41 protein-coding genes and 2 pseudogenes (2 of these 43 cut by a window edge) are annotated in these 57,671 nt (G+C 63.4%); 11 read left to right on the forward strand and 32 right to left on the reverse strand.

Annotated features, from left to right (window positions below):
• The 20 genes and pseudogenes from RTH46_RS10995 to betI form a co-directional block, all read right to left on the reverse strand.
• Positions 1-593: the beginning of a potassium/proton antiporter gene (locus tag RTH46_RS10995; protein ID WP_316905688.1), read on the reverse strand. It extends 1,150 nt beyond the left edge of the window; 593 of the gene's 1,743 nt are visible here — the first part of the coding sequence; it begins with the start codon at positions 591-593; the stop codon falls past the left edge of the window.
• A 283-nt stretch (positions 594-876) separates the two neighbouring features.
• Entirely contained in the window at positions 877-1,944 is a 1,068-nt protein-coding gene (locus RTH46_RS11000) for a 3-deoxy-7-phosphoheptulonate synthase (RefSeq protein WP_316905689.1), read from the reverse strand.
• Positions 1,945-2,212: 268 nt separating this feature from the next.
• Positions 2,213-4,123: a threonine--tRNA ligase gene (thrS, locus tag RTH46_RS11005; protein ID WP_153788020.1), complete on the reverse strand. Its 1,911-nt coding sequence runs from the start codon at positions 4,121-4,123 to the stop codon at positions 2,213-2,215.
• An 88-nt stretch (positions 4,124-4,211) separates the two neighbouring features.
• The gene (locus RTH46_RS11010) at positions 4,212-5,621 is read right to left on the reverse strand and encodes a chorismate-binding protein (RefSeq protein WP_316905690.1); all 1,410 of its coding nucleotides are present in this window, start codon (positions 5,619-5,621) and stop codon (positions 4,212-4,214) included.
• Positions 5,618-6,328: a hypothetical protein gene (locus RTH46_RS11015; protein WP_316905691.1), complete on the reverse strand. Its 711-nt coding sequence runs from the start codon at positions 6,326-6,328 to the stop codon at positions 5,618-5,620. The genes RTH46_RS11010 and RTH46_RS11015 overlap by 4 nt, the downstream gene beginning before the upstream one ends.
• A 33-nt stretch (positions 6,329-6,361) precedes the next feature.
• Positions 6,362-7,132 carry a 2,3-dihydro-2,3-dihydroxybenzoate dehydrogenase gene (locus RTH46_RS11020; protein WP_153788018.1) on the reverse strand — a complete coding sequence of 257 codons (771 nt, stop codon included), beginning with the start codon at positions 7,130-7,132 and terminating at the stop codon, positions 6,362-6,364.
• On the reverse strand, positions 7,129-8,016 hold the full coding sequence (locus tag RTH46_RS11025) for an isochorismatase family protein (RefSeq protein WP_316905692.1): 888 nt from the start codon (positions 8,014-8,016) through the stop codon (positions 7,129-7,131). Before RTH46_RS11025 ends, RTH46_RS11020 begins: the two co-directional genes overlap by 4 nt.
• A 31-nt stretch (positions 8,017-8,047) precedes the next feature.
• Complete coding sequence (locus tag RTH46_RS26260; protein ID WP_410478563.1) at positions 8,048-9,676, reverse strand: (2,3-dihydroxybenzoyl)adenylate synthase; 1,629 nt, start codon at positions 9,674-9,676, stop codon at positions 8,048-8,050.
• A gap of 6 nt (positions 9,677-9,682) precedes the next feature.
• Positions 9,683-13,810: pseudogene (locus RTH46_RS11030) on the reverse strand (amino acid adenylation domain-containing protein); the annotation flags it as partial.
• The gene (locus tag RTH46_RS11035) at positions 13,773-15,479 is read right to left on the reverse strand and encodes a thiamine pyrophosphate-dependent enzyme (RefSeq protein ID WP_279848237.1); all 1,707 of its coding nucleotides are present in this window, start codon (positions 15,477-15,479) and stop codon (positions 13,773-13,775) included. The pseudogene RTH46_RS11030 and the gene RTH46_RS11035, both read right to left, overlap by 38 nt.
• Entirely contained in the window at positions 15,476-16,798 is a 1,323-nt protein-coding gene (locus RTH46_RS11040; protein WP_153788014.1) for a hypothetical protein, read from the reverse strand. Before RTH46_RS11040 ends, RTH46_RS11035 begins: the two co-directional genes overlap by 4 nt.
• Positions 16,799-16,800: 2 nt before the next feature.
• Entirely contained in the window at positions 16,801-18,054 is a 1,254-nt protein-coding gene (locus RTH46_RS11045; protein WP_316905694.1) for a chorismate mutase, read from the reverse strand.
• A complete protein-coding gene (gene pabB, locus RTH46_RS11050; protein WP_316905695.1) occupies positions 18,051-19,511 on the reverse strand; it encodes an aminodeoxychorismate synthase component I in 1,461 nt (486 codons plus the stop codon). Before pabB ends, RTH46_RS11045 begins: the two co-directional genes overlap by 4 nt.
• A gap of 31 nt (positions 19,512-19,542) precedes the next feature.
• Entirely contained in the window at positions 19,543-20,133 is a 591-nt protein-coding gene (locus RTH46_RS11055) for an aminodeoxychorismate/anthranilate synthase component II (RefSeq protein WP_316905696.1), read from the reverse strand.
• A 16-nt stretch (positions 20,134-20,149) separates the two neighbouring features.
• Positions 20,150-21,088, reverse strand: a complete 939-nt coding sequence (locus RTH46_RS11060) for a diiron oxygenase (RefSeq protein ID WP_316905697.1) — start codon at positions 21,086-21,088, stop codon at positions 20,150-20,152.
• 50 nt (positions 21,089-21,138) lie between these two features.
• On the reverse strand, positions 21,139-21,693 hold the full coding sequence (locus RTH46_RS11065) for an acyl-homoserine-lactone synthase (protein ID WP_153788008.1): 555 nt from the start codon (positions 21,691-21,693) through the stop codon (positions 21,139-21,141).
• A gap of 125 nt (positions 21,694-21,818) precedes the next feature.
• Complete coding sequence (locus tag RTH46_RS11070; RefSeq protein WP_153788007.1) at positions 21,819-22,532, reverse strand: autoinducer binding domain-containing protein; 714 nt, start codon at positions 22,530-22,532, stop codon at positions 21,819-21,821.
• Positions 22,533-22,945: 413 nt separating this feature from the next.
• The gene (gene betA, locus RTH46_RS11075) at positions 22,946-24,643 is read right to left on the reverse strand and encodes a choline dehydrogenase (protein WP_153788006.1); all 1,698 of its coding nucleotides are present in this window, start codon (positions 24,641-24,643) and stop codon (positions 22,946-22,948) included.
• A 78-nt stretch (positions 24,644-24,721) separates the two neighbouring features.
• Entirely contained in the window at positions 24,722-26,194 is a 1,473-nt protein-coding gene (gene betB / locus RTH46_RS11080; protein WP_316905698.1) for a betaine-aldehyde dehydrogenase, read from the reverse strand.
• 38 nt (positions 26,195-26,232) lie between these two features.
• Positions 26,233-26,889 carry a transcriptional regulator BetI gene (betI, locus tag RTH46_RS11085; RefSeq protein ID WP_153788970.1) on the reverse strand — a complete coding sequence of 219 codons (657 nt, stop codon included), beginning with the start codon at positions 26,887-26,889 and terminating at the stop codon, positions 26,233-26,235.
• A 476-nt stretch (positions 26,890-27,365) separates the two neighbouring features.
• Here betI and RTH46_RS11090 point away from each other — a divergent pair, with 476 nt between their 5' ends.
• Both RTH46_RS11090 and RTH46_RS11095 read left to right on the forward strand, forming a co-directional pair.
• On the forward strand, positions 27,366-29,369 hold the full coding sequence (locus RTH46_RS11090) for a BCCT family transporter (RefSeq protein ID WP_125465881.1): 2,004 nt from the start codon (positions 27,366-27,368) through the stop codon (positions 29,367-29,369).
• A gap of 160 nt (positions 29,370-29,529) precedes the next feature.
• On the forward strand, positions 29,530-34,185 hold the full coding sequence (locus RTH46_RS11095) for a DUF6543 domain-containing protein (RefSeq protein ID WP_316905699.1): 4,656 nt from the start codon (positions 29,530-29,532) through the stop codon (positions 34,183-34,185).
• A gap of 4 nt (positions 34,186-34,189) precedes the next feature.
• Here the strand turns inward: RTH46_RS11095 and RTH46_RS11100 are convergent, their stop codons facing one another.
• From RTH46_RS11100 to gpmI, 4 genes are all read right to left on the reverse strand, one after another.
• A complete protein-coding gene (locus RTH46_RS11100; RefSeq protein ID WP_279848245.1) occupies positions 34,190-34,954 on the reverse strand; it encodes a divergent polysaccharide deacetylase family protein in 765 nt (254 codons plus the stop codon).
• Positions 34,955-34,963: 9 nt separating this feature from the next.
• On the reverse strand, positions 34,964-36,298 hold the full coding sequence (locus RTH46_RS11105; protein ID WP_316905700.1) for a S41 family peptidase: 1,335 nt from the start codon (positions 36,296-36,298) through the stop codon (positions 34,964-34,966).
• 82 nt (positions 36,299-36,380) lie between these two features.
• Positions 36,381-37,685 (reverse strand): murein hydrolase activator EnvC family protein, encoded by a 1,305-nt coding sequence (locus RTH46_RS11110; protein WP_110995322.1) that lies wholly within the window; start codon positions 37,683-37,685, stop codon positions 36,381-36,383.
• A 185-nt stretch (positions 37,686-37,870) separates the two neighbouring features.
• Positions 37,871-39,406 (reverse strand): 2,3-bisphosphoglycerate-independent phosphoglycerate mutase, encoded by a 1,536-nt coding sequence (gene gpmI / locus RTH46_RS11115; protein WP_316905701.1) that lies wholly within the window; start codon positions 39,404-39,406, stop codon positions 37,871-37,873.
• Between the two features lie 206 nt (positions 39,407-39,612).
• On the opposite strand from gpmI, the gene RTH46_RS11120 reads away from it, so the two are divergent.
• Genes RTH46_RS11120 through secB form a run of 3 tightly spaced genes read left to right on the forward strand, consistent with a single transcriptional unit; the run spans position 39,613 to position 40,805 of the window.
• Positions 39,613-40,026 (forward strand): rhodanese-like domain-containing protein, encoded by a 414-nt coding sequence (locus RTH46_RS11120; protein ID WP_153788965.1) that lies wholly within the window; start codon positions 39,613-39,615, stop codon positions 40,024-40,026.
• A 1-nt stretch (position 40,027) separates the two neighbouring features.
• Complete coding sequence (grxC, locus tag RTH46_RS11125) at positions 40,028-40,282, forward strand: glutaredoxin 3 (RefSeq protein ID WP_110995319.1); 255 nt, start codon at positions 40,028-40,030, stop codon at positions 40,280-40,282.
• A gap of 40 nt (positions 40,283-40,322) precedes the next feature.
• Complete coding sequence (secB, locus tag RTH46_RS11130; RefSeq protein ID WP_279848466.1) at positions 40,323-40,805, forward strand: protein-export chaperone SecB; 483 nt, start codon at positions 40,323-40,325, stop codon at positions 40,803-40,805.
• A gap of 154 nt (positions 40,806-40,959) precedes the next feature.
• Here the strand turns inward: secB and trmL are convergent, their stop codons facing one another.
• Positions 40,960-41,421, reverse strand: a complete 462-nt coding sequence (gene trmL, locus RTH46_RS11135; RefSeq protein WP_316905702.1) for a tRNA (uridine(34)/cytosine(34)/5-carboxymethylaminomethyluridine(34)-2'-O)-methyltransferase TrmL — start codon at positions 41,419-41,421, stop codon at positions 40,960-40,962.
• On the opposite strand from trmL, the gene RTH46_RS11140 reads away from it, so the two are divergent.
• Positions 41,420-41,857, forward strand: a complete 438-nt coding sequence (locus RTH46_RS11140) for a hypothetical protein (protein ID WP_153788963.1) — start codon at positions 41,420-41,422, stop codon at positions 41,855-41,857. The genes trmL and RTH46_RS11140 overlap by 2 nt on opposite strands.
• 381 nt (positions 41,858-42,238) lie before the next feature.
• On the opposite strand, the gene RTH46_RS11145 is transcribed toward RTH46_RS11140, so the two are convergent.
• The 4 genes from RTH46_RS11145 to glnA all read right to left on the reverse strand — a co-directional run bounded on the left by RTH46_RS11145 (position 42,239) and on the right by glnA (position 47,234).
• Entirely contained in the window at positions 42,239-42,694 is a 456-nt protein-coding gene (locus tag RTH46_RS11145) for an REP-associated tyrosine transposase (RefSeq protein WP_316905703.1), read from the reverse strand.
• Between the two features lie 181 nt (positions 42,695-42,875).
• Positions 42,876-44,312 (reverse strand): nitrogen regulation protein NR(I), encoded by a 1,437-nt coding sequence (gene ntrC / locus RTH46_RS11150; protein ID WP_153788961.1) that lies wholly within the window; start codon positions 44,310-44,312, stop codon positions 42,876-42,878.
• Complete coding sequence (gene glnL / locus RTH46_RS11155; RefSeq protein WP_153788960.1) at positions 44,309-45,394, reverse strand: nitrogen regulation protein NR(II); 1,086 nt, start codon at positions 45,392-45,394, stop codon at positions 44,309-44,311. Before glnL ends, ntrC begins: the two co-directional genes overlap by 4 nt.
• 433 nt (positions 45,395-45,827) lie before the next feature.
• On the reverse strand, positions 45,828-47,234 hold the full coding sequence (glnA, locus tag RTH46_RS11160) for a type I glutamate--ammonia ligase (RefSeq protein WP_110995313.1): 1,407 nt from the start codon (positions 47,232-47,234) through the stop codon (positions 45,828-45,830).
• A gap of 426 nt (positions 47,235-47,660) precedes the next feature.
• On the opposite strand from glnA, the gene thiI reads away from it, so the two are divergent.
• The gene (thiI, locus tag RTH46_RS11165) at positions 47,661-49,115 is read left to right on the forward strand and encodes a tRNA uracil 4-sulfurtransferase ThiI (protein ID WP_316905704.1); all 1,455 of its coding nucleotides are present in this window, start codon (positions 47,661-47,663) and stop codon (positions 49,113-49,115) included.
• Positions 49,116-49,242: 127 nt separating this feature from the next.
• Positions 49,243-51,063 carry a translational GTPase TypA gene (typA, locus tag RTH46_RS11170; protein ID WP_110995311.1) on the forward strand — a complete coding sequence of 607 codons (1,821 nt, stop codon included), beginning with the start codon at positions 49,243-49,245 and terminating at the stop codon, positions 51,061-51,063.
• A gap of 192 nt (positions 51,064-51,255) precedes the next feature.
• Here the strand turns inward: typA and RTH46_RS11175 are convergent, their stop codons facing one another.
• On the reverse strand, positions 51,256-51,660 hold the full coding sequence (locus tag RTH46_RS11175; RefSeq protein WP_153788958.1) for a YkgJ family cysteine cluster protein: 405 nt from the start codon (positions 51,658-51,660) through the stop codon (positions 51,256-51,258).
• A 185-nt stretch (positions 51,661-51,845) separates the two neighbouring features.
• Between RTH46_RS11175 and RTH46_RS11180 the strand changes: the two genes are divergently transcribed.
• From RTH46_RS11180 to RTH46_RS11190, 3 genes are all read left to right on the forward strand, one after another.
• A complete protein-coding gene (locus RTH46_RS11180; RefSeq protein WP_153788957.1) occupies positions 51,846-54,311 on the forward strand; it encodes a glycogen/starch/alpha-glucan phosphorylase in 2,466 nt (821 codons plus the stop codon).
• 201 nt (positions 54,312-54,512) lie between these two features.
• Complete coding sequence (locus tag RTH46_RS11185; protein WP_110996508.1) at positions 54,513-55,523, forward strand: class 1 fructose-bisphosphatase; 1,011 nt, start codon at positions 54,513-54,515, stop codon at positions 55,521-55,523.
• Between the two features lie 3 nt (positions 55,524-55,526).
• Entirely contained in the window at positions 55,527-56,123 is a 597-nt protein-coding gene (locus RTH46_RS11190) for a DUF924 family protein (RefSeq protein ID WP_153788956.1), read from the forward strand.
• Positions 56,124-56,219: 96 nt separating this feature from the next.
• Here RTH46_RS11190 and RTH46_RS26265 read toward each other — a convergent pair whose 3' ends face one another.
• Complete coding sequence (locus RTH46_RS26265; protein WP_390966082.1) at positions 56,220-57,050, reverse strand: methyl-accepting chemotaxis protein; 831 nt, start codon at positions 57,048-57,050, stop codon at positions 56,220-56,222.
• A gap of 24 nt (positions 57,051-57,074) precedes the next feature.
• A pseudogene (locus tag RTH46_RS26270) lies at positions 57,075-57,671 on the reverse strand (cache domain-containing protein) (its annotated part continues 441 nt past the right edge of the window); the annotation flags it as partial.

Here is a 57,671-nt window from a genome sequence, read left to right on the forward strand (position 1 = left end):
GTACCGATGCCGAATTCGCGCAGCAGGTGGGTGAGCAGGCTCCAGTGCAGGCCGGTCTGGCCGCTGGCGATCATGTCGATCAGGGTGACGGTGAGGAACACCGCCATCGGGTCGTTGCTGCCCGACTCGATTTCCAGGGTGGCGGTGACCCGTTCGTTGAGGCCTTTGCCGCCGAGCAGCGAGAACACTGCCGCCGCGTCGGTGGAGCCGACGATGGCGCCGATCAGCAGGCCCTGGATCATGCTCAGGTTGAACAGCCAGGCGGCGACCATGCCGGTCAGCGCGGTGGTGATCATCACGCCCACCGTGGCCAGCGACAGCGCCGGCCACAGGGCTACGCGAAAGCTTGCGACCCGGGTGCGCAGGCCGCCGTCGAGCAGGATCACCGCCAGCGCCAGGTTGCCTACCAGGTAGGCGGTCGGGTAGTTGTTGAAGATGATGCCGCCGCCGTCCACGCCGGCGACCATGCCGACGGCGAGGATGATGACCAGGATCGGGATGCCCAGGCGCGATGACAGCGAGCTGACCAGGATACTTGCACCCACCAGCAATGCGCCGATCAAGAACAGGCTGTTGATGGTGCTTGCATCCAAAGGCAGTTACTCCGGTACATCGCGGGGGAAGGGACCTGAAGGTGTGAACTAGCAGGTCGCGTGCCAATCGATTCTAACCTGATGAATTGGCAGCATGTAAAGCGTTTCTGCATATGAAAAAGGCACCTTGAGAAGCCATGCCTTTCAAGGTGTTCGAGCAGATCGAGCGCCGCCCGCACGGCGCTCGATCCGACCCTTCCACGACCTTGAAGGAGATGCCTCCAGGAAGGTGCCTTTAGCAGGCCGCTGCATCGGCCGCAAAGCAGGGCCGAGCCGCTCGGTTTCAGACCCGTTCGGCGGCGCGGCGCAACAGCGTGCGGGTATCGTCCCAGCCGAGGCAGGCGTCGGTAATGGACACGCCGTAGCGCAGTTGCCTCGAAAGGTCCTGCCGGCCGGGGTTCAGATTGCTCTCCAGCATGACACCGAACAGGTCATGGTTACCTGCCTGGCGCTGTGCCAGCACTTGCTCCAGTACCTGTGGTTGACGGGTAAAGTCCTTGTTGCTGTTGGCATGGCTGCAATCCACCAGCAAGCGTGGGGCGATGCCGGCGGCCATGAGCTGCGCGCGTGCCTGGGCGACGGAGTCGGCGTGATGGTTAGGGCCGTTACGTCCACCGCGTAGCACCAGATGACTATCGCGGTTGCCGGTGCTGCTGATCAGCGCCGGCTGGCCATACAGGTCGATGCCGAAATAGCGGTGCGGGTGGGCAGCGCTGTTGATGGCGTCGCAGGCCACCCCCAGGCCGCCATCGGTGCCGTTCTTGAAACCCGCCGGTACGTCCAGGCTGCTGATCAGCTCGCGATGGATCTGCGATTCACAGGTCCTGGCACCGATCGCGACCCAGCTCAGCAGATCGCTGAAATACTGTGCGGCCATGGGTTGCAGCAACTCACAGGCTAATGGCAGGCCGAGCCCGACAAGCTCCAGCATCAGCGACCTGGACAGCTCCAGGCCGGCCTGCATGTCGTCGCTGCCGTCGAGGTTGGGGTCGTACATCAGGCCTTTCCAACCGACGGTGGTCCGTGGTTTTTCCACATAGGCACGCATGACGATCAGCATCCGGTCACGCAGTTCGTCGGCGAGTTCGGCCAGCTTTCCTCCATATTCGACGGCAGCCTGGCCATGATGCAGCGAACAAGGGCCGACGATCACGAGCAGGCGCGGGTCGGTACCATGGATGATGTCGCGAACGTGCTGGCGCTGTCGTTGCACCTGTACTGCCAGGTGTTCGTGCAGTGACAGCGCAGCCCTCAGCGCTTGGGCGCTGGGCAGTGCCTGGGTAACGGCATCCATGTCCGTACGGCTGGCTGAAGCAAGGGCGGGCGAACGCAAAGTGGCAATGGTGTTCATGTCTGACATCCTGGTTGTCGTTCTGGAGAACAGAGGGCCCGCTGACGGGGGTAAGCAGCGCTTTGCCGTCGACGCACAGGCACGAGCCGACGACGCATGCGCGTAGCTGCAAGGCAAAGCAGAATGGTGTCGAGAGGGAGGCGGCGTGCCGCGCTAGTCGGGTGGGGCTTCGAACATCACGGTCTCCTGAGTTCAGCGTCCGCGGCAAACCGGCTCTTGCCTGGTCTGGCCGCAGGTCCTGTAGCTTCAGAACCTGCGGCGGGCCGTATCAGTGCATCTGGGTGTCCTTGAGCAGCAGTTCGGCGAAGTCATCGACGCTGAGTATGCCGAGGTCCTCGCCGGCACGGCTGCGGACGGCGACTGTGCCGCTGTCTTTCTCTCGGTCGCCGATCACCAGTAGGTAAGGCACGCGCTGCAGCGTGCTTTCGCGGATCTTGTAGCCGATTTTCTCGTTGCGCAGGTCTGCCTCGACTCGCAACCCACGGTCACACAGCTGCTGGCGAACCAGGTCGGCATAGCCGTTCTGTGCCTCGGTCACGGTCAGCAACATGGCCTGCACAGGTGCCAGCCAGGTTGGGAAAACCCCGGCGTGGTGCTCGATGAGGATGCCGATGAAACGTTCCAACGAGCCGACGATTGCCCGATGAAGCATGACCGGGCGGCGCCGCTGTGAGTGTTCGTCGACGTACTCGGCGCCCAGGCGGTCGGGCATGTGGTAGTCGACCTGGATGGTGCCGACCTGCCATTCCCGGCCAATGGCGTCGCGCAGGTGGTACTCGATCTTGGGGCTGTAGAATGCGCCTTCGCCTGGCAGCTCCTCCCAGCTCACGCCGCAGGCCCGCAGCGCCGAGCGCAGCTGGTTTTCCGCTTTGTCCCAGACATCATCGCTGCCCAGGCGCTTGCTGGGTTCCGGGCGCAAGGCGATCTTGACCGCCACATCCTCGAAGCCGAAGGCCTTGTAGACCTTCTGTGCCTGGTGATGGAAGGTGCGGATCTCCGACTCGATCTGCTGTTCGGTACAGAAGATATGCCCGTCATCCTGGGTGAAGGCACGCACCCGCATGATGCCGTGCAGGGCCCCTGAAGGTTCATTGCGGTGGCAACCACCGAACTCGCCGTAACGAATCGGCAGCTCGCGGTGGCTGCGCAGGCCGAATTTGAAGATCTGAATGTGGCCCGGGCAGTTCATGGGCTTGAGCGCGTACTGGCGGTTTTCCGATTCGGTGACGAACATGTTTTCCTTGTAGTTGTCCCAGTGCCCGGACCGGCGCCAGAGCGAGCTGTCCACCACCTGCGGGGAGCGCACTTCCTGATAACCGCTGTCGCGGTACACCTTGCGCATGTACTGCTCCACGGTCTGCCAGATCGCCCAGCCCTTGGGGTGCCAGAACACCATGCCTGGCGCTTCCTCCTGCTGGTGGAACAAGTCAAGCTGCTTGGCCAGCTTGCGGTGGTCGCGCTTCTCCGCTTCTTCCAGCTGCGACAGGTAAGCCTTGAGCTGTTTGTCGTTCAACCAGGCGGTGCCGTAGATGCGGCTGAGCATCGCGTTGCTGGAGTCGCCGCGCCAATAGGCCCCGGCCACCTTCATCAGTTTGAACGCGCCAAGCTTGCCGGTATCCGGCACATGTGGCCCACGGCACAGGTCGATGAACTCACCTTGTTGATACACCGAGAGGGTTTCGCCTGCCGGGATATCCTCGATGATCTTCACCTTGTACGACTCACCCAGGCTGCTGAACAGCTCGATGGCCTGCGCGCGAGGCAGCTCCCGGCGTTCGATGGCCAGTGCGCTGTCGACGATCCGCTGCATCTCGGCCTCGATCAGCGGCAGGTCGTCCTGGTTGAAAGGGCGCTCGGCCACGAAGTCGTAGTAGAACCCGTTGTCGATCACCGGGCCAATGGTCACCTGGGTGCCCGGGTACAGGCGCTGGACGGCCTGTGCCATCAGGTGCGCGGTGGAGTGGCGAATGATCTCCAGGGCATCTGCGCTTTTGGTTGTGATGATCTCGACCGTGTTGTCGCCGGTCAGCAGGTGCGAGGCATCGACCAGACGCCCGTCGACCTTTGCCGCCAGGGTCGCGGCCGCCAAGCCGCTGCCGATGGTCTGTGCCAGTTGCTGGACGTTGAGTGGCTCCGGGAATTGCTTGCGGCTGCCATCCGGCAGAGCGATAGAGATCATGTTTTTGCTGTCCATGTAGATTGACGTTGGCACTGTTGTGCCGGTGTAGAGAGCCCTGCGTAATCCTGTGCAAGGTGTTGCGACGTTATCACCCTTCATATGACCAAGAGCTGTTTTGCAGGTACGGTTTCATCTTGTTGCCGGTTTCCAGCCATTCCCGGTACGGGTCACTGGCCTTGACGATGCCGCTGCCGGCAAAGATATGCACATGCGCTTCTGTCACCTTGGCGGTTCTGATTGCCAGGGCGAAGTTGCAGCGGCCTTCGAGGGTGAGGTAGCCCAGGCCGCCGGTGAAGAACTCGCGGTCGATGTACTCGAAGCGGCGGATGCGGTCGCCGCTCATGGCCAGGGGCTTGCCCCAGATGGTTGCCGGCGGGTAGACAGCGGCCAGGGCATCGAACACGTTCGTTTCGCTGGCCAGTTCACCTTCGATGCGGCTCTTGAGGTGTTGCACATAGCCCAGGTCGATGACATTCCTGGATTCGCGCATGTCCAGGGAACCCGGCCGGCAAACCTGTTGAAGCTGTTCAAGAAACAGCTGGGCAGCGGTTTCGTGTTCTTCCAGCTCCTTGCTGTCCGACAGCAGTTCCTGGCGGTAGCGGTCGCGCTTGAGCGCTTCGCTTGAGCCTTTACGGGTGCCGGCAAGGGGTTCGACGACGACTTTCCTGCCGTCGGTGCGGATCAGGGTTTCCGGTGAAATACCGATCCATGCCGGCCCCTGATCCCAGCGGAACAGGTACTCATAATGCGGGTTGGGGCGGGGTGCGACCTGGTCGAGCAACTGCAACGGGTCTACTGCTTCGCGCATGCGCAGGCGCACTTCACGCCCGATCACTACCTTGTCCGAATCGCTGACGGCCATCTCGTTCAAGAGGTCGAGCAGGTTGTCGACGTAGTCGGTGCACTGCGGAATGAGTTCGCAGCTGCTGACGCCGGGCAAGGCCGGGTAAGTGCGCGGCGCCAGCCGCGCCACGGCCTGCTCGATCAGCGGGTTGTGGGCTGGATCGAAGCTCGCGCCGTGGACACGCCCATGCTCCACCCACAGAAACACGCGGGGCAGGGTCATGATCATCGGCTCGGTCAGGCGCTCGGGGTGGGTCGCACAACGCCAGCCACCCAGCAGAGGCACGTTGCCGGGCAAACCTGCCAGCTCTGGCGAGGTATCGCCCAGGGTTTTCCAGGCGTGTGCCACTCCTTGGAACAGTTGCTCATGAAACGGCCGCTCGTTGTCCAGGTGCAGCGAGTCGCGATGCAGCACGCGCTCCTGGTCCAGCCAGTCGATGCGCAGTGCCTGGGCTTCGCGAGTCACGCGCAGGCGATACTGGCTGCCAAGCCCGACCAGTGAGCGGTCACAGCCATCGGTGTGTTCGCTGAACACGCAGCTGAACTGCCCGGCAAGCTCCGGGAAGACGTTGCTCAGTTCGGCGAGCAGCCCGATGCCGGTATCGTGCACGCCCAGCGCGGGCACGGGGAGGAGAAGTTCAAAGTGGCTGATCATGCGCAAGTTGGCTCCCTCAATACATGGGCCAGATGGCTGCAAAGCTGCAGTCCTTTTTCGAAGTCCGTGGGGGCGGGTAGCGGTGGCCTGGACGTTGGGCCGACCCTGCCTTGCCAGCGGTGCACCAGGCCGTGCGGGAGGCTGCGTGGCTGCGCCACGTTTCGCAGGGCGTACAGGTTGTCGCGTGGGTCGAACAGCCAGAGGCCGGCGTCGTGTCGGGGCGGCGTATCGCATAGCAGCAGGGCAGGGCCGTGGGGGTTCTCCGGGTTGGCGTCGGCCAGCCGTTGGCTGATTTGTGCCGGGCTGAGCCCATGCGCCTGCAGTGACAGGGGCCGGGCTGTCGCATGCGGCCAGGCGGGTAGCAGCTGGCTGTCAAGCAGGCTCAATGTACTTGCGCAGTCGGGGCCGGTGCTCGTGCCGATGGCCAGGTAGGCATCGTTGATACCCTGCAGTTGCCTGGCCTGGGCTGGGGTGACGTGCAGAATCGTCAGGATCGGGCCGGCAATCATCCATTGCAGGTAGCGACGCAGGCGCTGGTTGGTGATCTCGATGGCGTGACGATCCAGGTCTGCCTCGGTCGGCAGTTCAATCCACTGGATGAAGCCTTCGCCGCAGAGGGCCTGGTCCAGAAGCTGGCGCACTTGGCCAGGGAAAACCTGGGCACTGTTGGGCGCGTGCCTGGGGAGGGGCGAAACGGTGATGTTCATTGGATTCTGCCTCACTCTGTCCTTGATGGGCGCTCAGCCGAAGGTGGCGCCGCCGTCCATGACCAGATCCTGCAAGGTGATGTGGTTGGCATCGTCCGACAGCAGGAAAGTAATGCCGGCAGCAATGTCCTGGGGCTCGGCGATCTTGCCCAGCGGGATGCCGATGCGGTGCAGGCCGAGATCACCCTGGACCATGCGCTGGTCCAAGGTGGCGTCGCTGCCGGCCAGCTGGTGCAGCATGGGAGTACGGGTGGAGCCGGGCGATACCACGTTGCAGCGCACACCCTGCTTGCCGAGCTCCAGGCCCATGCAGCGGGTGAGCATGGCCACCGCGGCTTTCGAGGCGCAGTAGCCGCTCAGGTTGACCCGCGGAGTGCTCGCGGCGTTGGAGGCAACGCTGACGATTGCGCCCCGACGCCGTTGCACCATGCATCGGGCGACCGACTGGGAAACATGGAAGGTGCCGTGCACGTTGACCTCGAAAAGCTGCAACCAGGCCTGTGCCGATAGCTGCTCGAAGGGCGCTGACGCCATTACGCCGGCGGCGTTGACCAGGCCATCGAGTGAGTAATGCTCGTCGATGCGTTCGACCAGGCTCATGATCTTTTGCCGGTCGGTGATGTCGGCGCAATGAAGCTTGAGGTTGTCCGAGTGCAGGCGTTCGGCGAGCGCCTCCAGGCCCTGACTGTCGCAGTCCAGGGCGATTACCGTGGCGCCTTCGGCCAGCAGGCGCGTGGCGACTGCCGCACCGATGCCGCGCGCGGCACCGGTTACCAGTACGGATTTATCGAGGAAGCGCTTCATGCCGGGGCTCCCGCGGCTTGCGCTTGCAGGCGCCGGTCGACCAGTTGTACCCAGGCGCGAATGCTGCGGCGCTCAAGCAGTTCGAGGAAAGTCAGTGGCAGCCCGATTTGCTGCCACTGCTCGAACAGCATCAACAAGCGCACCGAGTCCAGACCCAGCTGTACCGGGTCGTCCACCTCCACGACCTGGTTCACGGGAAGCGCCAGGCAGCGTGCGACGTCGCCCGGCAGGTCATGGGCGACGCTCGACGGGGCGAGGGTATCGAGCAGCTGTTGCGTCGACAGCACAACGCTTGAACAGTGCGCCATCTGCTCCAGCGCCAACTGGTGACGCTCCAGGGAAAAGTCGGCCAGGGCATCGGCCACGACGAACGGCTGGATGTCTGCCATGAAGGCGTCGGTGGCGGTGGCCAGGCACCCGATATGGGCGTAGACACCGCAGATGATCAGCTGGTCGCGGCCGGCTGCTTGCAGTCGCTCGAGCAGGTCGGAGCGGGCGAAGGCACTGTAGCGATGCTTGACCAGCACCACATCACGCTGCGGATCGGGTGCCAGCCCGCTGACGATGTTGGGGCTGAAGCCGTCATCGGCCAACCCCGGGCCCCAGAAGTCGCAGAGCAGGCCACGTGAATCGACGGGCTGGTCGCCGGGCTGGGCGGTATAGAACACTGGAATGCCAAGGGCATTGCACGCTTCGCGCAGGGCCTGGATACGCTGGATCAGGGCGTCGACCAGGGCCGGTGAGGCATAGGGCTTGAGAAAGTGGTTCTGCATGTCATGGATCAGCAGGGCCAGCCGCTCAGGCGCAGGTGACCAAGGCAGCGCTGGTCGGCTCAGCGGGGCATGGTCGGGAATCGGGTAGTGCTGAATTTGTGGAATTGCCATCGAAGTATCCTTGAAATCGAAATGGGGCGGTTCACGCCGCGAATTGCTGGCGCAGTACCTTCTTGTCGGTCTTGCCCAAGGTGGTCTTGGGCAGGCTGGGCAGCCACTGGAACTGATCGGGAATGCGCTGCGCAGCAACGCCGCGTGCCTGCAAGTGGGCCTTCAGGGTGGCGGTGTCACAGCCCTGGCCGGGGGCGACGACCAGGACGGCACACGTGCGCTCACCCAGATGCGGGTCGGGAATTCCAATCACTGCTGCTTCCAGCACTCCGGGGTGGGCCAGCAGGTGGCCTTCGATCTCTTCTGCGGCAATTTTTTCACCGCCACGGTTGACCTGGTCCTTGTGGCGGCCGGTGACGACCAGGTAGCCGTCCTCGCGCAGGCAAACCACATCGCCGGTGCGATAGAAGCCATCAGCGGTAAATGCCCGGGCATTTTGCTGGGGGGCGTCGAGGTAGCCACGGATGGTGTATGGCCCACGTACCAGCAGGTGCCCTGGCTGCCCGACGGCGACCGGCAGATCGTCGTCATCGACCACCAGGATTTCGTCCAGTGGGCTCATTGGCCGCCCTTGGGTATGCAGCAGTTGGTCCAGGTCGCCCTTGAGGTCGGTGTAGCAGACCAGCCCTTCGGACATGCCATAGACCTGCTGCAGGGTGAAGTCGAAGCTTTCGCTCAAGCGTGCCGCCACCTCGTCGCTCAGGCGCGCGCCGCCCACTTGCAGGAAGCGCAGGCTGCTCAGGTCGTGCTGGCGTGGCGCGTGCAGCCAGGCCTGCGCCAGGCTTGGGACCAGGGCGGTGAAGGTCACCCCTTCCCGGGCGATGCTGGCGAAGCAGGCCGAGCCGCTGGGGTCTGCCTGCATCACGACACGGCCGCCCGCAAGCAGGGTTCCGATGAACCCTGGGGAGCTGAGTGTGAAGTTGTGCCCGGCAGGCAGCACGCACAGGTAGACGCTTTGCGGGCTCAACTGGCAGATGCTGGCGCTGACCCGGATGCTGTACAGATAGTCGTCATGCCGGCGCAGGATCAACTTGGGCATGGCAGTGCTGCCGCCAGAAAGTGTGATCAGCGCTGGGGCGCGGCTGTCTGTGGCCGGAACGGGAAGGTCGCGGCCATACAGGCTGGCATAGGGTGTGAACTCTGCGGCTTCGCCCAGTACGATCACGTGACGAATCGCATCCGGCAGGGTTTGCAGCTCGCGGGCGATCTCCCGATAGTCGAAGCCCAGGGCGTGATCCTTGATCAGGTACGCGACGGCCTTGCTGGCCTGGACAATGTGGGTGATCTCGTTGCGCCGATCGGTGGGCAGGGCGAACACCGGGACCACGCCAAGACGGAACAGCGCGAAGGTGGTTTCGATGAACTCCAGCACGTTGGGCAGTTGCACCACGATACGATCGCCCGGCCGTAGCCCCAGGCGGGTGAATCCGTCGGCCAGTTGGTTGCAGCGGCTGTGCAGTTCGGCGTAGGTAAGGCTGCGCTCCCCGTCAGTCAAGGCGATCCGCTCAGGGGTGTGGCCGGCATGACGGGCGATACAGGCATCGAGGGTTTCGCCGGTCCAGGCGCCCTGCTGGCGGTAGTAGCGCTCGAAGCGCTCTGGCCAGTAGGGGGCGTCAAGGCCGGGCAGCTGCGGGGCTGCAGGTTGAGCGTGGGCCTCCAGGTAGTCCAGGCACTGCTGGCGCGAAGCCGGGCCGAATGCCACCTGCCAGCCTTGCGGTATCGGGCTGAAGCTTGGCCATAGCGAAGGCTGCAAGGCGCTGTTGCGTAGCAGCAGGAACTGGCCGTGGGGGGCATCGAACGGGTTGTGGAAATCGCGCAGCACACGCTGCAGGCGCCGAGCCTGGGGCGTGACCAGCGTTGCGTTGTGCCGCAGCAGCACTTGCGCCAGTGTTTCTGGCTGCTCGCTGACGAAGTAGTGGCCGCCACCTTCGATCACGTCCAGCGAAACATCTGCGCTGTAGGCCTGCCAGTCGAGGTAGCGACTGGTGTAGTCCGGGGTCAAGGGGTCGGCGCTGCCGACGATGACATGGATGGGCGCGCGCAGCATGCCGCGCTGCCTGGCTTCATTGCTGAAGAATGCAGCGGTCTGGCCGGCGTCGTGTTTGGTCATCCTGGCAATGGCGGCCAGGCTGTGCGCGTCGGGCACTTCCCTGAACCCGCCCAGCTCACGCAGGAAATCGATGATCTGCTCGCCAGAGCGCTGGGCCACCTGCTGTTCCACCTCTTCAGGCTGCAGGTCGAGCAACATGCCGCCGATGGTCAACCCCCGCAGGTCGGCGCCGGCCTGTTCCAGGCGGCGGCTGATGTCCAGGGCCAGCGCATTGCCGGCACAGTGGCCATAAACCAGCAACGGCCCTTGCACCTTGCCCAGCACTTCGGCGACCACGCCGGCGGCAATGGTGGCGTTGTCTGCGAAAGGTTCATCGGCCTGTACCACATCGTGGCCCGGCAGGCGTACGCACAGGTAGTTGAAGGCGCTGCCAAGCTGCTCTACCAGTTGGCGATAGGCAAACACGTTGCCGCCGGCGAAGGGCACCAGCAGCAGCGTGGCGCGGCCTGCCTGGGCACTGGCTCCCATGGCCTGGGTCCAGCCGCTGGCAGCGGCGCTCAGGCCACTGTGGCGCAGGTAGTCGGCGCAGCCGCGGGGCGTAGGTTGTTCGAACAGTTGCAGCACGGGCAGGCCCATGTCCCGGCACAGGCCGATGGCTTTGATCGAGTCGCCGCCGATGCTGAAAAAATCGTCGTCCAGGCCGATGCGTGGCAGGTCCAGGTGCGTTGACCAGTGGGCCAGAACCTGTTCATCGAGGCGGTCCCGGGCAGGTTCCAGGTGGCGCGCATGGTTTGCTTCGATCGCGGGCAGGGCACGGCGATCGAGCTTGCCGTTGGCGGTGATGGCAAATGCCTGCTGCACCCCGATAGCTGCTGGCACCATGTAGGCTGGCAAATGTTCACGCAGGTGCTCGCGCAAGGCCTCGCTGTCTACGTCACCAACCGCATAACCCGGTGCCGGCACGACATGGGCGATCAGCTTCGGATCGTTGGCCCGGTCGTTTGTCACCAGGGCTACGGCATTTGAAACCGATGGGTGGGCACGCAGGCAGCTTTCTATTTCCCCCAGTTCGATGCGATAGCCTCGCAGCTTCACCTGCTGGTCGGCGCGGCCGATGTACTCGAGCTCACCGTCGGCCAGGCGGATCGCCACGTCACCGCTGCGGTACATGCGTTGCCCCGAAGCACCGAACGGGTCAGCGACGAAGCGTGCGGCATCCAGTTCGGGGCGTGCCAGGTAACCCTGGGCCAAGCCTTCGCCACGCACATACATCTCACCTTGTTCACCTTCGGGCACTGGCTGCAAGGCGTCATCCAGAACCAGTACGTCCATGTCGGCGTAGGGGCGGCCGATCAGGCTGCCAGCATTTGCCATTACCTGTTCACGGGTGATGAAACGATGGCAGGTGTTGATGGTGGTTTCAGTGATGCCATACAAATTGAGCAATTGCGTGTTCGCCGGGCGCGGCAGGTCGAACCACGGGGCAAGGCGGCCCAGGTCGAGGGGCTCGCCACCGAAGCACTGGTAGCGCAGCGTCATGCGTGCGGTCAGTTCGGGGCGGTCGGCTTCGGCCTCCATGAAACGGTAGAACGCCGAGGGAATCTGGCCGAACACCGTGACCTGTTCGTCCACCACCAGCTCCAGCAAGGCATGAGGGTCGCGGGTAATTGCCACAGGCACGATCACCAGGCGCCCGCCGTGCAGCAGGGCTCCCCACATCTCCCACACCGAGGCATCGAACATGTAGGCATGGCAGCCGGTCCAGACGTCACTGTTGCGGTAGTCGAACCAGCTGTGAGTACTGCCGAACAGCCGCACCACGTTATGGTGGCTGACGCACACACCCTTGGGTTTGCCGGTGGAACCTGAGGTATAGATGACGTACGCCAGGTCCTGAGGCTGTGGCCCGCCCGGTGGTGCGTGATCTGCGGCCTCCTGCAAGGCCTCCAGTGCAGTCTTGGCGTCGATGCTCAACGGTTGCTTGCCAGGCTGCAGCTCGCAGGCCTTGGCCACCGTGGCTTCGCTGCACAGCAAGATATCGGCGTTGCACTCGTCAAGGATGCTGGCCAAGCGCTCATGTGGCGCGTCGGGGTCCAGCGGCACGTAGGCCGCCCCGCACTTGAGCACGGCCAGGATGGTCACCACGGTTTCCAGGGAGCGCTCCAGCAGCAGGGCGATGGTGCGCTGCGGTGACGATGGGCGGGGCGACAGGTTGGCTTTGATCAGATGCGCCAGGCGATTGGCCTGGCGATCCAGCGCCCGGTAGCTCAGTGCCCGTTCGCCCAAGGTCAGCGCAATGGCGTCTGGCGTGCTGGCAACCCAGTGGGCGAAGCCATCGAGCAGTGTGGCCTGGTGTTGGCTGGCTGGTGCCAGCGACGAGCTGGGCTGTTGTGGGTGGGCACTGAGTTGGCCGAGCGGGCGCTCGGCGTCGCTGGCGAACGCTTCAACGAAGGCAAGGAAACGCTCGACGTGGCTTGCCAGCGCACCCGCGTCGTACAGCGCCGGGTTGGCCATGGCGCATACTTGCAGCCCTTGGCCAGGCAGGGGCATGACCTGCAGTGAAAGGTCGTCGGCGGCGCCGGCGCTGAGTACCTCGACCTCGCAGTGAAGCGAGCCGAATGCCAGCGCGGGCGAATAGATGTCGATGTTGATCTGCGGGCCGGTGAGTCGCCGTCCTTCGCCAACCAGGTTGCAGTCGCGGCGGATGTCCTCTGCCCGGTAGCGCTGATGCGCGCGCATGCCGGCCAGGGCGTCGCCGGTCTGGGCTAGCAGTTCGCTTACCCGCGTCCATGGGTCTATTCGCGCCTGCAATGGCAGCACGTTGGCCAATGTGCAGGGGACATCGTGCGCCTGGGTATCAAGGCGGTTCATCATCGGGATGCCGACGACCACATCGCGCTGGCCGGTGCTACGGCCAATGAAGGCGGCAAAGGCAGCTATCAGCGCGTGCACCCAATGGCTCTGCGATTGAGTGGCGCATTGGCGCAGGCGCTGGAACGCCGCTTCGGACAACTGGCCGCGGTGCAGCAGTGCCTGGCTGGTCGGCAGTTTCACCTGTGGGTTGAGGCTGGCCACGGTCAGGCTGCTGTCGACCTGTTGGTGCCAGTAGTCACGGTCCTGGGTGAAGGCTGGCGATGCCTGGTAGGCCTGTTCGGCCTCCAGCACCTTGTGAAAGGCTCCCAGTGGCGCTGCGCTGTCGCCTTGTCCGCTGTACAGCGCCGCCCAGCGCTTGAGGAACAGGCCAAGGCCTACGCCGTCCAGCGCGATATGGTGGCTCTTCACGTACAGGCAATCGGCGTTTTCAGCGACGCGCACCACGCTGGCCTGCAGCAATGGGCCGTGCTCCAGGTCCACTGGCGTCAACAGGTCGCCGGCCAGCCATTGGCGGGCGAGGCTATCGTTGGCGAAGGCGTGTTCGGCGATGACACTTTGCGCCATCGGCAGAATTTGCTGCTGTACCAGGCCTTGTGCTTCGACCATGCGTGCCCGCAGGCAGGTGCTCTCGCTCATCGCCTGGTCCAGCGCAGCCTGCAGGCGCTGTGTGTCCACGCGGCCGTCCAGGTGCAGCAGGCTGGCGATGTTGTAGGCGGCGCTCTCGCTGGCGAGCTGCTGGCCCAGCCAGATCGAGTGCTGGGCGGCAGTGAGCGCGAGTGTGGTGACGGCTTCCATTTCAAACGACTCCATTCTGAGGCTGGGGCACTGGTGCTCAGGCTTTAGGCAGATGCTGCTGTTTCTGCACCGCATCGAAGAACCGCTCGCAAAGATAGGAGCGGGAGTCTGGTGCGACGCGCGCGTCGATCAGTACCGGCCGGTTCATGGCCAAGGCTTCGGCAAGCTGTTCGCGAAGCTGCTGCGAGGTGTTGGCAGTGAAACCCTGCACTTTGTGGAAGCGGGCAATGTCGATGAACTCAAGGTCCGGCTGTTCGGTCAGCGGGCGGTCCTGCGGCTTGCTCGACAGAGAGGTCCAGCGCTGGTTGTTGAGAATCACGACAATGGGCGTGGTGCCGAAGCGAGCGGCATGCATCAGCTCGTTGCCGGTCATGTGAAACGCTCCGTCCCCTACCAGCACCAGTGGGCGCTTGCCGCTTGCCAGCTGGTAGCCGATGGCGCCCGGTACCGCCAGGCCCATGCTCATGTACAAGGAAGAGGCCAGTACGTCGCGCGGGAACATGCCCAGCGACATGAAAAAGGCGTCACCGCAATCGGCGATCAGGTCAAGGTCGGGATGCTCACTGAACACCCTGTTGAACTCGACGATGATTTCGAAGGGGGTCAGCGGCGAATCCGCCGCGGGCAGTGCTTCCGGGGCCGCCTGGTGAATGAACGTGGCCTGGTTCGCATCCAGCGGCGCCAGTGCCTGGCCATGCCGGCGGGCAGTCGTGGCCAGACCAAGCAGGGCTCGCAGGAAAGCCTCGGTGCTCAGCTCGAAGCGCTGACGGCCGACCATCACCACGCCGTCGTTGGCGTGAATCAGCCGGCCCCCGGCGATCTGGCTGACGATGCCCATGTTGACGTCGGAGTTGGGCTCGCCCAGCAGCATCAGTACGTCGCAACTGTCGACCAGCGTCTGGGTGAGGCGAGAAGGCGAGGCCGGGCCTGCATAGATGCCTCGGTAATTGGCATGCGCTGTCGGCAGGCCGCCCCGGGACATGGGGGTTTCGACCCAGGGCAGGCCGAGCGCCTCGCTAAGCGCCAAGGCTTCGACGCCGAGGTGCCAGCGCTTGATGTCCAGGCCAGGCACCAGCACCGGCTGGCTGGCCTGATCGAGCAGTTTCAATGCCTGTTCGGCGGCGCTCAACGCCTGTTGGTCGAACAACGCCGGTTGACGCCCGAGGGGCGTGCGCCGAGGTGTGTGGCGCACCTTGTGCAAGAACAGGTCGCGGGGGATCTCGATGTACACCGGTCGCGACTCATGCAGGGCGATGGCGATCGCCTCACGCAGCTGTTCCTGGGCCTGGTGCGGGTCTTCGATGCACGCCTGGTGCACGGTGACTTCCTGCATGAGGCGCAGTTGTGTGCCGTGGTCGACGATGGTGTGGTGAGCGAACATCGAACCTTGCCGCTCCTTGTGCCCGGGCGAGCCGGAGATCACCACCAGTGGCAGGCGCTCCACATAGGCCTGGGCGATGCCGTTGATGGCGTTCAGGGCGCCCACGCCGTAGGTGAAGCACACAGCGCCGGGGGCCTGGCCGCCCAAGGCGTACCCCAGGGCGGTCAGGGTGGTGCTGTATTCGTGGGACATGGTGCGCAAGGTCAGGCCGGGCGTGCCGAGCATTTCCCGCGAAAGCTGCATCGTGAAGTCGCCGGGAATGCAGAACAGGTCGCTGATGTCGCTTTCAACCAGTACATGGCCCACGAGTTGTCCCAGGGTCAGTTCCCGGGAGCCGGTGAACAACCGGGTCAGTACGTTCATCGCTGGATACCCCGCTCGATGAGGTGGCGGCATGCCTCGTCGATGTGCCCGTCGAAGGAGAACGCCAGCGGTGCCAATGGGAAGCCAGCCAGCAGCTCCTTGACCCTGGCCGCTACGCGCGCGGGTTCGGTACGTTTGAAGTACAGGTCCGCCACCAGCCCGGCCACCTGGCGGAAATCGTCCTCGCGCATGCCGCGACGGGTCATGGCCTGCACGCCCAGGCGAATGCCGTGAACACCTGGCTTGCCGGGGATCTCGATGTTGGTCGAGCGAATGCCGCCGGCATGCAGGCTGTCCACGCACATGGCCAGGGCTTGTTGCAGCGTACCGACGGCGAAGTGCACCTGGTGGGTTTCGGTGAAGCCGAACGACTCCCCGGAAACCTCCAGGCCAAGCTCGTGCAGCTGGTTGGCCAGGGCCTTGGCGTTGCGCACCATCTGCTGGGCGTAGGCTATGCCGAAGACTTCCATTTCCTTGAAGGCCGCCCACATCGATGGCAGCAACTCGGCGTGGCAGTTGCTCTGCAAGTGCGGGCAGACCCACATCGACGTATCGACCAGCAACGGGTGCTGGGCGGACTTGAAGGCGATGTAGCCTTTTTGCGGGCCGGGGATGGTCTTGTGGGTATTGCCATGGACCACATCGGCGCCGCAGGCCAGGGGCGAATCGAATACGCCGCCGAGGATCAGGCCGCCGTCATGGCTCATGTCGTAGGTCAAGGTGCAGGATTCGGGCAGTACCGCGCGAATCTCTGCCAGTGGCTGCCAGCGCAGCTTGAACGACTGGTCGAGGATGACGATGCGGATGTGCGGGTTGCGGCGCACCAGGTCATCGAGCCTGGCAACATCGATCAGCAGGCTGTTCGGGTCGACCGGCAGATGGAAGATTTCGATGCCCATCTTGCTCGCCAGCTGTTCCAGCGCGAAGTGCCCGCCGTCACGATGGGCGAAGTGGACGAAACCTTCGCCTGGCTTGCAGGCCGCCAGCATCAGCGCCTGTTCGGCGGGCGACCCGCCATTGGGCCGCCAGTCGAATGCCTGTGCCCCGAGCATGCGCCGGGCCAGCCCGCGCAGGTCGTCGGCGATCTCGTTCATCTGCCCAGGTTCGGGGAAGTGCCACTCGCCCATGGGTACCGGGAAGGGGAAGGAACAGTGGTAGAACGCCCCGGCGGTGCTGCCGGAGGTGAGGCGTACCAGTTCGCTCGGGTAGTTCTCGTTGGCGGTCAGGCTGAGGGTGTCCTGACGGTACTGGTAGTCCTGGTCGAGGGTCTGGGCCAGCCACTCGATGAGCGGGCCGGCGTTGTGCTTGTGCTGGTTCATGTTCAGCGGACTCCTGTCTGTGAAAACACTTCCGGTGTGACGGCAAGCAGTGTCTGGCGAGGGCCGCCGATGACGTCGTATTCGATCTGGCAGGACTGCTCGATGATGGCGTGGTAGAGCTGCTCGATCAGTTGCACCGGCACATTGAGCGTGCGCCCTCGTGCCGTGCAGCGGGCGAGCACCTGGCGAACCCGTTCGGGCTGCATCACGGCGGTGTTGCTGTCGCGCTTGCTGTCGGCAACCTCACGAATGATGTCCAGCCGCTGCGCGATCAGGTCGACGAGCTGATCGTCGATGCGGTCGATGCGTTCACGGTGAGTGCCCAGCACCGGGCTTTTTGCCACGGCGTCGGGCGTGTGCGCCTGCACCACCTCGAACAGCTGTCTGCAGCTGGCCGCCAGTTGAGGCTGGGCCTCTTGCAGGTAATTGCGCAGGCTGGCCATGGCGGCCAGGAATTCGACGTGGGCGTCGTTGCGGGCGTGTCCATCAAGGTGTTGCAGGTAGCCAATGGCCTGTTCGCGGGTGGCTCCGGAGGCCGGGTTGCCGGCCTGGATTTCCCAGTACACGTCCGGGTGGTTGGTCATCATGCGGGCCAGCAGGGCAAGCATGACCTTGAATGGCGGTGGCGCCAGCTCGATCAATTGCGCCAAGGGCACGTCGCTGGCCGCCAGGGTGTGGCCAAAGGCGAGCACCATGGAGTGGCCGACGGTCTGCAAAAGCGCCATGGTCTGGTCATGTTGCTGCGCCGTCAGCGTGTACAGGCGCATGCCGCGGCTTGTCAGGCGTTCGCGCAGGTCATCGATTGCCGCGCCAGCCTGGTAGGGCACCACTACCACCGGCCGGCCCTCGGGCGCCAGGTCACCCGAGAACATCGGGTTGAGCCCAACTACCGTCTGCGGCAGCGAGACATCGCGAACCAGCGTGGCGAACGCATTCTTGATGGACAGGGTTTCGACCAGCAGGCAGTCCAGCGCAAGGTGCGGCAGCAAGGCGGGAAGCGCCTGCAACAGCACGTTCTCCGAGACCGCCAGCACCAGCATGTGCGCACTCGCCAGTTGCTGGCACAGTGCCGTGCCTGGGGCGCGGATGTCGCCTTGGATGACTTCGCAGCCTGCAGGCGGCTGCGTCGGCTCCAGGTCGACGCCCAGCACCTTAAGGCCGGTTGCGCTCAGCTGTTCGCAGAGCATGCGCCCGATCGAGCCGGCGGCGCCGACCACGATCGCTTGCCTGTCGTTCTCGTGGCGGGGCAGGCTCATGCGCTCACCTCGTCAAGCAGGGCGATCGCTTCTACCACGCCGCTAGCCTTGACCACGGTCTCGACGTATTCGCTCTCAGGGTCGGACAGCGCGGTGATGGCCCCGCCGACACCGAAGCGTGCCAGTGCATCGTGCACCGCCACGCTGCGGATGAGAATGCTCAGGTCGCAGGCGCCGCTCAGCGACAGCCAACCCAGCGAACCTGAGTAAGCCCCCCGGGCGCCTTGCTCCAGCGCTCCGATGATCTGCATGGTGCGTTTTTTCGGGGCGCCGGTCATCGAACCCCCGGGGAAGCTGGCTTTGACGCAGTCGAGGGCCTGCATGCCGGGCTTGAGCTGGCCCTGGATAGTCGACACGAGTTGGTGAGCATGGGAGTAACTCTCCACCACGAACAGACCGGGTACTTTCACTGAGCCGATCTGGCACACCCGGCCCAGGTCGTTGCGCAGCAGGTCGACGATCATCAGGTTCTCGGCAAGGTCTTTTTCGTCCTGGCGCAGATCGTCGAGTTGGCGCTGATCTTCCCGGGGGTCGTTGCTGCGTGGTCGAGTGCCCTTGATCGGCTTGGCTTCAACCTGGCCCAGGCGGTCGACCTTGAGGAAGCGCTCGGGGGAGGAACTGGCCATTTCAAAACCGGGAATGGCGTAGTACGCAGCGTGGGGCGCGGGGCTGAGTTCGCGCATGATCTTGTAGAGGGCGTAGGCGGAATGCTCGAAAGGCAGTTCCACCAGGTTGGTCAGGCAGACTTCATAGGTTTCGCCATCGACGATCTGGCGCTGGGCTTCGAGGATTTTCTCGATGTAGTCCGCTTTCGCGTGCCGGGCGTTGGCATGGGCCGCGATCCACTGTTCGACCTGCTCAAGCGACATGCGCCGGGGGCGCCGGGTCAGGGGTTGGGCGGCGGGCAGTGCCTGCAGGCGTGCGCTGGCGTGGTCGAGCCAGGCGTTGGCCGTTGGTTGGTCGTATTCGTCCTTGACCAGGTGCAACAGGTAGCTGCGGTTTTCCTGATGGTCGATCACCAGCATGCGTGTGGCGAGCAGGAAGGTGGCATCAGGGGTTGGCGACGACCAGACCGGGTCGCCCAGGTTGGCTACTTTCAGGTCGTAGCCCAGGACCCCGACATAACCGAGGTTGAAGTCGAACGGCAGTTCGGCAGGGCAGGGGGTGTGCTGGGCAGCCAGGCGTGCACTGAGCCATTCAAGGAAATCCTCTGCCGGCTCGTGCTGCGTGCCCTCGAGTCGGCGCACTTCGACGCTGGCGCTCTGCTGCTGGTAGCGCAGTACTTCGGCCCAACGGCCTTGCGAGTCACCCATGAAGGTAAAGCGAGAGAACCCTTCGATCACCACACTGCTTTCCAGCAGGAAGCAGGCCGGGGACTGGGCGAACTCTTGCTCGAAGGCCGCCAGGGTGTCGGGCACATGATCAAGGGCCCGGAATTCGACACGGTTGTCACTCATCTGGAATCTCCGGAAAGGCTGGCGCGGGCTGTCAGCAACAGGTGCCGCGGTGCTGGTGTGCGAGGTCACGGAAATTGCCTAGCATTTGCAGGCCTGCCTCGGTGCAGATGGATTCGGGGTGGAACTGGATGCCGTGCAGTGGCCGATCCTTGTGGCGGATGCCATGGATCATGCCGTTCTGGTCCCAGGCACTGACGACGAACGGCGATTTGATCTGGCGCACCATCAGCGAGTGATAGCGCACCACGGTCAGGTCGGCAGGCAGCCCGGAAAACACGCCCTGGCCGTCATGGCTGATGCGGCTCAGGCGCCCGTGCATCGGTTCGGGGGCATGCACCACGTCCATTCCGTGCAGGTGGGCCATGCACTGGTGTCCCAGGCAAACGCCCAGTACCGGCACGCGGGCATCGCGTATGACGTCCTCGCTCAGGCCGATGTCGGCCTTGCGCGCTGGGGTGCCTGGGCCGGGGGAAATGATGATGGCGGCGTAACGCTCAAGATCGATGTCCGCCGGCGACACGTCGTTGGTGAAGACATCAGGTTCCTCACCGCAAACCTGGCCCATGAACTGGAAAAGGTTGTAGGTAAATGAATCGAAGTTGTCGACGATCAGGGTTTTCACGGCAGTTGCCCTCCACTCAGGCGCTGACGTAGTCGCGGTCGGCAAATGCTTCCCTGACCTGCGGGAGGTCGAGAATGCCCATTTGCCGCAGCAGGCGGTACAGACGCTGGAGGATCGATTTCTTCATGCGCGCGTGATCGGCATGGAAGGTCGGATCGGACTCGTGGATCACCTGTTCGGCTTGCTCGGGGCTCAGGCCGCAGTGGGCCAGCATGCGGCGCTCGAAGCGTCGTTCAGGATCGACATTCAGGAAATCGTCGAGATAGGCGGGTAGCATCATGCCGAAGCGCTCGCGGGTGCTTAGCGGCAGGGTTGGCCAGCGTTTTTTCATCACGTCGGCGAAGAACCGCGAATGTCGCCCCTCATCACGGACATGGTCGACCATGAGTGTGGTGAACGACTGGCTCAGCTCACGCTCGCGCCCCAGGTTGGCCACTTCGTCGGTCAGCACGTTCTCGGCGATGGTCACGGCCAGCAGCTGGAATTCGGTACGCAGCGATTCTGGCAGTTGCGCGTAGGCTCGGGCGGTCGCATCCAGCTTCTGGTTGGTCTGTGGCACCTCGATGGCCTCGATACCGCTTTTTTCATTCATCTGGGTCAGATAGTCGAGTGCCACATGGGCGTGGTAGCCCTCGTCGATGATTACCGTGAGGGCCTGTAGTTTTTCCACCTCGCCGATACCGGGGAACTTGTCATGCAGCATGTCCAGGCAGCATTGGATAATAAACTTTGTTTCCAATAGGCCGACGTTATAGAGAAACTGATAGGCCGCCTGGGTCAATACATAATTTTTTATGCTTTTGCCATGCGCTTGAATGATCGGGTGCTCACACATTGCGCAACGCGAGACGGGATAGATCAGTTGTTCACCGTCATAATCCGGCACGATAATTCGCGGTGTACTGCGCACAGTCGCTTTCGCGTACCAATGATCGTTGATCTGGTCGAGGCTCATGGTCATTTCCAATCAGGTGGGGAGGGAACGATGGGCGAACTGTTCGCCGCTCAGTTCACAGTGATCCAGGATGCATACAAGGGTTGGCCGTATTTGCTGCAGACTTCGCCGGCACGGGAGGCGTCTATGCCGACCTTGCGCAACAGCCGTTCAATACCTGGCGGTGACACGGTGATCAGCTTGCGTGCCCCGTGTTCCGCTGCGCAGCGCAAAGTCGCCTGCATCAGGGCAATTGCATTGGGTGAGGAAGTCTGCCGCTCGAGGCAGTCTGACGAGGCGCCGGTGTCGGCGGCGGCGAAGCGCGACAACTCCCAGACCTGCTCGCTGGCCGGCAGTGGCTGGCCGGCAAGCAAGTCTGGAAATACTTCACTGAGCAAATAAGGTGTGGCAGTACTCAATAAGCGCGCCACACCAACCACTTGTTTCTGGCTGTCCCTGGCAAGAATATAAACCGTGTCGTCTCTATCAAACTGATCGAACTCGGAATCTTCTTCGCAATCCAGGTTCCATCCCAATTTTCGGACAAATACCTGATACCGATAGTGCGCCATTGCCGAGCGTATGCTGGCGTCCAGTGTTTCCAGCTTTCCAGTGATGAATTCCATTTCTCGGGCTCCGCAGACTCTCATGGGCGGAGCTATTAAATACATCAGTAACCAAATGTGTAACCTACTAAAAACAGTAGGTTGGCAGTCATGCAGTTGTCATGTTGTAGCCATGGGCAGGGGCGTCAGAACAGTAAGCCGAGCATGGCCGCGCGCACTACCGCAGCGGTCTTGTTGGCGGTCTTGAGCTTGCGCACGGCATTTTTGATGTGGAAGTCGACAGTGTTCTTGGACAGCGTCAGCAGGTCGGCGATCTCACTGGCTGATTTGCCATCTGCGGTCCACTTGAGCACTTCTCGCTCACGTTCGGTGAGCTCGGGGGCTTCGGCGTTCCTGTGTCGTCTGTTCAGGATCGAGCTGAGCGAGGCGTGAGACGTGCTGGCCAACCAACGTAGCTTGTCGCCTTTTTCGTGGAGTTCGCGTTCGCTGATTTGCGAGTCGCTGCGGGCCACCGTGAGCATGGCGCAGCTGCCGCCAGCGTTGAGCATCGATTGCGACAGTCCCTTGCGCAAGCCATGCGCGCGGGCTTCCTCCCACAACTCGGGCGTCTGTGCGTAGAGTTGGTCGCTCCAGATGATGGGCCGCTCCGACTGCCGACCAAGGAGGATGGTGGGGTCGCTCTCCATGTACCTGGCCGCGCTGTAGCGCTCCTGCCAGGGTGCAGGGTAGTTGTTCAGCATGATCGCCTTGGGGCTCGAGAGCGGGTACGGGATCTGCTGGCCATAGGCACAGAAGTTGAATTCCAGCGCGGCGCTGGCTTCCAGAATCAATGCGAAGATGACGTTCTCGTCAACAGCACCTTCCAGTGCATGCAAAAGCTCAATTTGCCAACCGTCCATGATTGTTCTCATTGTCGCTGTGTAGGGTGCCACTAGAGCTGCGCTGGTCTCTTGGGAAATGAAGGATATGGCATTCCTGATTTTGGATCCAATTTATGACAGATGTTTCATCGGTCCCGAAAATCCGATCAACGTCCAACCGGCGCTCTTGGCTGCGCAGTGGGGAATCGGCGGGTTGAGATCTGTGTGGCAGAGGCGGGCGCAAGCGAGGCTGCTTGCTGGGTGGCGGGGGGATCAGTTGCCTCTCGGGCAAGATCTTGGCCAAGGAGGGTGCAGATGGCAGGGTTGCGTGGAAACGTATCGGGGGCGGGTAGGCTGCAGCATCTGCCAGGGCAGGTAGCTGCGCTGACACTTGGGTTGGCCAGACCGGCCGGCGACAAGGCCGGCCAGTCCAACCGAGGTGGTAGCAGGGGTCAGGCCTGCTTCACCTCACGCATCGGCTTGCCCTTCACCGGTGCATCGCCCGCCACGTAGTACTTGGCGGTGCTGCGCGGCAGCGGCTTGCGGCCACGGATCTTGTCGGAGATTTTCTCGGCGATCATGATCGTGGTGGCGTTGAGGTTGCCGGTGATGATCAGCGGCATGATCGACGCGTCGACCACTCGCAGGCCCTGCATGCCATGCACGCGGCCTTCGCCATCCACTACCGCCATGTCGTCGGTGCCCATCTTGCACGAGCAGGACGGGTGGAAGGCGGTTTCGGCGTGTTCGCGGATGAACTTGTCCAGCTCTTCATCGGTTTGCACGTGGGCGCCCGGGCTGATCTCGCGACCGCGGTACGGGTCCAGCGCCGGCTGGGCCATGATTTCGCGGGTCAGGCGGATGCCGTCGCGGAATTCCTGCCAGTCCTGCTCGGTGGCCATGTAGTTGAACAGGATGCTCGGGTGCTGGCGCGGGTTCTTCGACTTGGCCTGGATGCGACCACGGGCCGGCGAGCGCATGGAACCCATGTGCGCCTGGAAACCGTGCTCTTTCACGCCGTTGGAGCCGTTGTAGTTAATCGCGACCGGCAGGAAGTGGTACTGGATGTTCGGCCACTTGAACTCAGGGCGAGTACGGATGAAACCACCGGCCTCGAACTGGTTGCTGGCGCCGATGCCGGTGCCGTTGAACATCCACTCGGCGCCGATGGCCGGCTGGTTCCACCACAGCAGCGACGGGTACAGCGACACCGGCTGGGTGCAGGCGTACTGCAGGTACAGCTCCAGGTGGTCCTGCAGGTTCTCGCCGACGCCCGGCAGGTCGTGGACCACCGGGATGTCGAGGCTTTCCAGCAGGGCGCGCGGGCCGACGCCGGAACGCTGCAGCAGCTGCGGCGAGGCGATGGCGCCGGAGGAGACGATGACTTCTTTACGCGCACGGGCTTCGACGCGCTCTTCGCTGTCGCCGACCAGGTAGGTCACGCCAACGGCACGCTTGCCGTCGAACAGCACGCGGTCGCTCAGGGCGTGGGTGACGATGGTCAGGTTCGGGCGCTTCTTGGCCTGGTCCAGGTAGCCACGGGCGGTGCTGGAACGGCGGCCGTTCTTGGTCACCGAACGGTCCATCGGGCCGAAGCCTTCCTGCTGGTAGCCGTTCAGGTCTTCGGTGCGCGGGTAACCGGCTTGCACGCCGGCTTCGACCATGGCGTGGAACAGCGGGTTGTTGCCGGCTTTAGGCGTGGCAACGCTGACCGGGCCTTCGCCGCCGTGGTAGTCGTTGGGGCCGATGTCACGGGTTTCCGCTTTGCGGAAGTACGGCAGGCAGTCCAGGTAGGTCCAGTCTTCCAGGCCTGGCAGTTCAGCCCAGCCGTCGAAGTCCATGGCGTTGCCGCGGATGTAGCACATGCCGTTGATCAGCGAAGAGCCACCCAGGCCCTTGCCACGGCCACATTCCATGCGGCGGCCGTCCATGTGCGGCTCTGGATCGGTCTCGTAGGCCCAGTTGTAGCGGCGGCCCTGCAGCGGGAAGGCCAGGGCGGCCGGCATCTGGGTGCGGAAGTCGAAGCGGTAGTCGGGGCCACCGGCTTCCAGCAGCAGGACGGTGACGCTGGCGTCTTCGGTCAGGCGAGTAGCCAGGGTGTTACCGGCGGAGCCTGCTCCGACGATGATGTAATCGAATTCATGGGACATGAAAGTACCCTCGTGTTGGCGGTGATCAGGGAGCGGGAACGCCCGTGCGCAGGGGCACGGGCGTGGCGGGACTAGGTCTTAGAAGACCGAGTTGTAGCCGCCCAGCTCGACCTGGACCGACTTGATGCGAGTGTATTGAGCCAGCGAGCTGACGCCGTTTTCACGGCCGACGCCCGACTGCTTGTAGCCGCCAACCGGCATTTCTGCCGGCGACTCGCCCCAGGCGTTGATCCAGCAGATACCGGCTTCCAGCTGGTGGATGATGCGGTGGGCGCGGCTGATGTCGTTGGTGCAGACACCGGCGGCCAGGCCGTATTCGGTGTCGTTGGCGCGGCGGATGACTTCTTCCTCGGTCTCGTAGCTGAGGATGCTCATCACTGGGCCGAAGATCTCTTCCTTGACGATGGTCATGTCGTCGGTGCAGTCGGTGAACACGGTCGGGGCAACGAACGCGCCCTTGGCGAATTCACCCTCGGTCAGACGCTCGCCGCCGCACAGCACGCGGGCACCTTCTGCTTTGCCCTTGGCGATGTAGCCCAGCACGCTTTCCATGTGGGCGAAGCTGACCAGTGGGCCGAAGTTGGTGTTCTCGTCTTCCGGATTGCCGACGCGGATGCGGGCAACGCGCTCGGCGATCTTGGCTTCGAAGGCCGCTTTCATCGAGGCAGGGATGAACACGCGGGTGCCGTTGGTGCAGACCTGACCGGAGCTGTAGAAGTTGGCCATCATGGCGATGTCGGCGGCCTTGTCCAGGTCGGCGTCGGCGCAGATGATCAGCGGCGACTTGCCGCCCAGTTCCATGGTGACTTCCTTGAGCGTCGAGCTCGAAGCGCTGGCCATGACTTTCTTGCCGGTGGTGGTACCGCCGGTGAACGAGACTTTCTCGATGCGCGGGTGCTCGGTCAGCCAGGTGCCGACTTCACGGCCGCTGCCGGTCAGGACGTTGAACACGCCGTTCGGCAGGCCGGCTTCGGTGTAGATCTCGGCCAGTTTCAGGGTGGTCAGCGAGGTGACTTCCGATGGCTTGAAGATCATCGCGTTGCCGGCGGCCAGGGCCGGGGCGGATTTCCACAGGGCGATCTGGATCGGGTAGTTCCACGCGCCGATACCGGCGGTCACGCCCAGTGGCTCGCGGCGGGTGTAGACGAAGGACGATTCGCGCAGCGGGATCTGCTCGCCTTCGATGGCCGGTACCAGGCCTGCGTAGTACTCCAGCACGTCGGCGCCGGTGACGATGTCGACGTAGCGGGTTTCGGAGTACGACTTGCCGGTGTCCAGGGTTTCCAGCTGGGCCAGCTCGTCGTTGCGCTCGCGCAGGATGTCGACGGCGCGGCGCAGGATGCGCGAACGCTGCATGGCAGTCATGGCGGCCCAGACCTTCTGGCCGCGTTCGGCGCTTTCGACGGCCTTCTCGACGTCCGCCTGGGTGGCGCGCTGCACGTGGGCGAGGACTTCGCCGGTGGCCGGGTTGATGGCTTCGAAGGTGGCATCGCTGCCAGCGTCGACGTAAGCGCCATCAATGTAGAGTTTTTGCGTTCCGAAACGGGCCATAGTGTCCTCGCAAGTGCAGTGTGTGGTTGGCTGCCGCGTCACGCTCCTGCCGGTTGGCCAGTGGCTGTGCGCGGTGGTTCAGCGGCCTGGTCGTTGGTGTCCAGGGTGTGCTGTTTAGCCAGTTGTAGATCCATGTATTCGTAAGCAATCCGTATCGCCTGGTCGGTGTCGAATGCGTCACCCGACAAGGCGCCACGCAACCAGAGGCCGTCGATCAAGGCCGCCAGCCCGCGGGCAGCCTTGCGCGCATGGTAGAGCGGCAGGGCGCGGCGGAACTGGCAGCACAGGTTGGAATACAGGCGGTGATCGTTGATCCGCTGCAACCTGTGCAAAGACGGCTGGTGCATGCTGGAGGCCCAGAAGGCCAGCCAGGTTTTCATTGCCGGGCCGTTCACCTGGCTCGCATCGAAATTGCCTTCGATGATCACCTTCAGGTGAGCGCGCGGGCTGTCGTCCGTCAGGGCCTGGCGACGTGCGGCCACGCCCTCGTTGAGCATGCTCATGATGTAGCCCATCGTCGCTGCGATCAGGCCGTTCTTGTCCTGAAAGTAGTGACTGATGATGCCGTTCGACACGCCGGCCAAACGGGCAATCAGCGCAATGCTGGCGTCCCCCAGTCCGACCTGATCGACCGCCTGCAGGGTGGCTTCGATCAACTGCTGGCGGCGGATGGGTTGCATACCGACCTTGGGCATCTTGCTATCTCCTCAGGCCTGCGAGCAGACGACGGGCGGCTGACTCGGCGAAGGCCAGTCTATTTTGTTTTGATTGAACGTTCAATCAATAAAGAATAAGCTCTGCGACAATTTGTGCCATTGACAGTTTTCAAGCGGTCAACGGGACACGGATTGACACCCCAGGAAATCGCGTAACCCCCGGAATACAAGGCGTTGACGGGCATGAGCGATGCAAAGACAGATTCTGCCGAGCGGTCACAGGCTGCGCGGTCGGCCCTTGGAGCGGGCCTGGTGGCTGTGGCGAATGCGCACACTCCTCAACGGAGATGCGGATCGGCGACAGGTCACCCGTCTGTTTTCTTGCAACGTTTCTAATCGGGATCACGGTTTCCAGGGTGCCTTTTATAACACCTGACGCTGTAGGGCTATTGCACCAATTGCGTCGGAAATAACTGTTTAGCCTCCACTGCCGCACTGCCCGGAGCATTCGTGCAATGAGTTCTGCCTCCCTAACCAACCCACCTGCCGAGCGGGTACGGGTCAACCGCGTGGTGTTCTACACCTCGGCGCTGCTGATTCTCGTGCTGACGGCCTTGCTGATCGCTGTACCCGAAACCGCCGGCCAGGTGCTCGGTGTCGCCCAGAAATGGCTGACCCGCACCTTCGGCTGGTACTACATGCTGGTAATCTGCGGTTACCTGCTGTTCGTCGTTTACCTGGCCTTCTCCGACTACGGCAAGCTCAAGCTGGGCGGCAAGGACGACACCCCCGATTTCAGCTACGGCGCCTGGGCCGGCATGCTGTTCTCCTCCGGTATCGGTATCTCGCTGCTGTACTTCGGCGCGTCCGAGCCGCTGGACCACTACTTCAACCCACCGGAAGGCACCCCTGCCAGCCTCGAGGCCGCGCGCCAGGGCCTGCAACTGACCTTCCTGCACTGGGGCCTGCACGGCTGGGCGATCTACGCCCTGGTGGGCCTGGCCGTGGGTTACTTCGCCTACCGTCACAACCAGCCGCTGGCACTGCGCTCGGCGCTGTACCCGCTGGTCGGTGAGCGTTGGGTCAAGGGCGGTGCCGGCCATGCCGTGGACATCTTCGGCATGTTCGTCACCCTGCTGGGCCTGGTGACCAACCTCGGCATCGGTTCGATGCAGGTGGCCTCGGGCCTCGAGTACCTGTTCGGCATGGACCACAGCAAGACCAACCTGCTGGCGGTGATCCTGACCATGGCTGGCGTGGCCACCATCGCTGCGGTGTCGGGCGTGGAAAATGGCATTCGTCGTTTGTCCAACCTGAACATCCTGCTGTTCAGCGGCCTGCTGATCTTCGTGCTGCTGGCCGGCAACACCCTGCACCTGTTCAACGCCTTCGTGCAGAACATCGGCGACTACCTCAACGGCATCGTGCTGAAGACCTTCGACCTTTATGTGTATGAAGGCGCGGGCGACAAGTCCGAGCGCTGGCTGGGCCTGTGGACCGTGTTCTACTGGGCCTGGTGGATCTCCTGGGGCCCGTTCGTCGGCATGTTCATCGCCCGTATTTCCAAGGGCCGTACCGTGCGCCAACTGGTCAGCGGCGTGCTGCTGATCCCGCTGGGCTTCACCCTGGCCTGGCTGTCGATCTTCGGCAACACCGCGCTGGACCTGGTGATCAACCAGGGCGCCGTGGAGCTCGGCAAGACCGCGCTCGAACAGCCGTCGATGTCGATCTACCAGCTACTCGAATACTTCCCGGCGTCGAAAATCGTCATCGGCGTGGCAGTGTTCGTCGGCTTCGTGCTGTTCCTCACCCCGGCCGACTCGGGCGCGGTGATGATGGCCAACCTGTCGTGCAAAGGCGGCAAGGTGGACGAAGACGCCCCGCACTGGATGGTGGTGTTCTGGTCGGTGGTGATCACCCTGGTAACCATTGGCCTGTTGTTTGCCGGTAACTTCGAAGCCATGCAGACCATGGTGGTGCTGGCTGGCCTGCCGTTCTCGGTGGTGCTGGTGCTGTTCATGTTCGGCCTGATGAAGGCGATGAAGCAGGACGTCGCGGTCGAGAGCGAGCGCGCCGAACTGGCCGCCCGTGGCCGTCGCGGCTTCAGCGAGCGCCTGAGCCAGCTGGACCTGCAGCCGACCCAGGCCGTGGTGCAGCGCTTCATGGACAAGCAGGTGAGCCCGGCGCTCAAGGAAGCCGCCGAACAACTGCGCACCCTGGGCTTCGAGGTCGAGACCCGTGTTGGCCAGTCGCGCAACATGATGGGCCTGCGGGTGATGATGGAAGAGGGCAACCCCTTCGTCTACGAAGCCAGCCTGGATGGTTACCTGGCCGCGCCGAGCGAGGCGCCGGTCGAAGGCGAGCCAGAGGTGCAGCAGCGCTTCTACCGCGCCGAGGTGTACCTGCACGACGGCAGCCAGGAATACGACCTGATGGGCTTCACCCGCGAGCAGATCGTGCGTGACGTGCTGGATCAGTTCGAAAGCCACCGCCAGTTGCTGGGGCGTGTGTACAGCTGATAACGGCTGATGCAATGCCAGGGGCCCGGTTCGTCAGAACCGGGCTCTTTCGTTTCTGCTCGCCAGAGGCGCACAAACACTGCGCGACAGCTATATGTAGTGCCTGGGCGGTCGTGGCGCGAGCGCATCCTTTTGTCCGTCATGCAAAAGGACCAGAACCATGTCAAACACCACCTCGATCAGCCTTAAACAGGCGTGCGCCAGGCAGTTTGCCGATCGCCCCACCCTGCGTCAGGTCGCCAGCCAGCAAATCCTCAAGTTGCTGGCCACGAAATTTGCCTGGATAGCCGAGGTCCAGCCTGCGCTGGATGACGCCGACCCCATCATGCTCGACAGTCCTGTTCCCGATGCGGATTACTGGGGCACGGCGCCGCTGGTGGACGTCGTGCTGCAGGCGTTGCTCGGGGGCGCGCCTATGAACCTGGAAGCGCTCGGGGCGCGAACCTACAACCTGGGGGTGGAGGATCCCTACCGCTTTCCCGCCTCGCACAGCGCGCTGGATACTCGAGCGCTGCATGGGGTGACGGAGGCTTTCAATGATCTTGTGAGGGATCTGCCAGCGGCTTTCTGCCAGGCCCAGGTCGACTTCTGGAACGCCGCGCCGTGCCTGGCGCCCGACGACTGTGGCGTAAGCCGGCATCGCTGGATGCAGCAGGCGTTGCGCACAGCGCTACTGGGTAGCGCTCAAGTACAGTCGCTGACCGAGGAGGCCAGGACGTGCCTGTATGAACTGCTGGGGGGGCGAACTGCCTCGATGCAGATCAACGCCATCGAGGTGACGATGAGCGTGGGGCAGGAGGAGCAACATGAACTGCTCCCCGACTTGCTGGTGTCGCTGGAGCGCGACGAGACGCGCCTGATGATTTGTTGCCAGCCCTCAGGGCAGGTGCATGCTTACACGTCCCTGGACGCGTTTGCCATCGACCTGCGTGACCGGCTGGCGTACCGCCACCGCTTCGACAGGTTGTCCTGGAGCCGCTACGCGCTGGAAGGCGAACCTTTGCTGCAGCAGTCCGGCTTGCTGCTCGGCTGGATGCTGTCCCGGCTTGATCACTTGCCATGGCTGTCGATCGACTCGGTCGAGCAGCTGGAGGCTTGGTTCGCGCAGTTGAGCGACCCGTCCACGCTGTTCTTCGAAGCCGCATATTTCGACGAGCAGGCCCCAGGGCTCGCCGTGCCCGACTGGCTGGTGCAGGCCTCCAGCCAGGACCGTTTCGAGTATCAGACGGCCATGCTGGACCTGGCTGTCGAGCAGGCGCTGTCCAAAGGTCAGTCATCACTCGATGGTGTGCTGGATCTTCATGCCTACAGCCGAGAGCACCTGCGTCAGCAGATGTTGGCCGACTATCCGCAAGAGGCGAACTACTTTGCCGACGACCTGATTCTCACGGTGCAGAGCGCTCAGGGCGTACCGGGTGGCGTTGCCACGGGGCCGGGCGATGGCGTGGTGACGCGGCGCACATTGAGTTTGACCGAGTTTGCCATTGGCAACCTGGCGGCACTGGAGCACGGCGGTATCGTTGCGATCGCTCACCGCCACGGGCAGCTGATCGCCGACTGGATGACTGCGGACTATGTACAGGCATTGGTTGGCCGGGTGGATATCGGCGGGCATTACCCCGCCTACCTCAGCACGGCGTTGAGTGACCCGCTCACACGGGATGCCCGGATTCGGTGTTTCGCTCGCGAGTGGCGTAGCCAATTGCTGTTCGATGCCTTGAAGCTCAAGGTCCGGGGCGGGCTGGATCTCGAGGCGTGGCAAGTGTTGGCAGAGTTCTGTCGCGGCAACCTCGACCTGAAGTCGACCCTCGATATCGCGCCTCTGGCATTCGCGGTCCCTGGTTATCGGCGGTTGGACACCGTGACCTGCATGTTCGTCATTCGCCTTCGGCAATCCCAGGTGCTGCTGCTCTATCGCCCTCTCTATGCGGATGCACCGTTGCGCCAGTTCGCTGATGCCGATGCCCTGATGCACGCCATCGATCAGGACGTTGCATTGCAGGGCAGTGTGCTGCAGTGGCTGGGCGATGAGGCCAGAGCCATCTATGGTGCGGGTGGGTTCACCCGGCCCCACAGGATCACGGGTTGGCAAGAAGCGGCGGGTGGCGTGCTGGTGCCCATCTACGAAGCGTTCGAATCGCTGGGCAACCCGGCGCGGTTGTCGTTCCAGCCTTGGCTCGCCGATACCGACATCAACCTGTTCATGCACAAGTTGCAGGCGATGGTAGATCTCGCTCGGCGCCAGGTTGTGTCCAACGCCCAGAGCCGCTGGCAACGCTTGCTCGAGGGAGGTTGGCTGCTGTTCAACATCGTCACGCCGTTGCTGCGTGGGCCTATTGCGGCGGTAACATGGCTGGCGCTGTTGCTCGCGGCCGTGAACGATGACGCGCAGGCGCTGGAGCATGGCAGCGATGCCGAACGATCGCTGGCGGTACTGGATCTGATCGCCAACCTGTCCATGCTGCTGGGACATGTCGGCCTGCCCCAGGCTCGACAGCCTGTGCCGCCTGCGCCGCCGCTCGATATCGCCAGGCCCCAGGGCGTGCCGGCGCTGGCTGCGGTCCCGGTGCAGATGGGGCGTACCCACCTGCCGGGTGCCTTGCAGGACGTCGAAGTGGGCCCGGTAGTCCATGCCACGGGCTGGGGGCCTGGGCCTGCCGCTCAGCTCAAGGCCTTGCGGCACCTGGCTGCAACCGTCGAGCTGCGTGGTATCGGTGAAGACGCCGAGGGTTACTACCGACATGCCGGTGAGCGCTACGTGATGTTGTACGGCGAGCGCTTCCAGGTTCGCCAATGGGGTGAGCAGGTCCGTGTGGTCGGCCCCGAGGGGCAGTTAGGGCCCTGGTTGTGGCGGGGTGAGCAGTGGAAGGTGCGCGAGGGGTTCTTCGGCGGCATGCCCAAGGGGCGAGGGCGCGGAGCCAGCCGCCAATCCCAGTACGATCATCTTGGTCGGGAGATGAACGCCAACATCGATGAAGGAGAACGGCTCAGGCAGCGAATCGTGAGCGATACCCTGCAAGTCATCGAACTGGACGAGAAGCTGGACCTGCATGAGCAGAGCCTGGCCGATGTGGTGCAAAACCGGGACGGCGCCTTTACTTCCGATCAGGCTGGCAAACTGGCTACTTTCCATCGGCAGCAAATCGCGCTCAAGTCCGCGCAAATGGACGATATGCGCCGCTCGGTCATCGCCAATCTCCAGCAGGCGGTGGAGACTGATCGGTCGGTGATGGACAAGATCCCGCAACTGCTGGAGTTGCAGCGCTTTCGCGACGTTAGGGCGATGTACACCGAGGAGAACTTCAGGGCGTACCTCGAAGCGGCGCGAAACATGCTGGTGATCAACAGTTGGAACATCTTCGACGAGCTGCGGCGCCTGGCCGATTACCCCGAGCTGCACAGGCTCTCTGGCATCCTCAATGGGCGCCCGGTGGCGGACGTGCTGGACGACTATCGCCTGTACAGGCGCTACCTGGCCAATACGGTGGGGAGCCAGGCCAGCATGCTCAAGGCGAGCCTCGACCTGGACGCCTTCCTGCCGCAGATTGCGCCTGAAACACTTCTGATCAGCACTTCCGAGCCGATCACCGCGCAACGACTGGTGTCTTTCCGGACGATTCCGAGCGTGCAACTGCGCTTCCACCAGGCCATGAACTACGCCGACCTGGCACTGCACCTCGACCAGCTGGGCCATGCGCGCCAGCTGATTCGCTACCGCGATGCCCTGGCCGGCGAGACGCTGAAAAGCGCAGCCAGCGCCCATGCCGGCTTGAGCACTGGCAACCTTTCTGCGGCAGACCGTATCGAAATCCTGCAGACCGCCTGGGACGAGTACTCCACGGCGATCATCAACGGCCTGGATATTGCCGGCAATGGGGGCCGGTTGGTCGAGCTCGACCGGCTCGGGCAGTACGCCGAGGAACTCAAGGCACTCAAGCGCATGGTCAGCGAGCAGCTGGTCGAAGCGATTGCGGAACAGGATGGTGTGCCGCCGCCAGCCCGCTACCCGGCCTACGTGACGACCCAGGCGCGTCAACTGCCGGTACGCACCGGCAAGGGCGTATTGGTGATTGCAACACCGGTAGAAACCGGGCTCGAGGTGCGTGAGCCGTTTACCGATGAGTTGCTGCATCGCTTCGCTGCCGATGACGCAGGAGGCTGGATCGAAGTCGTCGACAGCACTCCCGCACCGGTGCAGGCGGTCGACGACGCGCGAGCGCAAGCCGAGTCGCTGTTGGCCGAGCACGGGGAAATGGAGCGCATGGCCAGGGAGTATGTCGATGGCGATGTGCGCAGCGGCAAACTGACGAGGCTGCTCGATGGTTACCTGGACGCCTTGCGGGTGGCCGTCGACGGCCTGTCGGGCGTAGTCGATGGTGCTGGGCTGCTCGAGCGATTGCAGGCGCAGATCGAACTGTGGTCACAGCGCAGGACCGCGTTGCTCGTCGAGCTCTTCGACAAGACCCGTCACCCTGATGCCTTGGCGCTGGCCTTCATGCATGAGCAAGGGCTGATCAGGGTCGAGTATCAGTCTGGGCGCCGACAGATCGCCGATGGCAGTGCCATGGATGAATACCGCGTCTTGCGTCTGGCCCGGCCGGGTGATGGCAAGGGACGGGCCCTCTGGGTGGCGCATTTTCACTTCGAGCACGCTGACGATGGCCCCACTGCATTCACGCGAGGCCACCTGAAGACCTGGCAGCAGCGGTTCTATGGCCGCGAGGATGCGCAGAAACTGGCAGCCGAGGGCCAGCGAATACACCGTGGCCCCATTACCTATGCGCAGGTGAAGGACATCATCCCGTTCTTGCGTTGACGCATCAGCGGTTCTGGTAGCGCCCGCCCTTGCCATGGGCGGGCATGGCCAGGTTGCTGCGCTCGGCGATCATCTGGCGCAGCGGGATCAGCTCGATGCCCTGGCTCTTGAGCCGGGGCATCTCCTTTTCCAGCACCTGCAGGGTCTGCGGGTAGGGGTGGCCGATCAGCACGGCCGAGCCCTGCTTGCGCGCCAGGGTGATGCCTTGCTGCAACTGGGCGCTGATTGCCTCGGGCGTGCGCACGTCATCGAGGAACACATCCCGTGAGACATGGGCCAGAGCGATCTCCTGGGCCTTGGCCGCCGCCACCGTGGCGGCGCTGGTACGGCTGTCGACGAAGAACAGATGGCGGCGCTGCAACTCGCCCATCAACCAGGCCATGGGTTCGGCTTGCGAGGTCATGCGGCTGCCCATGTGGTTGTTGATGCCGGCGGCGTAGGGCACCTTGGCCAGGGCGGCGTCCAGGCGCTGGGCCAGCTCCGGCAGCGGGGTGCCGGGATGCCAGGCGTAGGGGCCGGTGGCCGGGTCCATGGGCATGTGCAGGATCACCGTCTTGCCGGCCTTGTGCGCCTGGCGGGCGAACGTGGTGGCGTGGGGGGTGTCGGGCATGATCGCCATCGTGACCGGGCCGGGCAGGGCCAGGGTGCGCTGGTCACGCTCGCTGCTTTGGCCGAGGTCGTCGATGATGATGCTCAGGTAGGCCTTGGCCGGGGCCGCGTGCGCGGCGCCGGCCAGCAGGCAGAACAGCAGGGACAGCAGGTAACGCATGGGGTGTGCTTATTCGCCCTTGGTGATGTTCAGGCCCTTGAGCAGGCTGAGGGCCTGGCTGAGCTGGAAGTCGTTGTCCTGCGGGCGCTCCTTGCGCTTGGCGCTGCCGGTCGGGCGGTCGGCGCCGCCGTTGCCGTTGCCCAGGTGACCCTGCAGGTCGGCTTCCTTGAAGTTCTCGGTGTCGGTTTCGGCGGTGAGCTTGGCCGGGCGCACTTCGATGTCCGGGACGATGCCCTGGGCCTGGATCGAGCGGCCGTTGGGGGTGAAGTACAGCGCGGTGGTGAGCTTGAGCGCGCGGTCGTTGGCCAGCGGCAGCACGGTTTGCACCGAGCCCTTGCCGAAGCTGTCGGTGCCCATCAGTACGGCGCGTTTCTGGTCTTGCAGGGCACCGGCGACGATCTCCGACGCCGAGGCGCTGCCGCCGTTGATCAGTACCACCAGCGGTACGCCTTCACTGGCGTCGGCCGGGTCGGCCGAGAAGCGCAGTTCGGAGTTGGCGATGCGGCCTTTGGTGTAGACGATCAGGCCCTTGGTCAGGAAGTGGTCGGCCACTTCCACTGCGGCTTGCAGCACGCCGCCGGGGTTGTTGCGCAGGTCGAGGACCACGCCGCGCAGCTTCTTGCCGTTGTCCTTGCGCAGCTTGGTCAGGGCCTTGCCCACCTCTTCGCCGGTCTTGACCTGGAACTGGGTGATGCGGATATAGCCGTAGTCGTTCTCCAGCAGCTGGCTCTTCACGCTCTTGACCTGGATCACCGCGCGGGTGAGGGTCACGTCGAACGGCGTGCCGCCGTCGCGTACCAGCGTGAGGACGATCTTCTCGCCGACCTTGCCGCGCATCTTGTCGACTGCCTCGGTCATGGTCTGGCCGCGGGTCGGGGCGCCGTTGATCTTGACGATCAGGTCGCCGGCCTGCACGCCGGCGCGGGAGGCCGGGGTGTCATCGATCGGCGAAACGACCTTGATGAAGCCGTCTTCCTGGCCGACTTCGATCCCCAGGCCGCCGAATTCGCCGCTGGTGCTTTCCTGCAGCTCCTGGAAGTCTTCAGGGCCGAGATAGGCCGAGTGCGGGTCGAGGTTGCTGAGCATGCCCTTGATGGCGTTTTCCAGCAGGGTCTTGTCGTCGACGGGCTCTACATACGCGGCCTTGATGCGGTCCATGACCTCGGCGAAGGTGCGCAGCTCCTCCAGCGGCAGCGGCGCCTTGGCGGTCACCTCGGTGGCCGGTACCGTGGCCGGCTTGGCGGCAGCGGCAGGCTTGGCCGGCTCGGCGGCGAGCGCCAGGGGCGCGCCGATGACCAGGGCAATGGTCAGGGCCAGCTGGGTGAGGCGAGGCGAGTGCAGCATGTCGAACGAACTCCTGATCCTGTAGGCGCCCCTTGCGGGAGCATCGGCCCGGCGTTTTCACGCGCCGCGCCGTAAAAGTAGTTTAGCCACGGCACCATTGCGCAGGGTCGGTGGGCCGGCCCTGCTGGCGAATCGCGAAGTACAAACCGGCGCTGTCCTGGCCGCCGCTGTCGCCGACGGTGGAGATGGCTTCGCCGGCCTTGACGATGTCGCCGGCGCTCTTGAGCAGGCTCTGGTTGTGGCCGTACAGGCTCAGGTAACCATTGCCGTGGTCGAGAATGACCAGAAGCCCGGCGCCGCGCAACCAGTCGGCGAATACCACACGCCCGCCGTGTACGGCGCGTACCTGGGTACCGGCGCTGGCGCTGATCATCACGCCGTCCCACTTGGCCCGGGCATCGCTGCCGCGCATGTCACCAAAGCGTGCCAGCAGTCGACCATTGACTGGCCATGGAAGTTTTCCCCGGGCTGCAGAAAATGCACCGCCGTAGCTGGCGCCGTCGCTGGAAACCACCGGGCCAAGCGTGGTGCGGGCCTTTTTCGGGGGCTCTTCCGGTTCTGCTTGCTGGTTGCGCGCGGCGGCTGCCAGTGCCTGTTCCTTGCGGCGCTTTTCTTCTTCCTGCTTGGCGAGCAAGGCGCGCTGACGCGCTTCTTCCGCCTCGCGGGCCTGGCGTGCGAGGGTTTCCTCGATGGTCTTGAGCACTTTGCCCAGGTCGGCCTGGTCCTGCTCGCGGGACTGCAGCTTCTGGTCGCGCTCTTTCATGTCGCTGTTGAGCTTGGCCAGTACCTGCTGGCGCTTGTCGCGTTCGCCGACCAGCGCCTGGCGGCGGCTGTCGAGGTCGGCGCGCTGGGTGAGCAGTTGCTCCTGCTGGCGGCCGATGTCCTGCTCGACGTTGGCCAGTTGGCGCAAGGTCTCGTTGAAGGTGCGCAGCTGCTCGGTGCGCGCCTTGCTCAGGTAGTCGTAGTAGGTGAGGGTGCGGGCGAATTTCTCGGGGTTCTGCTGGTTGAGCAACAGCTTGAGGTATTCCTCGCGGCCGTTGTTCTGGTAGGCCGAACGGGCCTGGACGGCAATCAGGCGTTGTTGTTCAACGCGGGCGCTCTGGAGTTTTTTTTTCTCGTGATCAAGGCGCTCCAGCTCGCCCTCGGTCTTTTTTAGTTCTTGCTGCAGTGCCTCCACCTGTTTTTCCAGGTTGCCGATGTCGGTCTCGGTGGACTTGAGGTCTTTCTGCACGCCGGACTTCTCCTCCTGGAGCTTGCCCAGCATCTTCTTCAGCTCGGCAATGTCCTGGCGGGTGGCGTCCAGCTGTTGCTGGGTCTGTGCGCGCTCGTCGGCGAAGGCCGGGGCGAGCAGGCATGACAGGGCGAGTAGGAACAGGGCGCGGAGCATGGGGTTGGGCGTACCAAGGATGGAGACTGGCCTAGTATGCCCGCGCGGGCTTGCAAAAAAAACGCCTCGCGGCATGTGCGGCGAGGCGTTTGTCTGGATTTCATCTGCAAATGTGATCGCAATGCTCGTGGGAGCGGGTTTGCCCCGCGATCGCAATCGCGGGGCAAGCCCGCTCCCACGGGACCTTATTGATCAACCAGAATCGAGGTGCCGGTCATCTCGGCAGGCTTTTCCATCCCCAGCAGCTTGAGCATGGTTGGCGCCACGTCGGCCAGCACGCCGCCGTCACGCACCTTGACCTTGCGCTTGCCGACGTAGATGAACGGCACTGGCTCGCTGGTATGGGCGGTGTGCGCCTGGCCGGTGCAGGCGTCTTCCATCTGCTCGACGTTACCGTGGTCGGCGGTGATCAGCGCTTCGCCGTCGACTTTTTCCAGTGCCTCGACGATGCGGCCGACGCAGGTGTCCAGGGCCTCGACCGCCTTGACCGCGGCCTCGAACACGCCGGTGTGGCCGACCATGTCGCCGTTGGCATAGTTGACCACGATCACGTCGAAACGCTGCTGCTCGATGGCCTCGACGATGCGGTCGGTCACCTCGGGGGCGTTCATTTCCGGCTGCAGGTCGTAGGTGGCGACCTTCGGCGACGGGATCAGGATGCGCTCTTCGCCTTCGAACGGCTCTTCACGGCCACCGGAGAAGAAGAAGGTGACGTGGGCGTATTTCTCGGTTTCGGCGATGCGCAGCTGGGTCTTGCCGTTCTTCGCCAGGTACTCGCCGAGCACATTGTTCAGGCTGGACGGCGCAAAGGCCGCCGGCGCCGGGATTTTCGCCGAGTACTGGGTCAGGCCGATGTAGGCGGCCAGTTTCGGCAGGCGGGCCCGTGGGAATTCGTTGAAGTCAGGCTCGACGAACACCCGCGACAGCTCGCGGGCACGGTCGGCGCGGAAGTTCATGAAGATGACGGCGTCGCCATCCTCGACCTTGACCGCATCGCCAATGCGCGTGGCCTTGACGAATTCGTCGCTCTCGTCACGGGCGTAGGCGGCCTCGAGGCCGGCCACGGCGTTGTCGGCGGTGTATTGCGCGGTGCTGTCGACGATCAGGTCGTAGGCGGCTTGTACGCGGTCCCAGCGGTTGTCGCGGTCCATCGCGTAGTAGCGGCCGATCAGGCTGGCGATGCGGCCCTTGCCCAGCTTGGCAAAGGTGGCGTCGAGCAGTTCGATGGATGACTGGGCGCTGCGCGGCGGGGTGTCACGGCCGTCGAGGAAGGCGTGCAGGTAGATCTTCTCGGCGCCACGCTGGGCGGCCAGTTCGGCCATGGCCACCAGGTGGTCCTGGTGGCTGTGCACGCCACCATCGGAGAGCAGGCCGAGGATATGCACGGCCTTGCCGGCACCGACAGCCTTGTCTACCGCGCCGGTGAGCACCGGGTTTTCGAAGAACTCGCCGTCGCGGATGGCTTTGGTGACTCGGGTGAAATCCTGGTACACCACGCGGCCGGCGCCGAGGTTCATGTGACCGACTTCAGAGTTGCCCATCTGCCCGTCGGGCAGGCCCACGTCCATGCCGGACCCGGAGATAAGACCGTGCGGCTGGGTGGCGCGCAGGCGGTCGTAGACCGGTGTGTTGGCGGCGAAGATGGCGTTGTATTCGGGGCTTTCGCTGTGTCCGAAGCCATCCAGGATAATCAGGACCAGGGGTTTAGGCGTACTCGTCATCAATCAAACTCACGGTTGTTCAAAGATGATAAAGACACGCATTTTAGGGCAAATCCGCCACCGACGGCGAATATTCCTCCCCTTGTCCGACCAGCGCTGTCGGATATGCAACATGAAGGCTGTTTTGCGGGTGGCCCGGCGGGCTTTGGTGGTCATGGGGGGCTGTGTATACTGGCCGCCATTTTCAATCGCCTGGAACACCCCCGATGGTTGCTCACCTGATTCAATTCGCGACAGATCACTTCATCCTGGTGGCGATCTTCGTCGTTCTGCTGGTCCTGCTGCTGATCAACGAAGTGCGTCGTGGTGGCCAGAGCCTGAGCAACGGCCAGCTGACCGCGCTGGTCAACGCCGACAAGGCGCTGGTCATCGATATTCGTCCTGCCAAGGAGTATTCCGCCGGGCACATCGTCGGTGCGGTGAGCATTCCGCAGGACAAGCTGGTCAACCGCATGACCGAGCTGGAAAAACATAAAGAGAAGACCCTGATCGTCGTCGACGCGATGGGCCAGCAGTCCGGCACCATCTGCCGCGAGCTGCTCAAGGCTGGTTACACCGCGGCCAAGCTCAGCGGTGGCGTGTCCAGCTGGAAAGCCGATAACCTGCCCCTGGTGAAGTGATATGAAGCCCGTCATCGTCTACTCCAGCGACTACTGCCCCTACTGCATGCGCGCCAAGTACCTGCTCGAGAGCAAGGGCGTGGCGTTCGAAGAGATCAAGGTCGACGGCAAGCCGCAGCTGCGCGCCGAAATGAGCCAGAAGGCCGGCCGTACTTCGGTACCGCAGATCTGGATCGGCAGTACGCACGTCGGTGGATGCGATGACCTCTATGCCCTGGAGCGCGCGGGCAAGCTCGACGCGCTGCTGGCGGCCTGACTTTGCACTGCATTCGAAAACATTAGGATAAGGATCTGCCATGACTGACCAACAGACCAACGGCGCGGCTGCAGAAAACAGCCCACAGTTCTCCCTGCAGCGCATCTACGTGCGCGATCTGTCGTTCGAGGCTCCGAAGAGCCCGCAGATCTTCCGCCAGCAGTGGGAGCCGAATGTCTCGCTGGACCTGAACACCCGCCAGAAAGCCCTGGAAGGTGACTTCCACGAAGTGGTGCTGACCCTGTCGGTCACCGTGAAGAATGGTGAAGAAGTGGCGTTCATCGCCGAAGTGCAGCAGGCCGGTATCTTCCTGATCGCAGGCCTCGACGCGGCCTCGATGAGCCACACCCTCGGCGCGTTCTGCCCGAACATCCTGTTCCCGTACGCCCGTGAGACCCTGGACAGCCTGGTGACCCGTGGTTCGTTCCCGGCGCTGATGCTGTCGCCGGTCAACTTCGACGCCCTGTACGCGCAAGAAATGCAGCGCATGCAGGAAGCTGGTGAAGTGCCGACCATGCAGTAATTGCCGCGGTCATGAAAAAAGCGCCTTTCGGGGCGCTTTTTTTGTGTTGGCAGTACCGGCCCTATCGCGGGGCAAGCCCGCTCCCACGCCCTGCCCTGTCAGGAGGAGGTGTGGGAGCGGGCTTGCCCCGCGATAGGCCAGAACAGGCAATCCATCAGCTGCCGGCAAAGCCGTTCTGCCGCCACGCCTCATACACCGTCACCGCCACGGTATTGGACAGGTTCAAGCTACGGCACCCTGGACGCATCGGCAGGCGCAGGCGCTGCTCCGCCGACAGGCTATCCAACACCTCGGCCGGCAAACCACGGCTCTCGGGCCCGAACAGGAAGGCATCGCCCGGTTGGTAGGCCACTTCGTGGAACGGGTGCGAGCCTTTGGTAGTGAAGGCGAACAGTCGCGGGTTGCCCAGGCTTTCCAGGCATCCGGCCAGGCTTTCGTGGCGCTTGAGCGTGGCATACTCGTGGTAATCCAGCCCGGCGCGGCGCAGGCGCTTGTCGTCCAGTTCGAAGCTGATCGGTTCGATCAGGTGCAGGGCGCAGCCACTGTTGGCGCACAGGCGGATGATGTTGCCGGTATTCGGCGGAATTTCAGGTTGAAAAAGGATGACGTGAAACATGCACGGCTCCAAGCGTGAAGATGACGGGCATTCTACCCCCGAACCCGATATGCGTTCGAAGGCGTTGCCGAAGATGATCCTGTCGCTGGCCATCGTCGGGTTGATGGTGGGCCTGATGATCGGCCGCCTGACCGCCCCGGACGAGCGGGTGCTGCAGCAGGTCGAGGTGGTGCAGGATGGCCTGGACCTGTGGTTCAACGAAGAACCCCAGCTGCATGGCGAGAACGTCGAAGGCACCGTGGCGCTGGTGTTCCAGGCCGAGGGCAAGGCCCAGCGCGGCCAGTTGTTCTTGCAGGGCAAACCGGTGGGCTGGCGGGTGCAGAAGGGCAAGGAAGGCTTGCTGCTGACGCTGATTGCCGCGCGCCCCCTGCAAGGGGAATGGTCAGGTGCAGAGGACGACGGGCGCTGGAAGGTGCAGGTGAGGCTGCACGAATAAAAGAGGGGATGTCCCGGCCTGCCTGTACCGAGGTCCCCAAAGCGGGTTGCCGTGGCGAATAAAAGGGGGATTTCCCGGCCTGCCTGTACCAGGGTCCCCGAAACGGTGTTGCTGCTGCGAATAAAAGAGGGGCTTTCCCGGCCTGCCTGTACCGAGGCCCCCGAAACTGGAGTTGCATTGGTTATTGCAGGGGGCGTGCCAGTTTTGAAATACCCGGAAATACTGGCCTTCAGGGCGAATTGGCCGGGTTTCGAGGGGATTTGTGCCTTCGCAAGGTGCAAGGGGCACAGGTTCGGTGCATATCGCGGGGCAAGCCCGCTACCACGTACAAGAACGCGATTTGTCGTGGGAGCGGGCTTGCCCCGCGATTGCAATCTCCCCTTAAACCCAGATCGCATCCCAGTGCGCATAGTCTCCAACGCGGCTGACCAGTCCTGCTCTTACGGGATTAGCGACCACATACCTTGCAAAGCCTCGCAGGTCCTCTTCGCGTCTGAGTGCGCGGTCGTGATAGCCGGCTTGCCATAGCTGCCCGTTGAGCTTGCCCATCTTGTACAACGAGCAACGGCTGCGAGACTTGAAGCGACGCATGACAGTGCAAAGGGTGTCGTCTTTGAGTTGAATCAGCCAATGCACGTGATCGGGCATGATTACCCATGCAAGGCTCAGGACCGAGCCTTCGGCCTCTGTCTGAGCGAAATGAGGCGGGAGGCAGCGTGCCGCCTGGAAGTCGAGGAACAGGGGCAGCCGGTCCTTGGTGGTGCTGGTCAGCAGACAGGCCCGGCCTGGCTCGGAAAAACGACCGCGACGCAGTCGGTGGGAGGAGGGGCTGTCCATGTCGTTATCCTCGATAAGGAAAACAACACGGTAGGTCGAGAGACCCACGTATGCCCAAACCAATGAGCACAGCATGTGTCAGGCTGAATGCTATCGCGGGGCAAGCCCGCTCCCACGCCCATCCCTGCCAGGAGGAGGCGTGGGAGCGGGCTTGCCCCGCGATGCGATTCAGCGTCGAGTATCAGTGCTCGTCACCCTCATCATCATCCCCGCCATCGACCTTCATCCCCAATTCCTTGATCTTGCGCGTCAGGGTATTACGCCCCCAGCCCAGCAATACCGCTGCATCACGACGCCGCCCGGCGGTGTGCTTGAGCGCGGTCTCGATCATGATCCGCTCGAAGCTGGGCACGGCGCTGTCCAGCAGGCTCGACTGGCCGCGGGCCAGGGCCTGGTCGGCCCACTGGCGCAGGGCCTGCTCCCAGTTGGTCACTGGCGCTGCGTCCTGCGGCAGGTTGAGCAGCTCCGGCGGCAGGTCGCCGATCAGCACCTCGCGGCTGGAGGCCATCACGGTGATCCAGCGGCAGGTGTTCTCCAGCTGGCGGACGTTGCCAGGCCATGGCAGGTTGCGGATGAACTCTTCGGTTTCCGGCTTGAGCAGCTTGGGCTCGACCGCCAGCTCCTGGGCGGCGCGGCCGAGGAAGTGGCGGGCCAGGGTCGGGATGTCTTCGCGCCGGTCAGACAGGCGCGGGATATGGATGCGGATCACGTTGAGGCGGTGGAACAGGTCTTCGCGGAACTTGCCAGCCTGTACCAGGGTTTCCAGGTTCTGGTGGGTCGCGGCGATGATGCGCACATCGACTTTCACCGGCACGTGGCCGCCAACCCGGTAGAACTCGCCGTCGGCCAGCACGCGCAGCAGGCGGGTCTGGGTGTCGGCGGGCATGTCGCCGATTTCGTCGAGGAACAGCGTGCCGCCGTCGGCCTGCTCGAAGCGGCCACGGCGCAGGTTGGCGGCGCCGGTGAACGCGCCTTTTTCATGGCCGAACAGCTCGGACTCCATGAGGTCCTTGGGGATCGCCGCCATGTTCAGGGCGATGAACGGCGCAGCCGCGCGCGGGCTGTGGCGGTGCAGGGCATGGGCCACCAGCTCTTTGCCGGTACCCGATTCGCCATTGATCAGCACGGTGATGTTGGAGTGGCTCAGGCGGCCGATGGCGCGGAACACCTCCTGCATCGCCGGTGCTTCACCGATGATCTCGGGGGTGCGGGCCAGTGCCTGGGGCACCTCCAGCGCTTGCTGCTCCTGAGCGTGCTGGTTGGCACGCTTGACCAGCGACACCGCTTCGTCGACGTCGAACGGCTTGGGCAGGTATTCGAAGGCGCCGCCCTGGTAGGAGGCCACGGCACTGTCCAGGTCGGAGTGTGCGGTCATGATGATGACCGGCAGGCCCGGATGCTGGTCGCGAATCTGGGCCAGCAGGTCGAGGCCGCTGGCACCGGGCATGCGGATATCGGAAATGATCACGTCAGGCTGCTGGCGTGCCAGGCGGCCCATCACGCCATCGGCGCTGTCGAAGCTCTGGGTGGTCATGCCCTCCTGTTGCAGGGCCTTCTCCAGGACCCAGCGGATGGAGCGATCATCATCGACGATCCAGACGGTTTCACTTCGGCTCATGAGGCGGTGGCTCCTTGTTCCAGGGGCAGGTAGATCGAGAAGGCGGTGTGGCCGGGGTGGCTTTCACACTCGATCAGGCCCTGGTGCTGGCTGATGATGTTCTGGGTAATGGCCAGGCCCAGCCCGGTACCGTCCGGGCGGCCGCTGACCATGGGGTAGAAGAGGGTGTCCTGCAGCTCTGCGGGGATGCCCGGGCCGTTGTCGACGATCTCGACCCGGGCCACCAGGCGATGGCGCACATGGGCGATGGTGAACTGGCGTACGGCGCGGCTGCGCAGGGTGATGCGGCCCAGGCGCAGTTCGTTCTGCCCGCCGATGGCCTGCATGGCATTGCGCACGATGTTGAGCACGGCCTGGATCATCTGCTCGCGGTCGATCAGCACGTCCGGCAGGCTCGGGTCGTAGTCGCGCACCAGGGTGATGCCGCCCTGGCTTTCCGCCTCCACCAGGCTGCACACGCGCTCCAGTACTTCGTGGATGTTGGTCATCGACAGCGACGGCAGTTTGTTCGAACCGAGCATGCGGTCGACCAGGTTACGCAGCCGGTCGGCTTCTTCGATGATCACGTTGGTGTAGTCGCGCAGGCCGTCGTTGGGCAACTCGCGGGCCAGCAGCTGCGCTGCGCCGCGAATGCCGCCCAACGGGTTCTTGATTTCGTGGGCCAGGCCGCGCACCAGCATCTTGGTGGTTTCCTGCTTGCTCAGCTGGGCCTCTTCCTTGGTGATGCGCAGCAGGCGGTCACGCGGGTGCACTTCGAGCAGCAGCAGGGTATTGCCCTGGTGCAGGATCGGCGTGACGGCGTAGTCGACGGTGATGCTCTGGCCGGTCAGCGAGGTCAGCTGGGCTTCGCGCTTGGTGAACGGATGCGCCTGCTCCACTGCCTGGCGCAGCGAGTTGAGTGCCTCGGCCGATTCGGTGAACAGCTCGCTGATGAACTGCCCATGGCTGCGCTGGCCACTGACGGCCAGGAGCATTTCCGCCGCCGGGTTCATGTACTCAAGGCGCAGCTCGGCGTTGAGCAGGAGCGTGGCCGTGGTCAGGTTGTCCAGAAGCAGACGGTGCTGTGCATCGCTGATGGTCATAAGGCGTCGTTGACCTCTGTTGGCACTCTTTTGGCGCCCCGGCCAGGGCTGGGGCGCGCACGGATGACGTGCTGGATGCGATGAAAATGCAAGAACCAAACCAAGGCTCTGAAAAGAAGCGGAAATGGCGGATAAAAGCCTGTATTCGCGCTAATTCAGGACATAAAGCTTTGGTTAATCGATTCACTTGACCCAAAGTGGGGTGCATGCTGGGGCGTAAGGCCTGGAGATGCACCAATATGGAGCATAGGGCGCTCGTCAGGTTTTGCACAGCGGGCTGCTGGCGCGGACCTGGGCAAGGGTGGGGCGCACAACCTGAATCGAGTGTCGCCAGGTGTGGCTGCAGGGTTTGCCAGATGAAGGCGATGCAGAAATGCAAACGGCCTCCCTAGGGAGGCCGTCCTGATGTCACCGACGCGGGGCGTCGATCAGATCAGCAGCTGTAGTACAGCTCGTATTCCAGCGGGTGCACGAAGGTACGGACCTTGATCTCTTCTTCCGATTTCAGCTCGATGTAGGCATCGATGAAGTCGTCGGAGAACACGCCGCCCTTGGTCAGGAACGCACGGCCCTTGTCCAGCTCTTCCAGGGCTTCTTTCAGGCTGCCGCAAACCTGTGGGATCTCTTTCGCCTCTTCAGGCGGCAGGTCGTACAGGTTCTTGTCGGCGGCGTCGCCTGGGTGGATCTTGTTCTGGATACCGTCCAGGCCGGCCATCAGCAGGGCGGCGAAGCACAGGTACGGGTTGGCCGCCGGGTCCGGGAAGCGCGCTTCGATACGGCGGGCTTTCGGGCTGGAAACGTAAGGGATACGGATCGAGGCCGAGCGGTTGCGAGCCGAGTAGGCCAGCATTACCGGGGCTTCGAAGCCAGGTACCAGACGCTTGTAGGAGTTGGTGGCCGGGTTGGTGAAGCCGTTCAGGGCCTTACCGTGCTTGATGATGCCGCCGATGAAGTACAGGGCGGTGTCGGACAGGCCGGCATAGCCTTCACCAGCGAAGGTGTTCTTGCCGTCTTTCCAGATCGACATGTGCACGTGCATGCCCGAGCCGTTGTCGCCGTACAGTGGCTTAGGCATGAAGGTAGCGGTGCGGCCGTAGGCGTCGGCAACGTTGTGCACGACGTACTTCAGCGCTTGAACTTCGTCGGCCTTCTTCACCAGAGTGTTGAACTTGACGCCGATTTCGTTCTGGCCGGCAGTCGCCACTTCGTGGTGGTGAACTTCGACGGTCTGACCCATCTCTTCCAGTGCGTTGCACATGGCGGTACGGATTTCGTGGTCGTGGTCGAACGGCGGAACCGGGAAGTAGCCGCCTTTGACGCCTGGACGGTGGCCTTTGTTGCCGCCTTCCACGTCCTGGTCGGACATCCACGAGCCTTGCTCGGAGTAGATCTTGAACATCGAGCCGGAGATGTCGGACTTGAACTTCACTTCGTCGAAGATGAAGAACTCAGGCTCTGGGCCGGCGAACACGGTGTCACCGATCAGCGTGGCCTTGAGGTGCTCTTCGGCGCGACGGGCGATGGCACGTGGGTCGCGATCATAGCCCTGCATGCTGGCAGGGTCGATGATGTCGCAGGTGAGGATCAGGGTCGGCTCTTCGGTGAACGGATCCAGCACGGCGGTGGAGTCGTCCGGCAGCAGGATCATGTCGGAGGCTTCGATGCCTTTCCAGCCAGCGATGGAGGAACCGTCGAACATCTTGCCGGTTTCGAAGAAGTCTTCGTCCAGGCCATCACGCGCCGGCATGGTCACGTGGTGCTGAGTACCTTTGGTGTCCGTGAAACGCAGATCAATCCACTTGACGTCATGATCTTTGATGAGTTGAACCGACTTCGACATGTTGTCCTCCGGATGGTCTAGAGCGCGGTGGGCCGCTGCTCTGGAAAAAGGGTGTTGCCAGGCGCGGATAGTCGGCCAAGCGTACCTGCCTCACAAGAGAGCAAATTGCATGCCAGTGCCCGGAAATGGCGAGGGCGGGATAAAAGGCGGCGTTTGCGGGCATTGGGCGGGTGAGTGCGGCGGAAAAGTGCGCCCTTTTGGTTCGTGTTTTTAGTGTCGCGCACCGTTTTGGTGCTTTCTATGGCTTTATTGCGGGGCAAGCCCGCTCCCACGGGTGCGAACGTGGGAGCGGGCTTGCCCCGCGATGGCGACTGCCCAGGCAACAAAAAATGCACCTCCTGTACAAAAGTTGGTCAAAACCTGAGCAATTTCCGATATAATTCGCGCCCCTCATTTTCGGCAGGCCCTGCGCGCGCTGTTAAACCAATGAAACTTATCGTCAAAGTCTTCCCAGAGATCACCATCAAGAGCCGACCGGTGCGCAAGCGCTTCATCCGTCAGCTCAGCAAGAACATCCGCAACGTGCTCAAGGACCTCGATCCTGAGCTCGCGGTCGATGGTGTCTGGGACAATCTCGAGGTGGTCACCCGCATCGAGGACGAAAAGATCCAGCGCGAAATGATCGAGCGCCTGCGCTGCACCCCGGGCATCACCCATTTCCTGCAGGTGCAGGAGTACCCGCTGGGCGACTTCGACGACATCGTCGAGAAGTGCAAGCAGCACTTCGGTCACCTGCTGGCCGGCAAGTATTTCGCCGTGCGCTGCAAGCGCGGCGGCCACCACGACTTCACCTCGATGGACGTCGACCGCTACGTCGGCAGCCAGCTGCGCCAGCAATGCGGCGCGGCCGGCATCGAGCTGAAGAAACCCGAAGTGCTGGTGCGCATCGAGATCCGCGACCAGCGCCTGTATGTGATCCACAACCAGCACAACGGCATCGGCGGCTACCCGCTGGGCGCCCTGGAGCAGACCCTGGTGCTGATGTCCGGTGGCTTCGACTCCACTGTGGCCGCTTACCAGATGATGCGCCGCGGCCTGATGACGCACTTCTGCTTCTTCAACCTCGGCGGGCGCGCCCACGAGCTGGGCGTGATGGAAGTGGCGCACTTCCTGTGGAAGAAGTACGGCAGCAGCCAGCGCGTGCTGTTCATCAGCGTGCCGTTCGAGGAAGTGGTCGGCGAGATCCTCAACAAGGTCGACAACAGCTACATGGGCGTGACCCTCAAGCGCATGATGCTGCGCGGCGCCGCGCACATGGCCGACCGGCTGCAGATCGACGCGCTGGTCACTGGCGAGGCTATTTCACAGGTGTCCAGCCAGACCCTGCCGAACCTGTCGATCATCGACTCGGCCACCGACAAGCTGGTGCTGCGCCCGCTGCTGGCCAGCCACAAGCAGGACATCATCGACCAGGCCACCGAAATCGGCACCGCCGACTTCGCCAAGCACATGCCCGAGTACTGCGGCGTGATTTCGGTGAACCCGACCACCCATGCCAAGCGTCACCGCATGGAGCACGAAGAGAAGCAGTTCGACATGGCGGTGCTGGAGCGTGCCCTGGAGCGCGCCAAGTTCATCTCCATCGACCACGTCATCGACGAGTTGGGCAAGGACATCGAGATCGAGGAAGTGGCCGAGGCGCTGCCGGGCCAGATCATCATCGACATCCGTCACCCCGACGCCCAGGAAGACGAACCTCTGGCACTGGACGGTATCGAAGTCCAGGCCATGCCGTTCTACGCGATCAACAGCAAGTTCAAGCACCTGGACCCCACGCGCCAGTACCTGCTGTATTGCGACAAAGGTGTGATGAGCCGTTTGCACGCACACCACCTGCTCAGTGAGGGACATGCCAATGTGCGTGTTTATCGTCCGACATAAGACCCCAGGGCTGTATGGCGGCAGTATCCGCCATCGCCCTCCCGACCACCGGGCCCGCTGAGCCTCAAACCGTACATATTCGCCGCCTACACTGGCGGCAACCGAATCCTCTGATCGAGATACAGTTGTGATCGAAAATCTGCGTAACATCGCCATCATCGCCCACGTTGACCATGGTAAAACCACCCTGGTCGACAAACTCCTGCGTCAGTCCGGCACCCTGGAGCGTAACGAGCTCAACGACGAGCGCGTCATGGACTCCAACGACCAGGAAAAAGAGCGCGGCATTACCATTCTGGCGAAGAACACCGCCATCAACTGGAACGGCTACCACATCAACATCGTCGACACCCCCGGCCACGCCGACTTCGGTGGCGAGGTTGAGCGTGTAATGTCGATGGTCGACTCCGTGCTGCTGCTGGTCGACGCCCAGGACGGCCCTATGCCGCAAACCCGCTTCGTGACCAAGAAGGCCTTCGAAGCCGGCCTGAAGCCAATCGTCGTGATCAACAAGGTCGACCGTCCGGGCGCGCGTCCTGACTGGGTTCTGGACCAGATCTTCGACCTGTTCGACAACCTCGGTGCCACCGACGAACAGCTGGACTTCAAAGTCGTCTACGCCTCGGCCCTGAACGGCATCGCCGGTCTGGACCACACCGCCATGGGCGAAGACATGACCGCCCTGTACCAGTCGATCGTCGACAACGTACCGGCGCCGGACGTTGACCGTGACGGTTCGTTCCAGATGCAGATCTCGGCTCTGGACTACAACAGCTTCCTCGGCGTTATCGGTGTTGGCCGTATCGCCCGTGGTCGCGTCAAGCCGAACACCCCGGTTGTCGCCATCGACACCAACGGCAAGAAGCGTAACGGCCGTATCCTGAAGCTGATGGGCCACCACGGCCTGCACCGCGTCGACGTCGAAGAAGCCCAGGCTGGCGACATCGTCTGCATCAGCGGTTTCGACGAGCTGTTCATCTCCGACACCCTGTGCGCCCCGGACGCGGTAGAAGCGATGAAGCCGCTGACCGTCGACGAGCCGACCGTTTCCATGACCTTCCAGGTCAACGATTCGCCGTTCTGCGGTAAAGAAGGCAAGTTCGTCACCAGCCGTAACATCAAGGACCGTCTGGACAAAGAGCTGCTGTACAACGTTGCCCTGCGCGTTCAGGAAACCGACTCCCCAGACAAGTTCAAGGTCTCGGGCCGTGGTGAGCTGCACCTGTCGGTACTGATCGAAACCATGCGTCGTGAAGGCTTCGAGATGGCCGTAGGCCGTCCTGAAGTGATCATCCGCGAAGTCGACGGCGTCAAGCAGGAGCCGTTCGAGAACGTCACCATCGACATCCCTGAAGAAGCCCAGGGCAAGGTCATGGAAGAGATGGGTCTGCGTAAAGGCGACCTGACCAACATGGTGCCGGATGGCAAGGGCCGTGTTCGTCTGGAATACAACATTCCAGCCCGTGGTCTGATCGGTTTCCGTAACCAGTTCCTGACCCTGACCAACGGTGCAGGCATCCTGACCTCGATCTTCGATCGCTACGACACCATGAAGTCGGGCCAGATGTCCGGCCGCCTGAACGGTGTACTGGTTTCGGTCGAGACCGGAAAGGCACTGACCTACTCGCTGGAAACCCTGCAGGCGCGCGGCAAGCTGTTCGTCGAGCACGGCCAGGAGATCTACAACGGTCAGATCATCGGCCTGAACAGCCGCGACAACGACCTGGGCGTGAACCCGACCAAAGGCAAGAAGCTCGACAACATGCGTGCTTCGGGCAAAGACGAAGTCATCGCCCTGGTGCCGCCAGTTCGCCACACCCTGGAACAGGCCCTGGAGTTCATCCAGGACGACGAGCTGTGCGAAGTCACGCCGAAGTCGATCCGTCTGCGCAAGAAGATCCTGGACGAAGGCGAGCGTACCCGCGCTGCCAAGAAAGCCAAGAACTGAGTTAGCTCAGGCGCAATGAAAACGCCCCCGGTCGAAAGGCCGGGGGCGTTTTTTTTGCATCCAGGATTTGTGCTGGATTTGTTGGTCTCTTCGCGGGTAAACCCGCTCCCACAGGATCTCTACTGGACTCAGGGTCTGCACGGTACCTGTGGGAGCGGCTTTAGCCGCGAAGAGGCCGGCACTGGCTGATGATCAGCGCCCAACCACCTTCGGCTTGTACGCACAATACCCCGGCCGCGGCCCGATCTTGGGGTGGTTGCGGCAGGTGTCCGGGCGCTTGTCGTAGATGGTGCACAGCCGGCTCTTGCGGTCCAGGTACATGCAGTCATCGTTGCTCATCCGGGTCAGGGTGAAGATCCCCGACTTCTGGTTGAAGCGCTCGATGATGCCTTCCTTTTGCAGGCGCTTGGCCACGTTCTTCGGCGGTTCGTCTTTTTCGAACTCGTCCACCACGCCGATACGGATCAGATCCTTGATCTTCACCTCCACCGGCAAGGTGCAACAGGTCGAGTGGCAGCCACCGCACATGTGGCTGGCATAGCGCTGCCAAGTCTCCAGGCGGTCGACTTCGGCGGCGGCGATCAGGGTCGTTTTCATCGTTATGGGGGCGAATCACGGTCTTGGGGCGCGCGATCATACCGGAGTTGTTCAATTTGTGAACAACCTTTTGCCCGATTCCCGCCTGGCGCATGAAATCCACGAACCCTTGCTGTCGCTCTGTGTCAGACCGTCTAGGCTGAACACTTTCCCTGCGCTTTAGCCTACTTGCCCGAGGATGCCGCATGTCCCAGGAAAACAAGGCCCGTGAGGCCAAAGCTCATCACGAGGAGGTGGCGGATTTTCGCGCCGCCGTGCTGGCCAAGCTGACCTACGCGGTCGGCAAGGACCCGGAACACGCGTTCGACCACGACTGGTTCGAGGCCATCGCCCTGGCGGCCCGCGACCACATGGTCGACCACTGGATGGACCACACCCGACGGGCCTACCGGCGTAGCCAGAAGCGGGTGTATTACCTTTCCCTCGAATTCCTCATCGGCCGGCTGCTGTACGACAGTCTGAGCAACCTGGGCTACCTGGAAATCGCCCGCGAGGCGCTGCAGGGCCTGGACGTGGACCTTGAGCGCATTCGCCTGCTCGAGCCGGATGCGGCGCTGGGTAACGGCGGCCTCGGGCGCCTGGCGGCGTGCTTCATGGAGAGCATGTCGACCCTGGGCATTGCCGCCCATGGCTATGGCATCCGCTACGAGCATGGGCTGTTCCGCCAGGCGCTGGTCGATGGCTGGCAGCAGGAGCAGACCGAGAACTGGCTGGACTTCGGCAACCCCTGGGAGTTCGAGCGTGCCGAGGTGATCTACCCGATCAGCTTTGGCGGCAGTGTCGAAACCGTGCAGGAAGGCACTGGCAAGCAGCGCCAGGTCTGGTGGCCGGGCGAAACGGTACGGGCCGTGGCCTACGACACTCCGGTGGTCGGCTGGCGTGGCTCCAGCGTCAACACCTTGCGCCTGTGGCGCGCCCGGGCGCTGGAAGAGCTGCACCTGGAGCGCTTCAACGCCGGCGATCACCTGGGTGCGGTGGCCGAGGTGGCCCGGGCCGAGAGCATTTCGCGGGTGCTGTACCCGGCCGACAGCACCGAGGCCGGCCAGGAACTGCGCCTGCGCCAGGAGTACTTCTTCGTCTCCGCCTCGCTGCAGGACCTGCTGCGCCGCCACCTGAACATGCATGACAACCTGCTCAACCTGCCGGATGCTGCTGCGATCCAGCTCAACGACACCCACCCGTCGATCGCCGTGGCCGAGTTGATGCGGCTGTTGGTCGACCAGCACGAAATCCCCTGGGACACCGCCTGGCAGGTGACCGTCGGTACCTTGGCCTACACCAACCACACGCTGCTTCCCGAGGCCCTGGAAACCTGGCCGGTGGCGTTGATGGAGCGCATGCTGCCGCGGCACATGCAGATCATCTATCTGATCAACGCCTACCATATCGACTCTCTGCGGGCCAAAGGCCTGCACGACTTCGACGTGCTGCGCGCGGTGTCGCTGATCGAAGAAGACAACGGTCGCCGTGTGCGCATGGGCAACCTGGCGTTCCTCGGGTCGCACAGCGTCAACGGCGTGTCGGCGCTGCACAGCAAGCTGATGAAGAGCACGGTATTCGCCGAGCTGCACAAGCTCTATCCGCAGCGGATCAACAACAAGACCAACGGCATCACCTTCCGCCGCTGGCTTTACCAGGCCAACCCGCCGCTCACGGCGATGCTCACCGAGGCACTGGGCCCGGAGGTGCTGGACGACCCGGAAGGCAAGCTCAAGGCCCTGGTGCCCTTTGCCGACAAGGCCGACTTCTGCAGGCAGTTCGCGGCCCAGCGTCTGCACAGCAAGCGTGCCCTGGCTGCCATCATCCAGGACCGCCTGGGGGTGACGGTCAACCCCGAGGCGCTGTTCGACGTGCAGGTCAAGCGCATCCACGAGTACAAGCGCCAGTTGCTCAACCTGCTGCACACCGTGGCCCTGTACCAGGCCATGCGCCACGACCCCGGCACCGACTGGGTGCCGCGGGTGAAGATCTTCGCCGGCAAGGCGGCGGCCAGCTATCACCAGGCCAAACTGATCATCAAGCTGGCCAACGACATCGCCCGGGTGGTCAACAACGACCCGACCGTGCGCGGCCTGCTCAAGGTGGTGTTCCTGCCCAACTACAACGTCAGCCTGGCCGAGAGCATCATCCCGGCGGCCGACCTGTCCGAGCAGATCTCCACGGCCGGTTACGAAGCCTCCGGCACCAGCAACATGAAGTTCGGGCTCAACGGCGCGCTGACCATCGGCACCCTGGACGGCGCCAACGTCGAGATGTGCGAGCAGGTCGGGGCCGAGAACATGTTCATCTTCGGCCTGACCGCGCAGCAGGTGGAGGCGCGCAAACGCAGTGGCGACTTTGGCGCCAGCGCGGCGATTACCGCGTCGCACCGCTTGGGTGACGTGTTGCAGGCGATCCGCAGTGGGGTTTTCTCGCCGGATGATCCATCGCGTTATACCGGGCTGGTGGATGGCCTGATCGCCTATGACCGCTTCCTGGTGTGTGCCGACTTCGACGCCTACTGGGATGCCCAGCGGCGGGTCGAGGAGCTGTGGCATACGCCCCAGCAGTGGTGGCGCATGGCGGTGCTCAATACCGCGCGGATGGGGTGGTTCTCGTCGGACCGGACCATTCGGGAATATGCCAGCGAGATCTGGAAAGCGCTGGATTGAGCCGCCCCCATCGCGGGGCAAGCCCGCTCCCATGCTGGTAGCACGTGGGAGCGGGCTTGCCCCGCGATGCGCTTCTGGCCGACAGCTGGCCCTCGGCGCGCTGAACTCAACGTCGCCCAGCGAGTCTCTTTGCTCGCTAGCCCGCAACTCTCCCTGTAAACTGCGGGGGTTTTTCTCCCCCTTTCCTTTTCGGAGCCATACATGTCCCGCGTTACCCTGAGTCGCTATCTGATTGAGCAGACCCGCAGCAACAACACCCCTGCCGATCTGCGCTTCCTGATCGAAGTGGTGGCGCGTGCGTGCAAGGAAATCAGCCATCACGTCTCCAAAGGCGCGCTGGGTGGCGTCCTGGGCAGCATGGGCACCGAAAACGTCCAGGGCGAAGTGCAGAAGAAGCTCGACGTCATCTCCAACGACATCCTGCTCGAAGCCAACGAGTGGGGCGGCCACCTGGCCGGCATGGCCTCCGAAGAGATGGACAACGCCTACCAGATCCCGGGCAAGTACCCCAAAGGCGCCTACCTGCTGGTCTTCGACCCGCTGGACGGTTCGTCGAACATCGACGTCAACGTCTCGGTCGGCACCATCTTCTCGGTCCTGCGTTGCCCTAACCAGTACCTGAGCCAGAACGAAAGCCTCAACGAAAACGCCTTCCTGCAGCCAGGCACCGAGCAGGTCGCCGCCGGTTATGCCATCTATGGCCCGCAGACCATGCTGATCCTGACCCTGGGCAATGGCGTCAAGGGCTTCACCCTGGACCGCGAGCTGGGCAGCTTCGTGCTGACCCACGAGAACATCCGCGTACCGGAAAGCACCGCCGAATTCGCCATCAACATGTCCAACCAGCGCCACTGGGAAGCCCCGATTCAGCGCTACGTGGGCGAGCTGCTGGCCGGTGAGACCGGCCCGCTGAAAAAGAACTACAACATGCGCTGGATCGCCTCGATGGTGGCCGACGTGCACCGCATCCTGACCCGTGGCGGCCTGTTCATGTACCCACGCGACGCCCGCGACCCAAGCAAGCCGGGCAAGCTGCGCCTGATGTACGAAGCCAACCCGATGTCGTTCATCATCGAACAGGCCGGCGGTGTCTCCACCGACGGTTACCAGCGCATCCTCGACATCAAGCCAGAGGGCCTGCACCAGCGCGTGTCGGTGATCCTCGGCTCGAAGGAAGAGGTCGAGCGCGTCACCGCGTACCACAAGGAGTAAACCATGCTCGCACCTTGGCAGCCGTTGCTGGAGTGGTGGTTCGGTTGGGGCACCAGCCCCCAGGCCGTGGCTGACGAGAAGAGCACGCTGTGGTTCGGCAAGCATCACGATGCCGAAGCCCAGGCGCTGTTCGGCGACCTGATGGAGCACGCCCTGGCGGGCGGGCTCGAGGATTGGCAGCAGAGCCCGCAGGGCTGGCTTGGCTTGCTGATCCTGCTGGACCAGCTGCCGCGCATGATCCACCGCGACACGCCGCGCGCCTTCGAGGGCGACCGGCGGGCGCAGGTGGTGGCCATGCAGGGTTTGCAGAAGGGCTGGGACTACCAGCTGCTGCCGATCCAGCGGGTGTTCGTGCTGCTGGTGCTGGAGCATGCCGAGGTGCTGGACTGGCAGAACCTGTGCGTCGAGCGCTACCAGACCTTGCTGGATGAACAGCCGGAGGCGAACCGCCGGTTGTTCGAAGGCTTCCTCGACTATGCCGAGCAGCATCAGCGGGTGATTGCCCGGTTCGGGCGCTTTCCGCACCGTAACCTGGTGCTGGAGCGGCCGAGTACCAGCGAGGAGATGGATTTCTTGTTGGAGCCTGGGTCCAGGTTCTAGCTTCGAGCGGTGACTGTGGGAGCGGGCTTGCCCCGCGATTGCGATGGTGGGTCTGACATCGCAATCGCGGGGCAAGCCCGCTCCCACGTTACCGAATCAGATCCTGAAGCTCCCCACCAGATGCTTCAACCGCTCCACCTGGTGCTCCAGGTCGGTGCAGGCACGCAAGGTGCTCTGCAGGTTGTGCACCCCTTCCTGATTCAGCGTATTGATCTCGGTGATGTCGACATTGATCGACTCGACCACGGCCGTCTGCTCTTCGGTGGCAGTGGCCACCGACTGGTTCATGCCGTCGATCTCACCAATGCGCTGGGTGACGCTGCCCAGGCGTTCGCCGGCCTGGTTGGCGATGCCGACGCTGCGGTCGCTGTGCTGCTGGCTCTGGTTCATGGTGCTCACGGCCATCTGCGCGCCGGCCTGCAGCTCCTCGATCAGGCGCTGCACCTGCTGCGCCGAATCCTGGGTGCGATGGGCCAGGTTGCGTACCTCGTCGGCCACCACGGCAAAGCCACGGCCGGCCTCGCCCGCGCGGGCGGCTTCGATGGCGGCGTTGAGCGCCAGCAGGTTGGTCTGCTGCGAGATGCCACTGATCACATCGAGGATCTGGCCGATGTTCACCGTGTGGTTGTTCAGCGTCTCGATGTTGCCGCTGGCATCGCTGATACGCGCCGACAGCTGGTTCATCACCTCGATGGTCTCGCCGACCACCTGCTGGCCTTCTTCGGCCAGGCCGCGCGCGGCGCTGGAGTGCTGCGAGGCCAGGGCGGCGTTCTGGGCGATCTCCTGGGCGGCGGCGCCGAGCTGGTTGATCGCCGCCGCCACGCTGCTGGTGCGGCTGGATTGCTGGTCGGCATTGTGGATCGAGGCGTTGGAGGCGCTGACCACCTGGCCCGCCACGCTGTTGACCTGGCCGGTGGCCGAGGCCACTTCGCGGATCGATTCGTGAATGCGCTCGACGAAACGGTTGAACGACTGCGCCAGGCTGCCGAATTCGTCCTGGGCGTGGATCTTCAGGCGCCGGGTCAGGTCGCCTTCGCCTTCGGCGATGTCATGCATGGCGCGGCCCATCACGTGCAGCGGCTCCATCAGTACACGGATCAGCAGGCCGAGCAGGGCGATGATCACGATCACCGCGATCAAGGTCGCCACTACCGCCGAAGTACGCAATTCTCCGAGCATGGCGAAGGCCGCGTCCTGGTCGAGTACCAGCGCCACGTACCAGTCCGCCGACGGCACGCCGTCGACATGGGTGAAGCTGATGAACTGCTTGCGGCCATCGACCTCGACTTCTTTCAGGCCACTGCCGATGCGCGGAGTATTGGCCGGGTAGACGTCGCCGAGCGTCTTGAGTGCCAGTTCGCCCTTGGGGTGGATGAGGATCTTGCCCTCGCCGTTGACGATGAAGGCGTGGCCACGGCCGTCGAAGTCGAGGGTGTTGATCAGGTTGCTGATGGTCTGCAGGTCGGTGTCGACGCCGCTCACACCGATCAGGCGGCTGGCCTGCTGCACCGGGGTGGCCAGGGTGATTACCAGCTTGCCGGCCGAGGC

The organism is Pseudomonas sp. zfem004, assembly GCF_032621715.1.
Classification (GTDB): Bacteria; Pseudomonadota; Gammaproteobacteria; order Pseudomonadales; family Pseudomonadaceae; genus Aquipseudomonas; species Aquipseudomonas sichuanensis.

What these genes read in the sequence shown, in the direction of transcription:
- betA (WP_153788006.1), bottom strand. Translation starts at nt 24,643, where the DNA reads ATGTCCCATGAATTCGATTACATCATCGTCGGAGCAGGCTCCGCCGGT.
- ntrC (WP_153788961.1), bottom strand. Translation starts at nt 44,312, where the DNA reads ATGAGCCGAAGTGAAACCGTCTGGATCGTCGATGATGATCGCTCCATC.
- betB (WP_316905698.1), bottom strand. Translation starts at nt 26,194, where the DNA reads ATGGCCCGTTTCGGAACGCAAAAACTCTACATTGATGGCGCTTACGTC.
- RTH46_RS11015 (WP_316905691.1), bottom strand. Translation starts at nt 6,328, where the DNA reads ATGAACATCACCGTTTCGCCCCTCCCCAGGCACGCGCCCAACAGTGCC.
- RTH46_RS11185 (WP_110996508.1), top strand. Translation starts at nt 54,513, where the DNA reads ATGTCCCGCGTTACCCTGAGTCGCTATCTGATTGAGCAGACCCGCAGC.
- grxC (WP_110995319.1), top strand. Translation starts at nt 40,028, where the DNA reads ATGAAGCCCGTCATCGTCTACTCCAGCGACTACTGCCCCTACTGCATG.
- glnL (WP_153788960.1), bottom strand. Translation starts at nt 45,394, where the DNA reads ATGACCATCAGCGATGCACAGCACCGTCTGCTTCTGGACAACCTGACC.
- RTH46_RS11060 (WP_316905697.1), bottom strand. Translation starts at nt 21,088, where the DNA reads ATGAGCCTCGACCAGATCAACGATCATTGGTACGCGAAAGCGACTGTG.
- RTH46_RS11040 (WP_153788014.1), bottom strand. Translation starts at nt 16,798, where the DNA reads ATGAACCAGCACAAGCACAACGCCGGCCCGCTCATCGAGTGGCTGGCC.
- RTH46_RS11105 (WP_316905700.1), bottom strand. Translation starts at nt 36,298, where the DNA reads ATGCTGCACTCGCCTCGCCTCACCCAGCTGGCCCTGACCATTGCCCTG.
- RTH46_RS11190 (WP_153788956.1), top strand. Translation starts at nt 55,527, where the DNA reads ATGCTCGCACCTTGGCAGCCGTTGCTGGAGTGGTGGTTCGGTTGGGGC.
- RTH46_RS11020 (WP_153788018.1), bottom strand. Translation starts at nt 7,132, where the DNA reads ATGAAGCGCTTCCTCGATAAATCCGTACTGGTAACCGGTGCCGCGCGC.
- RTH46_RS11045 (WP_316905694.1), bottom strand. Translation starts at nt 18,054, where the DNA reads ATGAGCCTGCCCCGCCACGAGAACGACAGGCAAGCGATCGTGGTCGGC.
- RTH46_RS11100 (WP_279848245.1), bottom strand. Translation starts at nt 34,954, where the DNA reads ATGCGTTACCTGCTGTCCCTGCTGTTCTGCCTGCTGGCCGGCGCCGCG.
- RTH46_RS11180 (WP_153788957.1), top strand. Translation starts at nt 51,846, where the DNA reads ATGTCCCAGGAAAACAAGGCCCGTGAGGCCAAAGCTCATCACGAGGAG.
- RTH46_RS11065 (WP_153788008.1), bottom strand. Translation starts at nt 21,693, where the DNA reads ATGGAATTCATCACTGGAAAGCTGGAAACACTGGACGCCAGCATACGC.
- RTH46_RS11145 (WP_316905703.1), bottom strand. Translation starts at nt 42,694, where the DNA reads ATGGACAGCCCCTCCTCCCACCGACTGCGTCGCGGTCGTTTTTCCGAG.
- pabB (WP_316905695.1), bottom strand. Translation starts at nt 19,511, where the DNA reads ATGAGTGACAACCGTGTCGAATTCCGGGCCCTTGATCATGTGCCCGAC.
- RTH46_RS11025 (WP_316905692.1), bottom strand. Translation starts at nt 8,016, where the DNA reads ATGGCAATTCCACAAATTCAGCACTACCCGATTCCCGACCATGCCCCG.
- RTH46_RS11140 (WP_153788963.1), top strand. Translation starts at nt 41,420, where the DNA reads ATGCACGGCTCCAAGCGTGAAGATGACGGGCATTCTACCCCCGAACCC.
- RTH46_RS11095 (WP_316905699.1), top strand. Translation starts at nt 29,530, where the DNA reads ATGTCAAACACCACCTCGATCAGCCTTAAACAGGCGTGCGCCAGGCAG.
- thiI (WP_316905704.1), top strand. Translation starts at nt 47,661, where the DNA reads ATGAAACTTATCGTCAAAGTCTTCCCAGAGATCACCATCAAGAGCCGA.
- gpmI (WP_316905701.1), bottom strand. Translation starts at nt 39,406, where the DNA reads ATGACGAGTACGCCTAAACCCCTGGTCCTGATTATCCTGGATGGCTTC.
- thrS (WP_153788020.1), bottom strand. Translation starts at nt 4,123, where the DNA reads ATGATCTCTATCGCTCTGCCGGATGGCAGCCGCAAGCAATTCCCGGAG.
- trmL (WP_316905702.1), bottom strand. Translation starts at nt 41,421, where the DNA reads ATGTTTCACGTCATCCTTTTTCAACCTGAAATTCCGCCGAATACCGGC.
- RTH46_RS11000 (WP_316905689.1), bottom strand. Translation starts at nt 1,944, where the DNA reads ATGAACACCATTGCCACTTTGCGTTCGCCCGCCCTTGCTTCAGCCAGC.
- RTH46_RS11110 (WP_110995322.1), bottom strand. Translation starts at nt 37,685, where the DNA reads ATGCTCCGCGCCCTGTTCCTACTCGCCCTGTCATGCCTGCTCGCCCCG.
- glnA (WP_110995313.1), bottom strand. Translation starts at nt 47,234, where the DNA reads ATGTCGAAGTCGGTTCAACTCATCAAAGATCATGACGTCAAGTGGATT.
- RTH46_RS11010 (WP_316905690.1), bottom strand. Translation starts at nt 5,621, where the DNA reads ATGATCAGCCACTTTGAACTTCTCCTCCCCGTGCCCGCGCTGGGCGTG.
- RTH46_RS11175 (WP_153788958.1), bottom strand. Translation starts at nt 51,660, where the DNA reads ATGAAAACGACCCTGATCGCCGCCGCCGAAGTCGACCGCCTGGAGACT.
- betI (WP_153788970.1), bottom strand. Translation starts at nt 26,889, where the DNA reads ATGCCCAAGGTCGGTATGCAACCCATCCGCCGCCAGCAGTTGATCGAA.
- RTH46_RS11120 (WP_153788965.1), top strand. Translation starts at nt 39,613, where the DNA reads ATGGTTGCTCACCTGATTCAATTCGCGACAGATCACTTCATCCTGGTG.
- RTH46_RS11035 (WP_279848237.1), bottom strand. Translation starts at nt 15,479, where the DNA reads ATGAACGTACTGACCCGGTTGTTCACCGGCTCCCGGGAACTGACCCTG.
- RTH46_RS11070 (WP_153788007.1), bottom strand. Translation starts at nt 22,532, where the DNA reads ATGGACGGTTGGCAAATTGAGCTTTTGCATGCACTGGAAGGTGCTGTT.
- secB (WP_279848466.1), top strand. Translation starts at nt 40,323, where the DNA reads ATGACTGACCAACAGACCAACGGCGCGGCTGCAGAAAACAGCCCACAG.
- RTH46_RS11090 (WP_125465881.1), top strand. Translation starts at nt 27,366, where the DNA reads ATGAGTTCTGCCTCCCTAACCAACCCACCTGCCGAGCGGGTACGGGTC.